This is a genomic window from Streptomyces sp. NPDC033180 (genome assembly GCF_055577645.1).
The window spans coordinates 823,766-866,571 of sequence record NZ_JBVIPU010000001.1 but is presented as its reverse complement, the minus strand read 5'-3'; the positions used below and the strand labels follow the sequence as shown (position 1 = coordinate 866,571).

The following is a 42,806-nucleotide window of genomic DNA, read 5'->3' as shown; positions in this document are numbered from 1 at the left end:
AGTGGGCCGGTCGTGCCCCGCTAGGGGCGCGGGGAACTGCGCGAGGACGGACCACGACCGGCACCCGGCGAACGGACGGGCGGGAGGGCAGACGCGGTTCTCACGCACGAAGCCGACCTCAGCGAGGCCCGCACCCGGCAGGTGGGCCGGTCGTGCCCCGCCAGGGGCGCGGGGAACGGCGCGAGGAGGGACCAACGACCCGCACCGGGCAGTGGGCCGGTCGTGCCCCGCTAGGGGCGCGGGGAACTGCGCGAGGACGGACCACGACCGGCACCCGGCGAACGGACGGGCGGGAGGGCAGACGCGATCCTCACGCGCGAAGCCGACCTCAGCGAGGCCCGCACCCGGCAGGTGGGCCGGTCGTGCCCCGCCAGGGGCGCGGGGAACTGCGCGAGGACGGACCACGACCGGCACCCGGCGGGCGAGCGGAAGAAGGCAGACGCGACCCCGCTCAAGGCCCAGGGGCCAGGCCGGGCTCCCGAGGCCCGAGGAAGTGCGGATCCGGTTGAAACGCCGCGTCCACCGCCGCCTTGCCCGCCGCGAACAGCTCCCGCGCGCCGCCGTAGTACCAGGTCGCGTCGTGCTTCGCGTCGACCCCGACGCCGTACGACGCGACGCCCGCCGCGCGGCAGAGCGCGACGGCCCTGCGTATGTGAAAGCCCTGGCTGATCAGCACCGCCCGGTCGACGCCGAACACCTTCTTGGCGCGCACGCAGGAGTCCCAGGTGTCGAAGCCCGCGTAGTCACTGACGATCCGCCGTCCCGGCACGCCGCGCTCGGTCAGATACGCGCGCATGGCGTCCGGCTCGTCGTAATCCTCGCGGCTGTTGTCCCCGGTGACGAGGACGACCTCTATCCGCCCCGCCTCGTACAGCTCGGCCGCCGCGTCGAGGCGGTGCGCGAGATACGGCGAGGGCTCGCCCTCCCAGAGGCCGGCGCCGAAGACGACCGCCACCCGCGTGCGCGGCACGTCAGCCGTTGTGTGCAACCGCCCCTCCGCCGTCACGAAAAGCCACGTCGCGGGCAGCAGCGCCACCACGCACACGGCCATGAAGACCTGCACGGCCCGCCGCTGTCCCCGCCGCGTGCGCGGCAGCCGCATCCACCCCGGACGGCTCCACCCCGGACGGCGCCACTCCGGACGTTTCCACTCCGGACGTTTCCACTCCCGACACATCCACCCCGGACGCCTCATGCCGTTCCCCCGTGCCCGACGCCGGATCCCCCCGATCCGATCACTGCAGCCAACGGTAAGCGACCGCACTGACAACGCCGCGGCGCCGTCGGTGAGCCAGGCCGAAAGGACCCGTCACCGGCGCGCAACGCGACCGAAACGCCGCGCGGCCATCCTCGGTCCATGACGCCGTCGAACCCTCTTCGCGATGAGTCCGGCAGCACCCCTCTCGAAAGTACGGCGCACATCATGGACCGCATCACCCGCCAGCTCGGCAGCCAGCTCGCCCTCGTGTCGCGCGACGGCAGACGTCGCACGCCACCGGCACCGCCACCGCCAACGGCGCCCGCAACCGCAACCGCCCCCGCCCCCGCCCTCGTCGTGGTCGCCCACGGCAGCCGGGACCCCCGCGCCCTCGCCACCGTCACGGCGCTGCTCGACCGGGTCCGTGAGCTGCGGCCCGGGCTCACCGTGTGCCTCGGCCACATCGAGCTGAACGAGCCGCTGCTCACCGACACCCTCGCCGCGGCGGCCGGCCGTGCCGTCCTCGTGCCGCTGCTGCTCGGCCGCGGCTACCACGTCAAGCACGACATCCCCGAGGCCGCCGCAGAGGCGCCGCACCTCGACACGCGGGTCGCCGCCCCGCTCGGCCCACACCCCCTGCTCGTCGACGCGCTGCACGACCGGCTCGCCGAAGCGGGCTGGCCGGACCGGCTCGGCCGGGCAGCGCGGCGCACCGGCGGCGTCGTCCTCGCCGCGGCCGGCTCCCGCGACCCGGACTCCGCCACGGACACCCGCCGCACGGCGGTCCTCCTCGCCCAGCGGCTCGGCGTGCCGGTGGTTCCCGCGTACGCCTCGCCGACCGCCGCCGCCCCGCTCAGTGTGCCCGCGGCCGTGCGTGCCCTCGCCGCCCGCGGTCGCCACCGCACCGCCGTGGCCTCGTACTTCACGGCGCCGGGCCGCTTCGCCACGCAGTGCGCCGAAGCCGCCCCCTGGATCGCGGCCGCCCCGCTCGGCGCCCATCCGGCGATGGCCCAGCTCCTCCTGCACCGCTACGACCAGGCCCGCGCGGCCACACCCGCCACTCGTCTTTCGCCCCGTCAGCTGACCTCCGCCTGACTCCGCCTGACTCCGCCTGGGCTCGGCATGACAGTCGCCTGTCGGCCACCGAGGGGCCCTGAAGCCCCCTTTGTCACTGCTTGCGTTTACTGTCGGTGCATGGAAGGCACTGCACCGAACGCGTACGACGACGAGGCGGCCGAGGCTGCCTATGACAAGGCCGCCGTCGAGCGATGGGCCACCGAGCCGGACAAAAGGCCGGGGCGCACCGCCTTCCAGCGGGACCGCGCGCGCGTCCTGCACTCCTCCGCGTTGCGCCGCCTCGCGGGAAAGACGCAGGTGGTCACCCCCGGCACGCGCAGCAACGAAGCGTGGGACGCCAGCGCCCGCACCCGCCTGACGCATTCCCTGGAGTGCGCCCAGGTCGGCCGCGAGCTCGGCGCCGCCCTCGGCTGCGACCCCGACCTGGTGGAGACCGCCTGCCTCTCCCACGACATGGGCCACCCGCCCTTCGGGCACAACGGCGAGCAGGCGCTGAACGAAGTCGCGGAGAGCTGCGGCGGTTTCGAGGGCAACGCCCAGTCGCTGCGCCTCCTCACCCGCATCGAACCGAAGCGCTTCGTAAGAAGTGAGCAGACGGACGAACTCGTCAGCGTGGGGCTCAATCTGACCCGCGCCGCCCTGGACGCCGCCACCAAGTACCCCTGGCCGCGCGGCGCTCACCCCACCGACCCCGATTCCCCCAAGTTCGGGGTCTACGAAGACGACCGGCCGGTCTTCGACTGGGTCCGCAAGGAGGCCCCCGCCCGCCGTATCTGCTTCGAGGCCCAGGTCATGGACTGGTCGGACGACGTCGCGTACTCGGTGCACGACATCGAGGACGGCCTGCACGCCGGGCACCTCGACCCGAACCTCCTGCACGCCGAGCCCGAGCGCCAGGACATCTTCGCCGTCGCCATCGGCCGTTATGTACCGGCGGACACCGACCCCGAAGAGCTCTCCGAAGCCCTCGACCGCCTCCTGGAACAGGAGTGGTGGCCGCATGGGTACGACGGCTCCGCGATCGCGCAGGGCCGCCTGAAGGACGCCACAAGCCAGCTCATCGGCCACTTCTGCCTCGCCGCCGAAACCGCCACCCGCCTGCGGTACGGCAAGGGCCCCCTCACTCGGTACGCCGCCGAACTCGTCGTCCCGCGCGAGGCCCGCCACGAGTGCGCGGTCCTCAAGGCCGTCGCCGACCGCTATGTGATGCAACGCCCCGCCCAGGAGCGGCTGCGCGCGGATCAGCGGATCGTCGTCGCCGAGCTGGCCGAGGCCCTCACCGCCCGCGCCCCCGACGGGCTCGACCCGCAGTTCCGCGCGCTCTACGACACCGCGCCCGACGACCGCGCGGCCCTGCGCGTCGTCGTTGACCAGATCGCGTCCCTCACGGACGCCGCCGCACGTTCCCTGCACGCGCGGCTCACGGCGAGACAGCCCTGACGCAGCCCCTGACGCGGCAGGGCCCCGACATATAGGGCCCTGACATATGCGGAATGACCCGATCGACCACGGGGCGTGACGAAAACTGGCCGGATCGGGCCGCAACCCCTTCCCCCATCACGCTCCGTGCGGGACGCTCCCCCTGACGGCAAGGCTTTGAGGAGGCATCAAGTGGTCGACGCGGATCAGACGTTCGTCATTGTCGGAGGAGGTCTCGCGGGCGCGAAAGCGGCCGAGACACTCCGGGCCGAGGGCTTCACCGGCCGGGTGATCCTCATCGGCGACGAACGCGACCACCCGTACGAGCGCCCACCCCTGTCGAAGGGATATCTCCTGGGCAAGGAGGAGCGTGACAGCGTCTTCGTCCACGAACCCGCCTGGTATGCCCAGTCGGACGTGGAGTTGCATCTCGGCCAGACCGTCGTCTCCATCGACCGCGCGGCCAAGGCCGTCCACCTCGGTGACCGCGCCGTCATCCACTACGACAAGCTCCTTCTGGCCACCGGCGCCGAGCCGCGCCGCCTCGACGTCCCCGGCACCGGCCTGGTGGGCGTGCACCACCTGCGCCGCCTCGCGCACGCCGACCGGCTGCGTCAGGTTCTCGCCAGTCTCGGCCGTGACAACGGCCACCTGGTGATCGCCGGGGCGGGCTGGATCGGCCTCGAGGTCGCCGCCGCCGCGCGGACGTACGGCGCGGAGGTCACCGTCGTCGAGCCCGAGCCCACCCCGCTGCACGCGGTCCTCGGCCCCGAGCTCGGCCAGATGTTCACCGACCTGCACGCCGAGCACGGCGTGCGCTTCCACTTCGGCGCCACGCTCACCGAGATCACGGGCGAGGACGGCCTGGTCCTGGCGGCCCGTACGGACGACGGCGAGGAGCACCCCGCGCACGACGTGCTCGCCGCGATCGGCGCGGCCCCGCGCACCGCGCTCGCCGAGGCGGCGGGACTGGAGATCGCCGACCGCGCGCACGGCGGCGGAGTCGTGGTCGACGCCTCGCTGCGGACCTCGGACCCGGACATCTTCGCGGCAGGCGACGTGGCCGCCGTCCAGCACCCGCTCTTCGACACCAGGATGCGCGTGGAGCACTGGGCGAACGCCCTCAACGGCGGACCGGCCGCGGCCCGCGCGATGCTCGGCAAGGACGTGAGTTACGACCGCGTGCCCTACTTCTTCTCGGACCAGTACGACGTGGGCCTGGAGTACTCGGGGTGGGCGCCCCCGGGGACGTACGACCAGGTGGTGGTCCGAGGCGACGCGGGGAAGCGGGAGTTCGTCGCGTTCTGGCTGAGCGAGGGGCGGATCCTCGCCGGGATGAACGTGAATGTGTGGGACGTCACGGACACCATCCAGAAGCTGATCCGCGCGGGCGCGCGGCCGCCCGCCGAGTCCCTCTCCGACCCGTCCGTCCCCCTGGAGTCGCTGCTCGGGTGACGGGCCGGGCCGGAGTGTCACAGCAGGGCCGTAGTATTCCTACGTGGCAGGCAGGATCAATGACGAGGACGTGAAGGCGGTTCGGGACGCGGTCCCGATCGACGCCGTGGTCTCCGACTACCTCCAGCTGCGCAGCGCGGGCGGAGGCAACCTCAAGGGCCTGTGCCCCTTCCACGACGAGAAGTCACCGTCCTTCCAGGTCAGCCCCAGCAAGGGTCTTTTCCACTGCTTCGGCTGCCAGGAAGGCGGCGACACGATCGCCTTCGTGATGAAGATCGACCACCTCACCTTCTCGGAGACGGTCGAGCGCCTCGCCGCCCAGGCGGGCATCACGCTGCGGTACGAGGAGGGTGGGTACAACCCCACGAGCCAGCGCGGCGAGCGCATCCGGCTCGTCGAGGCCCACAAGATCGCCGCGCAGTTCTACATCGACCAGCTGGAGAGCCCCGAGGCGGAGATCGGCCGCAAGTTCCTCGCCGAGCGCGGCTTCGACCAGGCCGCCGCCGCGCACTTCGGCGTCGGCTACAGCCCGGCGGGCTGGGACCACCTCACCCGGTTCCTGCGCGGCAAGGGCTTCACCGACAAGGAGCTCACCCTCTCCGGCATCGCCCAGGAGGGCCGCCGCGGCCCCATCGACCGCTTCCGCGGCCGTCTGATGTGGCCGATCCGCGACATCAGTGGCGAGGTCGTCGGCTTCGGCGCCCGCAAGCTGCGCGAGGACGACAACGGCCCCAAGTACCTCAACACGCCTGAGACGCCGATCTACAAGAAGGGCCAGGTGCTCTACGGGGTCGATCTGGCCAAGAAGGAGATCGCCAAGACCTCCCGCGCGGTCGTCGTCGAGGGGTACACGGACGTCATGGCCTGCCACCTCGCCGGTGTCACCACCGCCATCGCGACCTGCGGCACCGCCTTCGGCGGCGATCACATCAAGATCCTTCGCCGCCTCCTGATGGACAACGGCTCGGCGCGGGTGATCTTCACCTTCGACGGTGACGCGGCAGGCCAGAAGGCCGCCCTGCGCGCCTTCGAGGACGACCAGAAGTTCGCCGCCGAGACGTACATCGCCATCGCGCCCGAGGGCATGGACCCCTGCGAGCTGCGCCTGGCCAAGGGGGACTCGGCGGTCTCCGACCTCGTCGAACCCCGCACGCCGCTCTTCGAGTTCGCGCTGCGCCAGATCGTCGGGCGGTACGACCTGGAGACCCCCGCCGGCCGCGCCGCCGCACTGGACGAGGCGGCGCCGGTCGTGGCCCGCATCAAGAACAGCGGCGCGCAGCACGAGGTGGCCGTCCAGCTCGCCGGGATGCTCGGCATCCTGGACACCCAGTTCGTGGTCAAGCGCGTGGCCCAGCTGGCGCGTTGGGCCCGCGACCGGGGCGGCAGGGGCCCGGCCCCGCAGCAGCGCACGCAGCAGCACCAGCAGTACGCGGCCTCCGCGCCCTCCGGGCCCTCCGGCCCCGCGCTGACCCTGCGCAGCCCCGCCCACCGCACCGAGCGCGAACTGCTCAAACTGGCCCTGCAGCGGCCGGAGTTGGTCTCCCCGGCCTTCGACGCGTACGGCGTGGACGAGTTCACCGCGCCGCCGTACGCCGCGGTGCGCCAGTGCGTGGAGGAGGCCGGCGGCGCCGAGGCGGGCATCCCCGAGCCGCAGACCTACCTCGCCCGCGTCCTGGACGCGGCGCCGGACAACACGGTCCGCGCCATGGTCACGGAGCTGGCCGTCGAGGCGATCCTGCGCAAGCAGGTGGACGAGATCTACGCGGGCATCCAGCTGGTCCAGGTCCGGTTGCGCGCCGTCGACCGCCGCATCCGCGACGTCCAGGGCAGCCTGACCCGGCTGAGCGCCCAGGGCGATCCCGCACAACTGGCAGCGGTCCAGAACGAGTTGTGGGTCCTGCAGCAATACGCGCAGGCGCTGCGCGAGCGGGGAGCCGACGCGCTCTGAGCTCCCGCTCGGGGCGGCGCTGAAACTCCGCGCGAGCAGGGCCCGGGCTCCGCTCGCCCGACGGCTCGGCCCCGTCGAGAGCAGAGGGCCCGCGTCGCACGTCGGTCACGACCTGGGCCACCTTTCACGCAGGCACTGAGCCCTCTTCCGCGCAGCCGCTGCCCGGCCCCGCGCGCAGCCGCCGACGCGGTCACTCCGCAGGCGCTGTCCCGCCCTCCCGGCAGGCGCTGCCCCGGCCCCGCGCGCAGCCGCCGACCCGGTCACTCCGCAGGCGCTGTCCCGACCCTCCCGGCAGCCGCCGACGCGGCCCCTCGCGCAGGCGCTGCCCCGCCCTCCCGGCAGGCGCTGCCCCGGCCCCGCGCGCAGCCGCCGACCCGGTCACTCCGCAGCCGCCGACCCGGCCCCTCCCGGCAGCCGCTGCCCCGGCCCCTCGCGCAGCCGCCGACCCGGCCCCTCCCGGCAGGCGCTGCCCCGGCCCCTCGCGCAGGCGCTGCCCCGGCCCCTCGCGCAGCCGCTGTCCCGCCCTTCCGACGGGCGCCGGTCCGCCCCTCGCGTACCTGGTGAGATGCGCGTCGCGCAAGGCGCCGAGCCCCGCCGGGTCAAGGCCCGAGGTTCACGCAGCGCCCAGCTGGTTACCCGGCGGGTAACCACTCGGTCACGCACCGGACTCAGAAAGTCACCGCACGCCCCTCGTGGCGGCCGTGTGTCGTACCCCACACTGGGTTGCGGTGCCTGAGTCCTCGGAGCGCGGCCGGCCCGCAGACAGCGGATGCGGATCCGGTACACCCGCGATTCCACACATCGTGTTCGGGACGGACAGCGGCGAGGCCGTCGAAGCCGATCCCGCTGTACCGCTGCCGCACGCCTCAGCAGCGATCATCATGGAGGTCGCCCCCGTGCAGACCCAGACCCTCAGCCAGACCGAGACCGCCCTTGCCGCGGAAGCGGAAACGGAAGCGGAGGCGGCGGCAGATACGGACGTCATCGCGGCCGTACCGCCCCAGAGCCGCGCCGCACGGCACCCGGAGGCGGGCCCGGAGAGCTCCGAAGCGGAAGCTGCCCCTGATCGGCCGGAAGCGCTCGAACCGGACAGCGGTGAGCTGCCCCTGCCGCCCGCCCCCCGCAGCCGCGCAGACGCCGCCGGCCCCTCGTCCGACCTGTTCCGTCAGTATCTGCGCGAGATCGGCCGGATCCCCCTGCTCACGGCGGCGGAGGAAGTGGAACTGGCGCGCGGCGTCGAGGCCGGCCTGTTCGCCGAGGAGAAGCTGCGCCTCGCCACCGACCTGGACTCGCAACTCGCCCTCGACCTGGACAAGTTGGTCGTATTGGGCCGGATGGCCAAGCGCCGCCTGATCGAGGCCAACCTCCGCCTGGTCGTCTCCGTCGCCAAGCGGTACGTGGGACGCGGACTGACCATGCTCGACCTCGTCCAGGAGGGAAACCTGGGCCTGATCAGGGCAGTCGAGAAGTTCGACTACGCACGCGGCTACAAGTTCTCCACGTACGCGACCTGGTGGATCCGCCAGGCGATGTCGCGGGCCCTCGCCGACCAGGCCCGCACCATCCGCGTCCCCGTGCACGTCGTGGAGCTCATCAACCGCGTCGTGCGCGTCCAGCGCCGCATGCTCCAGGAGCGGGGTTACGAACCGACCCCCGAAGAGGTCGCCGCCCACCTGGACCTGCCGCACGAGCGCGTCAGCGAAGTCCTGCGCCTGGCCCAGGAACCGGTGTCGCTGCACGCGCCCGTGGGCGAGGAGGACGACGTCGCGCTCGGCGACCTCATCGAGGACGGCGACGCGACGAGCCCCGTCGAGTCGGCGGCCTTCCTCCTGCTGCGCGAGCACCTGGAGGCGGTGCTCTCCACGCTCGGTGAGCGCGAACGCAAGGTGGTCCAGCTGCGCTACGGCCTCGCGGACGGCAGGCCCCGCACCCTGGAGGAGATAGGCCGGATCTTCGGCGTGACACGCGAACGCATCCGCCAGATCGAGTCCAAGACCCTCAACAAGCTGCGGGACCACGCCTTCGCGGACCAACTCAGGGGCTATCTGGACTAGCCCCGTAAAGGGAGCTAGTCGACCTCGGCCACGGCCTGCGCGAACTGAGCCGCGTACAGACGCGCGTACGCGCCCTCGGCCGCCAGCAGTGCGTCATGCGTGCCCTGCTCCACGATCGACCCGTTCTCCATCACCAGGATGGTGTCCGCGTCGCGGATCGTGGAAAGCCGGTGCGCGATGACGAACGAGGTCCGCCCGTGCGCGAGCCGCGCCATCGCCTTCTGGATGAGCACCTCCGTACGGGTGTCGACCGAGCTCGTCGCCTCGTCGAGGACGAGGATCACCGGGTCGGACAGGAACGCCCGCGCGATCGTGATGAGCTGCTTCTCGCCCGCGCTCACCCCCGTGCCCTCATCGTCGATCACCGTGTCGTAGCCGTCGGGCAGCGTGCGGCAGAAGCGGTCGGCGTGGGCCGCCCGAGCCGCCTCCTCGATCTCCTCGCGGGTGACGTCCTTGGCCGCTCCGTACGCGATGTTCTCCGCGATCGTGCCGCCGAACAGCCAGGTGTCCTGGAGCACCATGCCGATGCCGGACCGCAGTTCGTCGCGTGACATCTTCGCGATGTCGACGCCGTCGAGCGTGATGCGCCCGCCGGTGACCTCGTAGAACCGCATGAGGAGATTGACCAGCGTGGTCTTGCCGGCGCCGGTCGGCCCGACGATCGCCACCGTGTGGCCCGGCTCGACCTTCAGGGACAGGTCCTCGATGAGCGGCTTGTCCTTCTCGTAGCGGAAGGACACCTCCTCCATCTCGACCCGGCCGCGCAGCTGGTCCGGACGTATCCCCGGCACCGGGTCGGCCTCCTGCTCCTCCGCGTCGAGCAGCTCGAAGATCCGCTCGGCCGACGCGACACCGGACTGCACCAGGTTCGCCATCGACGCGACCTGCGTGAGCGGCATCGAGAACTGGCGCGAGTACTGGATGAAGGCCTGCACGTCACCGATCGACAGCGCGCCGGACGCGACCCTGAGGCCGCCGACCACGGCCACGAGGACGTAGTTGAGGTTCGACATGAAGAACATCAGCGGCTGCATGGCCCCGCTGTTGAACTGCGCCTTGAACCCGGCCTCGTACAGCGCGTCGTTCTGCTCGGCGAACGCCTTCGCCGACTCCTCCTGGCGCCCGAAGACCTTCACCAGGTTGTGCCCGGTGTACATCTCCTCGATGTGCGCGTTGAGCTTGCCGGTGGACTTCCACTGCTGCACGAACTGCGGCTGCGAGCGCTTGCCGACCTTCGTCGCCACGAAGAACGACAGCGGCACGGTCACCAGCGCCACCAGGGCCAGCAGCGGCGAGACGTAGAACATCATGATCAGTACGCCGACGATGGTGAGCAGCGAGTTCACCAGCTGCCCCATGGTCTGCTGCAGGGTCTGACCGATGTTGTCCAGGTCGTTCGTCGCCCGGCTGAGCACCTCACCGCGCTGCCGCTTGTCGAAGTACGACAGGGGGAGCCGCGACAGCTTGTCCTGGACGTCGCCGCGCATCTTGAACACGGTCTTGTTGATGGCGCGGTTGGAGAGCCGCGTCGCCACCGCCATCAGCAGACCCGCGATCAGGAAGGCCCCGAGAGCGAGCAGCAGCACCTCTCCCACCGCGCCGAAGTCGATGCCCTCGCCCGGCGTGAAGTCGACTCCGGTCAGCATGTCCGCCATGCCGCCGTCGCCCTTGTCGCGCAGGCTCTCGATGGCCTGGTCCTTGGTGACGCCGCTCGGCATGTCACGCCCGACGATGCCCGCGAAGAGCAGGTCGGTCGCCTTGCCGAGGATCTTCGGGCCGAGCACGGTGAGCGCCACGCTGAGCACACCGGCGGCGATCATCCCGTACATCGTGGCGCGCTCGGGCCTGAACTGCGCGAGGAGCCGCTTGCCCGACCCCTTGAAGTCCATCGACCGGGAGTCCGGCCCCATCATCTGTCCGCCCGGACCGGCCATTACGCGGCCTCCGCTTCCGTCAGCTGGGAGAGCACGATCTCCCGGTAGGTCTCATTGCTCTCCATCAGCTCGTGATGGCGTCCCGTCCCCACGACCCGGCCCTCGTCGAGGACGATGATGCGGTCGGCGTCCCTGATCGTCGACACGCGCTGGGCGACGATCACGACGGTCGCCTCGGCGGTCTCGCGGCCGAGCGCGGCGCGCAGGGCGGCGTCGGTCGCGTAGTCCAGGGCCGAGAAGGAGTCGTCGAAGAGGTAGATCTCGGGGCGCTGTACGAGCGTCCGCGCGATCGCGAGGCGCTGGCGCTGACCGCCGGAGACGTTCGTGCCGCCCTGCGAGATGGGCGCGTCCAGGCCCTCATCCAGGCTCTCGACGAAGCCCTTGGCCTGGGCGACCTCAAGGGCGTGCCAGAGGTCCTCGTCCGTCGCGTCCGGGTTGCCGTAGCGGAGGTTGGTGGCGACCGTGCCGGCGAAGAGGTACGGCTTCTGCGGCACCAGGCCCACCGTCCGCGCGAGCAGCGCGGGCTCGATGGTGTGCACGGGCACGCCGTCCACCAGGACCTCGCCCTCGGTGGAGTCGATGAGCCGCGGCACGAGGCTGAGCAACGTCGACTTGCCGCTGCCGGTCGAACCGATCACGGCGGTCGTCTCACCGGGCCGCGCGACCAGGCCGATGGCCTTCAGGACGGGCTCCTCGGCGCCGGGGTAGCGGAAGCCCGCGTCGCGGATCTCCAGGTGGCCGTGGCGCTTCAACTCCCGTACGGGGGAGGCCGGGGGCACCACGCTGCTCTCGGTGTCCAGGACCTCCTCGATGCGCTCGGCGCAGACCTCGGCGCGCGGCACCATCATGAACATGAAGGTGGCCATCATCACGGACATCACGATCTGCATCAGATACGCGAGGAACGCGGTGAGCGCCCCGATCTGCATGCCGCCGCTGTCGATGCGGTGCGCGCCGAACCACACCACGGCGATCGACGAGATGTTCACGACGGTCATGACGATCGGGAACATCAGCGCGAGCAGCTTGCCGGTGCCGAGCGACACGTCGGTCAGCTCGGCGTTGGCCTTCCGGAAGCGGTCCTTCTCGTACGCGTCGCGGACGAAGGCGCGGATGACGCGGTTGCCGGTGATCTGCTCGCGCAGCACGCGGTTCACGGTGTCCAGGCGCACCTGCATGGTGCGAAAGAGCGGACGCAGCCGCTTCACGATCAGGCTCACGCTGATCGCGAGGACGGGCACGACCGCGATCAGGACACCCGAGAGCGGTACGTCGAGTCCGAGAGCCATGATGATGCCGCCGACGCACATGATCGGCGCCGACACCATCAGCGTGAACGACATCAGGACCAGCATCTGCACCTGCTGGACGTCGTTCGTGGTCCGGGTGATCAGCGACGGTGCGCCGAACTGCCCCAACTCCCGTGCGGAGAACGACTGCACGCGGTCGAAGACGGCGGCCCGGACGTCGCGGCCGAGCGCGGACGCGGTGCGGGCGCCGTAGTAGACGGCCCCCACGTTGCAGACCACCTGGGCGACGGTGACGGCGATCATGACGCCGCCGAACGACAGGATGTAGCCCGTGTCGCCCTTCACGACACCCTCGTCGATGATGTCGGCGTTGAGCGTGGGCAGATAGAGCGAGGCGCAGGTCTGCAGGAACTGCAGCAGCACCAGCAGGGCGATGGGCTTCTTGTACGGACCCAGATGGGCCCGCAGGAGTCGTATGAGCACGGGGTCTCTTCGCGAGGCGTGGGCGGCTTCTGGCATGGGCGCCCCCATACTCCGGCACCGCACCCGGGGCTGCGCAACCGATTAAGCCATGACCCGGTAAAAAGATTGCCCGGGTCAAGAACCAGGCATACTTCCTGCCGGTCTGTTGTGGCTGAGCGCGCAGTTCCCGGCGCCCCTTACGGGGCGCTGTCGAGCGCTCCGGGATGCGCCTGTTCCCGCACGGTCCGGTACTGCTGGCGTACCGCCTGCCCCACGGCGTGCTCCTCGCCCGGCTCGAAGACCTGCGCGGACGCCCCCTGCCAGTACGGCAGTTGACCGTTCAGCGCCCAGGCGGCCTGCCGCGCCGCGCCGATCGCCGCGTAGTCCGCGGGCTGCGGCACCACGATCTGCGCACCGAACAGCATGGGCGCCGCGGCCTGCACCGCCGGCAGCTCGGCCGCCGCGCCGAGCAGGAAGACCCGGCGCACGTCGACACCACGGCTCCGCAGCACGTCGAGCGCGTCCCCGAGCCCGCACAGCATGCCCTCGAAGGCCGCCCGCGCCAGATGCTCGGGCCGCATCGACTCACGCCTCAGCCCGGTCAGGGTGCCCGCCGCGTGCGGCAGATTCGGCGTCTTCTCGCCCTCCAGATACGGCAGGAGTACGAGCCCGTGCGCTCCCGGCGTCGACTTCATGGCCAGATCGGAGAGCCCTTCGAGGTCGGAAACCCCGAGCATCTCGGCGGCCCCGCGCAGCACCCGCACGGCGTTCAGCGTGTGCACCACCGGCAGATGCATGCCGGTCGCGTCCGCGAGCGAGGTGATCGTCCCGCTCGGGTCGACCAGGGCCTCATGGTGCACGGCCATCACGGACCCCGAAGCCCCCAACGAGACGACCGCGTCGCCCTGTTGGACCCCGAGCCCGAACGCCGCCGCCATCGTCTCACCGGTCCCCGCCGAGATCAGCAGCCCCTCGGGCGTCGTCCCCGCAGCCTCGGCGGGACCGATCACCTCGGGGAGCATCGCCTGGTGGCCGAGCGCGAGCTCCACGAGATCGGGGCGGTACGAACCCGTCGCTGCCGACCAGTAGCCGGTCCCGGAGGCCCCGCCCCGGTCGCTCGTGCGCCGCGCGGGCCGCCCGAGCAGCTGCCACACCAGCCAGTCATGCGCCTGCATGAGGGAGGCCACGCGCTGGGCCGCCTCCGGCTCGGTCTTCGCCAGCCAGCGCAGCTTCGTCACGGGGTGCGCGGCCTGCGGGACGCATCCGACGGCCTGCGCCCAGGCCTCGCGGCTGCCGAGCCCGTCGATCAGGTCGGCGGCGGCGACCTGCGCCCGCCGGTCGTTGCCGACGAGCGCGGGCCGCACGGTGTTGCCGTGCTGATCCAGGGGGACGACCGCGTTCTGCTGCGCGGAGACGCCGATGGCCTGCACGCCTTCGAGCAGCCCGCCGCCCGCCGCCTCGCCGAGCGAGAGCAGCCAGGCCTGCGGATCCACGTCCGACGGACGGCCCGCGCCATCGGGGCCCTCCGTCGGATGCGGGGCATAGCCCTGCTTGAGTACGGCGCCCGTGTCCGCGTCACAGACCACGATGCGCGTGAAATCGGGCGAACTGTCCAACCCTGCGACTATCCCCATGCCTGGAATTCTGCCGCACCGCGCGACGTGTCCCGTACCTCAGCTCCCAGGAGGAGCCCCGGCTACGTATTACTGGTGCCCCAGTCGTCCTCACCACTGCCCTGCCCGCGCTCGCGCAGCGACCGCACCCGGTCGGCCACCGAGTCGGGGACCCGGTCCCCGACCTTCTCGGACACGGAGTGGAAGGCCTTGCCCGCCACGTCGCGCCCCTGCTGTGTCGCGGACTCCACGGTGTTGCGCACGGCCGGGTTCTGCGCGAACTCGCGGGCGGACTTCTTCAGCTTCTCGTAGCGCTCGCGGCCGGCCCGGGTACCGAGCACGTACCCGAGAGCCACTCCCGCGACGAATGTGAGCCGGTAGCGCATGGCTGCCACCCTTCCCTTGCGTCGGCGTCGAGCGTCTGTCGCTCGTCTGCTGCTCTGCGTCGGCGGTGGGGGATACCGATTGGCGGAGCACCCCCCTGCTTGCGCTAATGTATGTGTCGCAGCGACCGCCCGCCGCCTGGAGAGTTCCCAGGTAGCTGCGTTCGATGCACCGAGACGATCCCCTGTAGCTCAATTGGCAGAGCAGCCGGCTGTTAACCGGCAGGTTACTGGTTCGAGTCCAGTCGGGGGAGCTCGGTCTCCTGTAGCTCAATTGGCAGAGCAGCCGGCTGTTAACCGGCAGGTTACTGGTTCGAGTCCAGTCGGGAGAGCTGTGAGAAGGACCCTTGAGAGTGCCCTCAAGGGTCCTTTTTCGTGGCCGGTGGAACCATGCGGGCAGCACGGAGGTCCTCATGGTCGAGCGATGCCGACCATCCGAAGCAGGAGATCGTATGAGCGGCTATGCTGCGGCAGACGGCGCGCACAAATGTGCGCGACGCGCCGTTAGGGGCGGTAGCTCAGCCGGTTAGAGCAGCGGACTCATAATCCGTCGGCCGTGGGTTCGAGTCCCACCCGCCCCACCGAAGCGCTGGGCCGCAGGAACGATTCCACCTGCGCCTGCAGCGCAAACCTCTGGGTGCGTCTCTTCGAGGTGACGGTCGAGTGATCGCTACCTGGCCCTCTGCTGGCCCGAAGGGCCGGCGACCAAGACTCAGTCGCCATCGCCGTAGTTCTTCAGCGATGTGCCTGGCGTCGGCGAGGAGGGCCTGGGTCTGCGACTCGGCACCGAAGCCAACCCTGATGCGATAGATCTCGCGCGGCAAGTGCTGTGTCTGCCTCGTGCGTGATGGGCCCCTGCAAGGGAATGTTGGTGATGTATCGTGGTTATGTACATCATGGACTCTCGGTAAGGGGTGGCTGGTATGTCTGTTACCCAGGTCGATCTCGATGACGAGGCGCTGGCCGAGGCGATGCGGCTCATGGGTGTCTCGACGAAGAAAGAGACGGTCAACGGGGCTCTGCGGGACTACGTGGCGCGCATCAAGCGGCTGGAGGCTGCGGAAAAGCTGGCCGCGCGGGGTGAGCGGGGCGAGTTCGAGGCTGCGGCTGCGGCGCATGCGGCCGCGAAGCGCGCCCAGCGGGCAGCCTTCGAGTGATCACGTACCTCCTCGACACCTCCGCCCTGTGGCACCTCTTCCGCACGCCGGGGGCGTTGCGGCCCTGGGAAGGGCATATCGCCGCTGGCGTGTTCCATATCTGCGAGCCTACGAGGGCGGAGTTTCTCTACTCGGCCACCAGCCCGGCCCACCGTGATGAGTTGGCCGAGGAGGTGGATGCTCTCTGCCAGTTCTCGCCGGTTCCCAAGAACGCGTGGCGCTGGGTCGACACCGCGCAGTACAAGCTCACCCAGCAAGGGCAGCACCGTGCCGCCGGAGCCATCGATCTCCTGGTGTGGGCGACAGCGGCCCATCACGGTCACACGGTGCTGCACGTGGACAACGACTTCGCCACAGTGGCGGCGGCCCTCAAGGAAGTGCAGCAGCGGGACGTACGCGTCTGACTGCTGGCGGCCGCATTCGGCGCCCTGCCCGCACCCGCGGAGATGGTCCCGACCAAGGGACAGCGAAGCAGGAGCGACGGCCCGTAGCGAGCACGCGCTACGGAACGTGACCGCGTCGACAGGGGTGCGCTTGTGTGCCGTAGGTCGCGAAGCCTCGTCGCCATCCCCGCATGCGCGGGGACCACAGCTCAAGCGGGCGGACGTTGCCGCACAGGCTGGGACCACCCCCGCATGGCTTTGTCGCTGAGAGCCGACAGCGCATGCAGGTGAGTTTCGACAGCACTTCGTGAACGGCCAGCGGAGGAATGTCGGCCAGCTTTGGCAGCACCAAAGCTCCACCCGGTCTGCTCGCCTGGTGCGATGATCATCCTCGTGTCTTCGCTGCCCGCAATGGAGTGAGAGGACGAAAAGACGTGGATGTGTATGAAGCCGTGGACAGTCGCAGGGCTGTGCGGGCGTTCAGCGATGAGCCGGTACCCAAAGAGGTACTCGAACGAGTGCTGGCTGCAGCAACGCGGGCTCCGTCGAGTGGGAACCTTCAGCCGTGGCACGTGTACGTCGTGACCGGCGAGCCCCTGGCCGAACTGAAGAGGCGTGCGACGGCCAGGGCACTGGCGGGCGACCCGGGTGACGAGCGGGAGTATCCGATGTACCCGGCCGGACTGGCCTCGCTGTATCTGGACCGCTTCGCCGCCGCGGCCACCCAGCGGTATGAAGCGCTGGGCATCGAGCGCGACGACCCCGACAGGCCCATGAAGATCGCCGCCTTGAACGCGGAGGCGTTCGGAGCTCCGGTCGTGCTGTTCTGCTACCTCGACCGGACGATGGGGCCCGGACAGTGGGGGGACGCGGGGATGTACCTCCAGACGGTCATGCTGTTGCTGAGGGCAGAAGGGTTGCACAGCTGCCCCCAGGTGATGTGGACGATGTATCGCAAGACCGTCAGCCAGATGGTCGGAGCCGATGACGGGCTCGTGCTGTTCTGCGGCGTCTCGGTGGGATTCGAGAAGGAAGGCATGCCACAACTGCGCACCGGGCGGGCGGACGTGACAGAAACAGTGAGCTTCATCGGAGTGTGACCCGATGACGAGTGATCCTCACATCAGACGGGTTGTCAGTCCGTGTTGCTCCATTCACTGCGGGCTCGGGTTTGGGCGAGGCGGAAGGAGTCGGTGCCGGTCTCGATGATGCTCCCACCACAAGCTCCCCGGTGGTGTCAAAACTCAGCGATACCGCTCCCCAATGCGACCGGGTGGTGTCGTCGCCGACCGACAGGCGGTGTCACTAGTCACGCACACAGCCACCCGCATACGCGGGGACCACAGGGAGCGACCTGCACGTTCATGCGCTGGGGGAGCCAACTTTGCTCACTAGCACGTGAACCGACATTTAGGGCACCTATCTTCAAACGCTACGGCCAACTCTACGGCCCATGAGAGGAACTCTTGTTACTGAGGTGCCCAGAGCGCAACCTAAGAACGACCTTGGGGACTTGCGAAGCGGGCAGGGGGGGCGGACATCCTCTCATTCTGAAGAGGGCTGCTCCAGGCCATAGTTGTCCGAAGGGTCTAGGTCGTTCGCCGATGGATTGGCGTGCGCGGTGCGGTCCCCGCGTCTGCGGGGGTGATCCCTGGGGATCTCTGGTATTTGCGTGTTCCCCGCTCCTGCGGGGCTTGAGGGTGGATTCGTAGGTGCTGACACGTCACGCCGCCAGCCGTCCGCTGAGAGGTCCGCGTGTGCCGAGTCTGCGTCACTCCTGCGGAGCTCGCCCAGTACCTCAAGCAAACTTCCATCTGTACGGCAGGTCTGGTGGTGATCCTCGCGGTGTCTGCGCTGCACCAGCGGAAGTCGTCCGTCGGTGAATCTGTCGGCTCCGCGCCGTCACGCAGGCGAGGGGGAGGCAGTTGGGCCAGTCCAATGTGCGGCCTATGCCAGGCAGAGACGGTCCGTAGTGAGCTCATTGGCTACGGAAGGCAACCGAAGCAACTGGGCGTACTCGCGTGCTGTCAGCCTCGCTAAGTCGCATCCTAGAGCCGGGTGTTCCTGTGGACTGACGTCGTCGCGGGGGGTGTCCCCTGGTGGCTTCCGGTTCCCTGGAGGAGGGGAGCGGCCGTGTGGTGAGAGCGCAAACCTCGTGGGTGCTCCCAATGAGGTGACGCGCGGGAGATCGTCGGCAGGTCCCCTGGTGGCCCGAAGCGCGGACGATCCGGACGGGCATCGGCCCCGGTCGACGAGGGGTGTCGGCGGGGCGTCGGCGAGGGTGTTGGCGGCGGCCGCGAACGCCGGGTCAGGCGTGAGCCCGGAGAGTTCGGACGTGTCAGCCACGTCAGTCGGGTCAGTTGAGTTCAGCCACCTATTGCATTTCTTGGGTATTCCTCTGTGCTCCCATAAATCTGGTAGGGCTTCGCGTCGTGTGGAGTGACGGGCGCGATCCACGATCACCTATGCGAAATCCACAGGGGGCCGTGTAGAAACAATCTGTCGTGCGGGATCGTCGGTCGGTACTGTCGGGCTGTCCGCAGATTCACCGTGACCTCGCGTCTTTGATGACGGGCGCCGAGCCGTCGGCGCGGTCGTTCTGTCCGGGAGATAGATTGTGTCGCGTCAAGCTGCAACCGAAAATGTGGCCTGGGAGAAGGTGGTGAACTCCATCGAGTTTGTTCCCGCCGAACACTCCAGTAAAACCCAACCGGAATCCGTTGCCCAGGAAATGCTGCGCTGCGAACCGGTAGAGATCGACCGACTCGTCGACGCAGGCCTTCCGTTCGAGCGCCGATCCGGAGTGCGCTATTTCGACGCGAACGATCTGTACAACCTCGGCATGTACTCAAACAGTGCGAGGACGCAGCCGGAACTCACGTTCCGCCTGCTCTTCCGGTTCGCCCAGCGGCCGGTGGACGATTTGCTGCGTGCCAAGGAATGGTCCTTTCAGGTCCGGCTGGAATGTACCGACTGCCCGGAGGCAGCTCCGTGGCGTCTGGAAGAACCGGATGTCGCGCGGTTCGGAGGAAGCGTCGCCGGCGTGACGTCGCCGCCGGCGAGCCGGGGGTCGGCGGAGTACGCGGCGACGGTGACGACGACCGGCGCGCGCACTCCGGTGGTCTCGCCCGTGCTGCGGCAGCTGACCCGTGACTACCTGGACGCCGGCTATCGCTGGCAGATGATCCCCGTGCCCATGCAGGCACACCCGGATCAGGTGCACGCCATGGGCGCGACGAGCTGCATCGCGGCGAGTCTGTCCCTGGCCGAGAGCTTTCGCGAGGCGGGGTACCGGGCCGAGGCGAAACGGGGCTGGTTCTGCGGCGTGCTCGGCGGTGCACTCGACCTGCCGCACGCGTGCGTTGAGGTGGAGGACGACGACGGCGCGGTCAAGACCGTCGACATCGCCAAGGCCCAGCTGGCCGCGCGGCTCTCGCCGAACACGAAGGAATTCCAGGAACTGTGCCTCGGATCAATCTATAACAAGGTCATTCCGTCGACGGCCTCCGGAAATGCGCCCTTCGGCTACCACGACTGCAGTTCGCCGCTGCCGATCCAGGTGCACACGGACATCCAGGCGGTGCGTTGAAAGCGGAATATCGAGCCACTCTACGGGAAAGATGAGACTAAATGGCTGTACGTGGAATCGAGCCGATCTCGCTGGACCTGGATCGGCTCGAGCAAATGGCAGAATCCAGCTACTACAACCCGTACACGATTTTTGACTGGCCCGAGGCGATCGAGCCCGACAAACCGTGGATGAGCGAGAGCCTGACCACGCTGGCGGGAACGCCGATGTGGGACGAACTGAGCCGTGAGCAGCAGCTCGCGCTGACCAAGTTCGAGGCGATCAACTTCTTCAGCCTCAACATTCACGGCATTCGTGAGTTGATGAGCGAAGTGGTGATGCGCATCCACGAGCGCGCCTATGCGGATGTCTCGGAATTCCTGCACCACTTCATCGGTGAGGAAAACGAGCACATGTGGTTCTTCGCGCGGTTCTGCCTGCGCTACGGCGGCAAGCTGTATCCGGCGCAGCCGACGTTGCAGGCCGATTCCGTGTCGCACCTCTCAGCGGTGGCCCGCGAGGCGATCATTTTCGCGCGCATCCTGATCTTCGAGGAGATCGTCGACTACTTCAACGCGCACATGGCGACCGACCAGTCGCTGCCGCACATCGCCCGCGAGATCAACCGCGTGCACCACCAGGACGAGAGCAGGCACGTCGCGTTCGGCCGGATGATCTTCTCCGACCTGCTCGGCCAGGTGGCCAAGCGTGATCCGGCCGAGGTGCCGGCGGTCGCCGAGTACCTCGAGAACTATCTGCAGTACAGCATCGGCACCCTCTACAACCCTGCCGCCTACCGAGACGCGGGCATCCCGGACGCGCTGGCACTACGGCGTCGCGCGCTCGAGCACCCCGCCCGGGAGCAGGCGCACGATCAGATCCTGAAGCGGACGAGGAAGTTCCTGGCCAAGGCGGGCGCCGGAAAGGAACTGACCACATGACGGCCGATCCGATGCAGGAGGTCCGGGGCTTCATCCTGGGCCGCAACCCGAAGCTCAGCCCGCTGGACCCCCAGATGGACCTGATCGACAGCCGGGCCATCAACTCCCTGGCCTTCGTCGAGTTCATCTTCCTGCTGGAGGAGCTGACCGGCGAGGTGATCGATCCGGAAGACCTGGACCTGGACGACTTCCGGAGCCTCAACGCGATCGAAGCCCGTTTCTTCAAGCAGAAGGCAGCACGATGACCACGACGACCGACAACGGCTTGAAAGTTCTCGACGGCGGCCAGCTGCGGTTGTTGCGGTCGATCGACGCGGCGTTCCTGCGCCTGGCCGAGACCTGGAAGGCCCCGGAGTTCCGGTTCCCGTTCCTGATGCGGTGCCAGGATCTCGACACCTTCGACTACTTCGACAACTTCCCCCATCTGGGTCTGGCGGCCACCCGGCTGGATCCGCAGCGCCTCGGCAGCCTGCTGGCCGATGCGCCCCGACCGCTGGACCGGGTCCCGGCCGAGGTGATGGAGCCGACCGCGTTCGCACTGCCGTCGGCGGCGTGTTACGCGATCTACCTCGATCTGGCCGGCTCCGAGCTGCCCGCGGACGGGACGATGCGGACCACGGTCGGAACGTGCTTCCGCAACGAGGACCACTACGACGGTCTGCAGCGGCTCCTCGGCTTCTCCATGCGGGAGATCGTCTTCATCGGACCCGAGGAGGGGGCCAAGCAGCACCTGCTCCGTGCCAAGGACACCGTGACGGTCCTGTGCGCCGAGCTCGGCCTCGACGTGCACCTCGAGGTCGCCACCGATCCGTTCTTCGACAAGAACGGCGGCAAGGCCAAGATGCAGCGCCTGTTCCCGGTGAAGGAGGAGTTCGTCGTCAACGGCCTGGCGATCGGCTCGGTGAACTACCACCGGAACTTCTTCGGCGAACGCTGCTCCATCCAGGCCGGTGGCGACATGGCGCACACCAGCTGCCTTGCGTTCGGCCTGGAGCGATGGGTGCACACCTTGACCGAGCGGTTCGGCAGCACTGAGGCCGCCCTGTCCGCAGTGGAGAGTCTGGGCTGATGCGACACACGCTGGCCGAGGTGCTCGGAGTCGAAGTGAGCCTGCTTCAGTCGGGCATGGGGGGTGTCGCGGGGCCGGAACTGGCGTGCGCGGTGTCCAATGCCGGCGCGGCGGGCTGCGTCGGCGGCTACAAACTGGTCGGCGACGCGCTTTCGGCCGTGCTCAGCCGACTGACCGCGGGGACCGATCGGCCTGTCGGCGTGAACCTGATTCCGGAGGTGGTCGGGCCGGAAGAGCTGGACCAGCAGGTGACGCAGGTGCTCGACGAGACGCCCCGGCATGTGTACCTGTCGCTGTTCGGCATGCCGGACGACGCCGTGTTCGATCGGATCACCGCGGCGGGACGGCACGTCGTCGTCCAGGTCGGGACCGTGGAGGACGGCGTGCGAGCCGCCGCACAGGGCTCCGTGGTGGTGGCGCAGGGCACCGAGGCGGGCGGTCATCTCCTCGGCGAATCGAGCCGTGACGCGATGGTCGCCGCGCTGCGCGAAGAGCTGCCGGAGGCCTGCATCGTCGCCGCGGGCGGAATCGGATCCCCGGCCAAGGCGGGCAGGGCCCTGGCCGTCGGCGCCGATGGCGTGCTGCTCGGTACCGCCTTCGTCGTCGCGCACGAGTCGCGGGCCCACTCCTACTTCAAGAGAGCGGTGAGCACCGCCGACGAGACCGACACGGTGATCACCGATGCCTACGAGATCGGGTGGCCGGGCCGGCGGCACCGCGTGCTGGAGACGGCCGCCACCCGCGATGCGAAGCAGGCCAAGAAGTTCATCGGCCGGACGGTGGTCGAAGGAAAGCCGTACCTGATCCCGCGATTCAGTGCCGCGGCACCGACCGAGGCGACCAGCGGTCGGATCGAGGAAATGGCGATGTACTGCGGTCTGTCCTGCGGTGCCATTTCCGGCGGGCAACCGGCGGCCGAAATCGTCGCCGAATTCGCTCGCATCCTGCGCGGTGTCGAGATATTCGAAACAGGAAAAGGATAGAGACTTCATGTCAATCATCGAGAACATGTCCCGGCTGGATCTGTCGTACCGCGATGACGCGCCGCGGATTCGCACCAGGGAAGGCGTGGAACTCTACTGCGAGTCCCGCGGTGAGGGCGTCGCCATCACCCCCCTCAGCAATCTCGTCGCCACCGCTCCGATCTGGCGGGGCTTCACCGAGGAGCTCGCGCAGCACCACCGTGTGCTGACCTACGACCTGTGCAATCACGGCGCGTCGTCGCGGGTCGAGAAGGAGCCGACCTGGGAGGAGCACGCGGCCGACCTGATCGCGATGCTCGATGCGCTGGAGATCGAGTCCACCTATCTGATCGGCTCGTCGACCACCACGGTCTTCGCCCGGGACATGGCACTGTGGCACCCGGACCGCGTCAGGGGCCTCGTGCTGTCGGGCCCGGTCTTCGGCCCCCAGGGCATGCGGCGCCAGAAGCAGCTGCAGCGGAACTGGCTGAGGACACTGGAGAGCCACGGCCTCGCGGCCGTGTTCGACCACCTCTACCCCGAGATGTTCAGCTCGGAGATGAACGAGTCGCTCGGCACCCCGGGGTTCCTGGGCCTGCGGGAGGCCTTCATGGCCGTCTCCGACCCCGAGGAGCTCGCCGAGAGCTTCAAGAGCGCCGCGAACGACAGCCACAGCCCCGACCTGCCGCCCCGCATCGCCGCGCCCACGCTGGTCCTCGTGGGCGACGACGACGTCCTGCTGAGCCCGACGGGCGCCAGGGAGCTGGCCGGGCAGTTCCAGGACGGTACCTGTCAGATCATGCCGAAGGCCGGGCACCAGCCCTTCTTCGATGACGCCGGAGCCTTCCAGGCGATCATCCTCGAGTTCATCAAGGACGTGGAATCGCGTGTCTGACGAGGCACTCGCAGTCCGGCAGCGCATCCGAGGGCTGCTCATCGATCTGTTCGGCAATGACCGCCTCGTCGGCAAGGTGTCGGACTCCGTGTCCCTCCGGCAGGCCGGGATGTCATCCACCGCGCTGGTCAGCCTGCTGGTGGCGATGGAGGACGCGTTCGGCTTCGAATGGGACGAGGACGTCCGGCCGGAGGCGCTGCGCTCGATCGACTCGCTGGCCGACCACGTCGTTTCACTTCGTTGACCGAGGCGCACTTCGCGGCCGCCGGGCCGGCGGTCCCCGCCGGCGCCGCGGCGGGAGTATGGACCGCATGGCGCCCGGTGCACCGGCCGTTCGGGCCGCGTCAGCAGTTCACGGCCGGCCGCCGGGCGGCCGCGGCGGCGCTGGCGGCGGCCGGGGCGGCCGATCGGTTCGTCCCTCGTGACCCCGACGGCCGGCCGCGCTTCCCGAGGGAGTTCGCCGGTTCGATCGCCCACACCGACCGCCTGGCGATCTCGGTGGTGGTCCCTGGTGCGGCGGCGGTCGGTGTCGACATCGAAAGCGCCGTCATCAGCCCTCGCGTGGCCGGATTCGTCCTGCGCGGGCAGGAGCGGCTGAAGCTGCTGCCGCCCACCGGGAAATACACTCCGCGTGAGCTGTTCGCCGCCAAGGAAGCGGCCTTCAAGGCGCTGTCCGGCTCCGGGAGCCTGGGCGATTTCCTGTTCTGGCGTATCGAACTCAGCCCGTCAGATGGCGCTCTGATCGCGTCCTACCGCGGAGTGCCGGTAACGGTGTGGATCAACTCCGACGAAGATCTTTCGCTCGCCATAGCCATTTCGCCGGGTGAGCTCTCCACAACTCACGACCGCAGGTGAAATTATCACTATTTCCCGGATCAATTAGATTGGTAGCCTCCATTTTAGCCAACGGAAGGCTCGGGAAAAGCGCGGCGATGGTGGGGGGCTGGAGCGCGTCATGACGAAGCCAAAGGTGCCGAACAGGCTATTGCGAGGCCTGCTGGCCGAGGCGGGCTGGACCGAGGACTTCCTCGCCCGGCAGGTCAACGCGGTGGCAGCCGAGTCCGGGGTGGCGATGCGGCTCGACCGGCGGTCGGTGACGCACTGGCTGGCTGGCCGGCGTCCCAGGTCGCCGGTGCCCGAGCTGGTCGCCGAGGCGATCTCTCGTGGGCTGCGCCGTCCGGTCGACCTCGCCGACCTGGGCCTGGGCGAACCGGCCGGCGAACCGGCCGTCCGGGAGGAGTGGGACCCGGGACGTCGTTCGCGCGCCGCCGTCGACCGGCGGCCGGACGCTGAGGTCCAGCCCCGGGACGTCGTTTCGGTTCTGACCAACCTGGCGCAGTTCGCCGAAGGCGAGCACCGGACGACGCTGTCCGCCACCGCCTACCGCGTGGCCGCTCTCGCCGTGCCCGGCTGGGCGCAGGCCGCCCGCCAGTCCGGGCTGCAGCCCTGGCCGGACGCGTCGTGTGCGCAGCGGCTGGAGTTGGGGCAGGTGGTCACGGCCGAGCAGATGACACGGTTGTTCTCCGATCTCGACGACTCCTTCGGAGGAGGCCACGCGCGTGCGGAACTGTCCTGCTATCTCGCCTTCGACGTCGCACCCAGGCTGCGTGCCGCCGGGACTCCGGCGCTGCGGCGCAGGCTCTTCACGGCCGCCACGCAGCTGACCTATCTGGCCGCGTTCATGTGCTTCGACGACGGGCGCCATGGGCTGGGGCAGCAGTACTACCGGGCCGCTCTGATGCTTGCCGGCGAGAACAACGACCCGGCCGGATACGCCGTCACGCTGCGGGGCCTGTCGGTTCAGGCGCAGAGCCTGGGTCACCACCAGCAGGCCGTCGACCTCGCCGAGTCCGCGGCGAGGATCAGCAGACAGGCCACCGGCCCGGCCCGCCAGGCGTTCTTCCTGGGCCAGGTCGCGGTCGCCGCTGCCGCCGCGGGGGACCGGCAGCACGCACTGGCCACGATCTCGGCCGCGGAACGGCGCCTGGACCAGGCTTGCTCCCAGACAGCGGCGGACCCGGCGGCGCAGGGCAACGCCATGGGCAGGTACCACCCCGCGTCGCTGGCGAACCAGCAGGCGGCCGTCCGGGCGCTGCTCGGTGACAAGAAGGGGGCGGTCGCCACGCTCACCGAAGCCGCCCGGCACCGCCCGCAGCGGGAGCGCCGCTCCCGTGCCCTCGTCCATGCCCGCCTTGCCGGGCTGCATCTGGATCAGGGCGATCTCGACCAGGCCGTCACCATGTGGCACGCCTTCCTCGACGACTCCACCTTCCTGACGTGCGGGCGTGCCACCACCGCGATGAACGCCCTGCGATCCCGGCTTCATCCGCAGCGCACCAATCGTGCCGTCAGGCAGCTGCTGGTCCGCACCACCACGACGTGGACCCCGGACAGGGTGGCCTCGTGAGTGCCGACGACATCCAACTCAGCCACGCGAAGTGAGTGATCATGAATCGTACGTTGCGGATGGAGAGGTTCTCCGTGAGCGGGGTCCGACCGGGGGAGATCCTGGTGGCCACCGGAATGACTCATCCCGAGCGGGGGACGGTCAGCTCGCCCGCGGCCCCGCTGCTGGCCGCGGCGCTGGGGCGCGGCGAACCCGATCCGGGCCGACGGCGGGTCCGGCTCGATCCGGTGGACACGACGGGGGCCTTCGGCACCGGCGGCGCCGTGCTCGTGATGGTCTCCTACCTGGACCTGAACGGCCGGGCTTTCGGCCTGGGCGCAGCCGCGCACGCGGGTGATCCGGGAGCGGTGGAGGTGTGCGCGGACCTTGTCGCGCAGTGGGCCGGGCTGCTGCGGTCGCGCCGGCTGCTGGTGGCGGAGGCAGACCCCGACTGCGCGGGTGCCCGGGCGGGCATCGAGGCCACCCTCCAGGCGGCCCGCGACGCTGCGCCGGGCGTGCCGGTGCACGTGTACGGCCGGCCGGTCGCCGCTGTCGGCCGGATCGAGCAGCTCACCGCGGCCGGTGTCACGATCTCCGACGACCTGGACGCCGTACCGGACGCGGGAGTGGTGGTGTTCCCGCCGCACGGGGTGCCCTTGCCGGTGCGGGCGGAAGCAGCCGCACGCGGGCTCGAGCTGGTGGACACGACCTGTCCCCTGGCCGCCCTGGCGCATCGCGATGTCGAGGCCTACGCACACCGCGGCGACACGGTGGTGCTGCTGACCGGGGCCCCCGACACCGCCGCGGAGCAGGTGTCGGTCTCTCAGGCGCCGGAGTCGGTTCTGCCGCTGCGGAGTGCCGCGCAGGTGCCCGATCTCCAGCAGTCGGGGGCCGACCCGGACAGGCTTTCCCTCGTCGTGCAGACCGGGGTCTCCGTGGACGACGCGGCTGCGATGATCAATGTCCTGCGTGAGCGCTTCCCACGAGTGCGCGGGCAGCATTACGACGCGCTCTGCTACGCCGCCACCGACCGGGCCGCGGCCGTCCGCATGGTCGCCGAGAGCAGCGACCTCACCCTGGTCCTCGGTGGAGCCGACGACCCGGACGCCGACCACATGGAGGCGGAAGCCTCCGCGGGCGGCCGGACGGTCCGCCGCCTGGCGGCTGCGAGTGAAGTCGCAGCCGCCTGGCTGACCGACGTGAACGCGATCGGAGTGGTCCCCACCCGGTCGGCTCCCGGGGAGCTGATGACCCAGGTGCTCGACGCTCTGGCGGGTCTGGGACCCCTGTCCATAGCGACCCGGCAGGTCCGGACCAGTCGCCGTCCGGGTTTCGGAGGCTCGGCACTCGCTGCCGCCGCCCTGCCGGACGAGACCATCATCGACGCGTGAACTCCGGCTCATGACGGTGAGTTCGCCGACCGCTCTTCGCTGACCTTCTCGTCGGCCTCCGGCCTGGGCGCCTTGATGTTCGGCAGGGCCAGCGCGATCAGGGCGGCGACGACCATGACACCGGCGCAGATCAGGAACGCGACGCGATACCCGTCGACGAGCGCCTCGACCGGACTGGAGTCGTCGGCGGCGTTGGTGGTCGCGGTGGCGGCGATGGTGGTGAGCACGGCGAGGCCGACGGCTCCGCCGAGCTGGCGGGAGGTGTTGAGCAACCCGGAGGCCGCGCCGGCGTCTTCGGGATCGACACCGGAGGTGCCGGTGAGAGTGATCGCCAGGAGCAGGAAGCCCAGGCCGATACCGACGACGAGGGTGGGTCCGAGGATATGGGCCAGGAAGACCGGGGGGCGGGCGGGCACCGCGGACAGCCAGGCCATGCCGGCCGCGACGACGAGCCCACCCATGATGATCATGTTGCGGGGGCCGAAGACGAGGACGAGCTTGCGGGAGGCGAAGCCGCCGACGATGACGATGAGGGTCACGGGCACCATGGCCATGCCGGCTCGCAAGGCGCTGTAACCGATGGCCTGTTGCAGGTACAGGGAGATGAAGAAGAAGGACGCGTTGAGGACCACTCCCAGCAGGAGCATGACCAGGTTTCCGAGCAACAGGGTGCGCAGCCGGAACAGGGCCTTCGGAATGAGCGGCTGGGAGCTGGAGGCCAGGATGGCCACGAAGCCCGCCATGAGGACCGCGGCCGCGCCAAGGGCGATCAGGACCTTCGACGACCCCCACCCGTCAGCGGACGCCTGCGAGAGCCCGTAGGTGAGCGCGCCGATGCCCAGGGTCACGCTGAGGGCGCCGGGAACGTCGAGCCGGACCCGCTTGGTGCCGACACGGGCCGGCAGCAGGCACAGGATCGCCGCGACGAACAGGGCGACGCCCGGGGGGATGTTGATGAACAGCACCCACCGCCAGTTCAGCTCGCTGGTGAGTACACCGCCGAGGAGAACTCCGGCCGTGCCGGCGAACGCGATGGTGATGCTCCACAGGGACAGGGCGCGCTGCCGCTGGGCCTCGTCGGTGTGACTCGTGGTGATGAGGCTCAGGCTGGTGGGTGTGAGCGCTGCGGCACCGACGCCCTGGATGAACCGCGACACGATCAGCATCGTCGGATCCGTGGCCAGGCCGCCGACCAGGCTGGCGGCGGTGAAGACGACCATGCCGAACAGGAACACTCGTTTGTGACCGAACAGGTCACCTGCCCTGGCGGCCAGCAGCAGGAGACCGCCGAGCGTGACCAGATAGCTGGTGACGACCCACTGCTGCTCGCTGACCGACATGTCCAGTGCGTCATGCATCTGCGGCAGGGCCAGCGTGACGATCGTGGTGTCGAGCACGACCATGAAGAGCGCCACGCAGGAAATGGCCACCACGACGCTGAGTGGCAGGTTCGGCCGAAGGACCGCAGGTGGCGGCGGTGACGCTGGGGATGCAGACATTACGCCTCCTGGTGAACGGCGTTCACCGTGAACGTCGTTTACTGTGAACGGTGTTTACGTTAGCTATATGATTTGGGAGTTGTCAACGATGGAGCGACGCATGCTGCTGCGAAAGGCCGACGTGGTCGACGGGGCCCTGAAGTTTCTCGACACGGAAGGGCTCGACGGTCTGACGATGCGCAAGCTCGGTGCTGCGCTCAACGTGCAGGGCGGCGCCCTCTACCGGCACTTTCCGAACAAGGCGGCCCTGCTCGAGGCGATGGCCAACAAGCTCACCGAAGGGGTCGGGGTCCCGCTGCCCGAGGCGCCGTGGCGCGACCAGATGTACATCCTGGGCCAGCGGTTCCGGACGGCCATGCTCACGCACCGTGACGGAGCGCGCCTGGTGAGCGGCACCCACGCCACCGGCGCCAACTCCATCACCGCGGGCAGTCTCGTCGTCGACGTGCTCTGCGGGGCCGGCCTGGCCCCCGCCCAGGCCGGATCGCTGGCCTTCTCCCTCTACTACTACGTCCTCGGCCACACCATCGACGAGCAGAACCAGGCCCACTCGCTGGCCGAGGAGTACTGGCAGAGCCGCGACACCAAGCTCACGAACGTACTGTCCCCCCAGTACGCCGAGGCCGTCGGCTCCCTCATGAAGACCGACCCGGCGGAACGCTTCGCCTACGGGCTGAACACCTTCATCGAGGGAGTCGCCAGCCGGATCCCGCCGGCATCCGCTACCCGGTGAGGTCGCGGTCCGCTCCCCACCCGCGGAAGTCGGCCCCGCTGTAGAACGTGACCGACCAGTCGAGCAGGCGCAGCAGTTCGACAGCGGGAGCGAACCCGGAGTCCAGCAGCGGCTTCAACTGCTCCTGCGCCTTGCGGGAATGCCGGTCGAGTTCGCTGTGCACCCACTCGGGGGAGGTGTCGTACATCAGGATGTTGTTCTGACCGGGCTCGGCCCGCTCCCGCTCGAAGGTGGCCAGGTCATTGGAGAGGCGGACGGCGACCTCGATCGCCTCGAGGGCGCTGTCGAGAACGGGCAGGTTGTCGAGAAGATCATCCCGATCGCTGGTCGCCCACCGCGGGAAGTGGGTCATCCACGCGTTGGAGCTGGCCGCGTAGGTCAGGTACTCCTCCGGGTCAACAGGCCCCTCGCCAAGGTCTCTGGCTCGGCCGGCGGTCCAGTCGTACCGCTCACCGCGCAGCGCCTCGGCGAATCTGTCGGCCCACAGGCCGGCCAGCTGCGGGTAGAGCGGGGAGCGCGCCACCGTGGACTGCCAGCCCGACAACGAGGCCAGCAAGGGGTGGCTGTCGTCCCGACCGCCGCCCTTGACGACGGCGTGGCAGCGACCGAACAGGTCGTCGAGTTCGTCGAGGCTCTGGACGTTCTGCTCGACGTGGTCGTCCAGGGCGTAGGCCCACACGTACATGCGAGCCGCAGGCCGGAGCTCGTCCGCGCTGCGCCACGGACTGATCGCCGCGGTGGAGATCGCCAGGGCTTCGATGGGCGTGGCCCGAAGGACCTGCGGGTATTCGGCCGCCCAGGACCGCAGGTCGGCCAGGAGTTCCAGCGCCAGCACGGTGACCGGCACACACTGCGCAGCGGAGGGAAGAGAGAGGTCGCCGAGGGTCTGGGTCACGGCCGTGCTCAACTCTGCACCTCGGCGAGGTGGCGCGTCGTGGCGGCCACGGTGGCGAGGATCTCGGCGCGGATGACCCGGACCGGCGTGTAGAGGTCCTTGTCGTGCCACAGCGGCGGATTGTCGCCACCGTTCTCGATGTGGCGCGTCAGGAACGCCCGCCCTTGGCGGATCGCGTCGAGGGCCGGCCGCTCGGGAACGGCGCGGTGGTTCAGTATCTGAAGGGCGTAGGCGGTCTCCTCGCCGGTGCCCGCCCATCGTCCCCATGACCCGTCGGCGCGCTGTGTGTCGAGCACCCAGCGGACGGCGTTGTCCAGGGCCGCGGACGCCTGCGCCCCGTCCAGGCGGGCCACGGCAGCAGCGCCGCAGGCGGTCGCGTAGTACGCGGAGGCGTGCCACTTGTCGGTCCAGTAGCCGGTCGAGTCCTGCTGCTCGGTGAGCCAGCCGCCCACCCGCTCCGCGGCGAGGTCGTAGCGCTGGTCGCCCTGCCCGCAGCGATCAGCCAGGGCCACGAGGATGTGCGCGTTCGTCGAGGTGGAGGGCGTCCGTTCATTGGGGAAGCAGTTGAAGTAGAGGCCGGTGTCGTATCCCCACAGGCAGTCGACTGATTCCGGCTTCCCGAGGATGTCGAGGGCGTGCAGGGCAGCGGCCGTGTCATCGGAGTCGGACGGGAGACCGGGGCCTGCGGGCAGGCCGTCCGCCTGCAGAGCGGTCCGCAGACTGTCCGGGACCTGGGAGGGGATCTCCACATCCAGGCCGGCACCGCACAGCGCCGTGACCACCCAGGCCTGTTCGAAGTAGGAGATCGAGGTGATGCCCGAGACCGGGCCCCCGTGACGTGCCTGGTTTCGGCGCAGGTAGTCCAGGGACGCTCGCGTGGCGTCCGAATGAGGCGGATCACCCAGCCAGGCGGCGGTGGCCGCGGGAGAGGCACCGACCGCCCCGCCCACCGGCGTCACCGTGCGGGACCGGACGGCCGGGGCACCGAGGGCTTCCAGCGAGTGCCAGGTCTTCTCCGGGATGCCGGAGTGGTTATGGAGAAGCTCGCGGACCCGGTTCAGCGTTCCCATGTCGGTCTGGAGGTCCAGCTGTCCGGGCAGATCGCCTCGGCCGTCCATCCTGGCGAGCCGCTGGTTGATCTGCTCGACGAGCCAGGGGGCCAGGAGCTCCACGGCGATGGTGTCCGGCAGTTGGACGTCGCGGGGGAACTGCCTGGCCAGCGCGGCAAGACCCGATTCCACGGCCTTGGCGACCCGCTGTGTGGCATGCGTCCCGGCGAGGGACAGCAGGGCGTCGAGGGCGCTGAGCGTGGGCAGCAGCCCGTACGTCGCGGGCCCGCCCCACGTCCCGTCCGCGTGCTGCTCTGTCAGCAGGAATTCCACGCGCTGCTGATGGCCTTCCAACCAGGGCGCGGAGGCCACAAGGCGCGCGGTCTCGTAAACCGATGGTGAGGTGAGCCCGTAGGGATCGACGGTCATCTCATCGACGATTTCCTGTGCCGCGTCGCGCATGGCTGCAAAGGAGGTCACGTTCATGATCCGCCTACCTCTAATCTCGAAGATCTGTGATGGTCGCTTTCCGAACCGGTTCATGCACGCGTTCCTGCAGCCTCATCGGGAGCGGGCCCGGTTTGAGCGTGGCTCGGGCGATGGGCCGCATCGGCCGGTCGTTGACCGGGCTCAGGTTCCAGCGGCCCGCGATCCCCGCGATGGCCAGCAACGCTTCGTTGAGCGCGAACTGGTCGCCGATGCACTTTCTGGCGCCCGAGCCGAAGGGGAGTACCGACCGGCGTGCCTCGTCGCTCATTGCGCCGGGCTGCCAGCGCTCCGGATCGAAGGTTCCGGGGCTGGGGAACAGGTCCGGGTCGTGGTGCAGGATGTACGGGCTGAGCAGGAACGTCGTTCCCTCGGGGAAGTCATGACCGCCGAGGTTGCAGGCCGTGGTGGTGGCACGGGTGAACATCCACGCCGGCGGATAGAGGCGAAGGCTCTCCATGAGCACCTGCCGCGTGAAGGGCAGCCCGGAGAGATCCTCGAAGCCGGGTGCCCGGCCGCCGAGTTGGCCGTCGACCTCGTCCCGAAGGCGGGCGCCGATCTCGGGGTGCGCGCCGAGCAGATGGAAGGTGAAGGCCAGCGCCGTCGCGGTGGTCTCCGAGCCGGCGATCAGCAGGATGAGGACCTGATCGAAGATCTCCTGCGTTCCGAGCGGGGCTCCGGTCTTCTCGTCGCGCGCGTTCATCAGGCCGGCGAGAAGGCCGGGGTCCTCACCCTTCTTGCGCTTCACCTCATCGATGATCTCTTCGGTGATCTTCCGCATCTCGGCGATCGCGCGGGGGTACTGCCGGTTCATCTTCGTCGGGACGAGCGACAGCAGCCGTGCCGGGACGAACATGCGCCGGAAGAAGCCGTCCATGAGAACCGGGAGCCATTTCTCCACCTGCGTGACCAGCTTGTGGTCTGCAGGCACCGAGAAAAGGGCCCTTGTCGTAATGCGAAGAGTGAGGGTCGCCATCGCCCTGTCGACGTCGACGACATCGCCTGAGCGCCATGTGCGGGTCAGGACGTCCACTTCGTCGGCCATGAGCTCGGCGTAATGGCTGATGTGCTTGTGGTCGAACGACGGCTGCATCAGCGGGCGTTGCTTGCGATGATCGTCCCAGCGGCAGGTGACCAGGCCGTTTCCCACGGCTTCGCGTCCCCGGTCGTAGAACAGGCCGCCCTTGTCATAGAGCCGGGCGTCTTTGAGTATCTGCCGGAACAGGGCGGGATCGCAGGGCACAAAGGCGTCGCCGGGACCGAGCCGGACTTTCACCAGATCGCCGAGTGCCGGAAGCGTCTTCAGGAACTTCAGCGGCTGGAGGAGTAGCGGTACGGCATGGCCCGCTAAAGGGAGGCTTCGGGGGGCTGTTCGCATGGCAGGTTGCTCCGGCATGGCTCCAAGTACTGCAGATCAGGGGCGTCTTCAACAGGGACCGAGGCCGCGCGACATGTCGCGCTTCGGTCGCATGTCGCGCTTGCCCGCGCAGGCGCGACACGCCGCCGAAGCGCGACACGTCGGTCTGCCCGTGGGCCTTGCCGGTCGGGCCCTCGAACGGCGCAAATGTGTGTTGTACGCGTACGGAAACCCATTCCCATCCCGGCGAGGGACAGACGAATCGCCGAGTGTGAAGGCAGGAGGATGCCTGTGGTTGAGCAGGTCGCACTCAATGCTCAGGTGGCGACACCGGATGCCGAAAGCCCGCTGGACCTCGATCGCTCGGCTCTGCTCGCGATGGACCATGGCCGGCTTCGTGCCCTCGCGGCCGAGATCAGGACGCTGCTGGTGGAGCAGGTGTGCGCGTCCGGCGGGCATCTGGGCGTGAACCTGGGCGTGGTGGAGCTGTCGATCGCGCTGCACCGGGTCTTCGACTCCCCGCAGGATCCGATCGTGTTCGACACCGGCCACCAGTCGTACGTCCACAAGATCCTTACGGGGCGGGCGAAGGAGTTCGGGAGCCTGCGCCGGCGCCGGGGCCTTTCGGGCTACCCGTCGCGGGAGGAGTCCGTCCACGACTGGGTGGAGAACTCGCACGCCTCGACCGCGCTCTCCTATGCGCACGGGCTCGCCGCCGGGCTCGGTCTCCACGATCACCAGGCGGGCAGGTCCGTGGCGGCGGTGATCGGGGACGGGGCGATGACCGGAGGGCTCGCCTGGGAGGGACTGAACAATCTGGCCGAGCGCCCGGAGCTGCCGGTGGTGGTCGTGCTCAACGACAACGGCCGCTCCTACGACCCGACGATCGGCGGCCTCGCCCGGCACCTGTCCGGACTGCGTTCCGGGCACAGCGGTCCGGGCGCCGATGGCCCGAACGTGTTCGAGCAGCTGGGACTCGCCTACCTCGGCCCGGTGGACGGGCACGACATCCCCGCCGTGGAGGCCGCGCTGCAAAAGGCGCGCGATATGCGCCAGGTCGTGGTGGTGCACATCGTCACCGACAAGGGCCGCGGCTGGGCACCCGCCGAGACCGACCCGGCGGACCGCATGCACGGGATCGGTGTGCTCGATCCCGTGACCGGAAAACCCCACGCTCCCGCGGGCACTTCGTGGACCGAGGTGTTCGGGCGGGAGATGACCGAACTCGGTGCGGAGTTCGAGGACATCGTGTGCCTGAGCGGCGCGATGCGCGGGCCGGTGGGCCTGGCTCGCTTCGCCGAGCGTTTCCCCGAGCGGTTCTTCGATGTCGGGATCGCCGAGCCGCAGGCGGTGTGCACCGCGTCGGGCATGGCGATGGCCGGGAGCCGACCGGTGGTCGCGGTCTACGCCACCTTCCTCACCCGGGCACTTGACCAGGTGCTCATGGACGTCGCACTGCACCGGATGCCGGTGACGTTCGTGCTCGATCGCGCCGGCGTCACGGGGCCGGACGGAGCGAGCCACCACGGCATGTGGGACCTGGGGTTCCTCGCACAGATCCCCGGCCTGAGAGTGGCCGCCCCGCGTGACGCCGAGCAACTCAAGGCGCTGCTGCGCGAAGCGGTCACGGGAACGGGACCGAGCGTGATCCGTTTTCCGAAGGCCGCGGCAGGAACGGAGATCACGCGGCTGGAGGGCATCGACGGGATCGACGTGCTCCACCGCGACGAGGCGGGCAGGCGCGATGTGCTGCTGCTCGCCTGCGGCCCGCTGGCCGCCGGCGCCGTCGAAGCCGCGAGGCAGCTCGAGGACCGCGGCATCGGGGTGACGGTCGCCGATCCACGCTGGGTCCTGCCGGTTCCCGAAGCCGCGCTCGACCTCGTCCGGAGCCACGACCTCGTGGTGACTGTCGAGGACGGGTGCCGCGTCGCAGGATTCGGCTCCGCGCTCGCCCTCGCCTGCGCGGACGCCGGCCTTCCGAACCAGATACGGGTGCTCGGGCTGCCGAGGGAGTTCATCGAGCACGGTTCGCGCGGCGAACTGCTCGCGGCACACGGTCTCGACGCACCCGGCATCGTCCGCGCGTCCATCGACGCGCTCGCCCTTGCTCGCCCCGCTGAGAGGATGCGATGACCCTCGTCGATCTACCCACCCCCGCTCTCCCCCCGGCCTCCGGGGTCCTGAGCCCGCGCCGCAACAGCAGACCGCTCAAGGTGGGCAGTGTGACCGTGGGCGGCGGGGCGCCGGTCAGCGTGCAGACGATGACCACCACCGTCACCGCCGACGTCGACGCCACCCTGCAGCAGATCGCCGCGGTGACCGCCGCCGGGTGCGACATCGTCCGGGTCGCTGTGCCCTCCCAGGACGACGCCGACGCGCTCGCCTCGATCGTCGGACGGTCCCCGATCCCGGTGATCGCCGACATTCACTTCCAGCCCCGGTACATCTTCGCCGCCATCGATGCCGGGTGCGCGGCCGTGCGGGTCAACCCCGGCAACATCAAGCGCTTCGACGACCAGGTCAAGCGGATCGCCGAGGTGGCGGGCGCGGCTAGCGTCCCGATCCGCATCGGGGTCAACGCGGGTTCCCTCGACTCGCGGCTGATGGACAAGCACGGCGGCCCCACCCCCGCGGCCCTCGCCGAATCGGCGCTGTGGGAGTGCTCGCTGTTCGAGGAGCACGGCTTCACCGATCTGAAGATCGCCGTCAAGCACCACGACCCCCTCGTGATGATCCAGGCCAACCGGATCCTCGCGCGCTCCTGCGACTACCCCCTGCACCTCGGGGTGACCGAGGCCGGACCCGCCTTCCAGGGTTCGATCAAATCCGCCGTCGCGATGGGAGTCCTCCTCGGGGAGGGGATCGGTGACACCATCCGCGTCTCCCTGTCGGAGCCGCCGGTTGAGCAGGTCAAGGCCGGCATCCACATCCTCGCCTCGCTCGGGCTGCGCGCTCGCCGGCTCGAGATCGTCTCGTGCCCCGGGTGCGGACGGCTCCAGGTCGACATCCACTCCCTCGCCAAGAAGGTCGAGGCGGCCTTCGACGGCTTCCCCCACCCGCTGCGGGTGGCGGTGATGGGCTGTGTGGTCAACGGCCCCGGTGAATCGCGCGAGGCGGACCTCGGGGTGTCCTCCGGCAACGGCAAGGGCCAGATCTTCGTACGCGGCCAGGTCGTGGCCACCGTTCCCGAAAACCAGATCGTCGAGCGACTCCTCGAAGAAGCGTTGCGCATCACCGAGTCCGACACCTCAGAGACCGCGGAGGACAGCACGTGACCGGGACCCTTACCTCACCTGCCGGCCTGGACCTCGACTCCTACCGGATCCGGGTGGAGACGCACCTGGAGGCGTTCCTCACCGGGAAGATGCACGCCGCGCAGCCCTACGCGTTTCCCGCGATCGAGGGGCTCCGGACGTTCCTCGCCGCCAGCGGCAAGCGGATCAGGCCTCTGCTCTGCGCGTGCGGCTGGTACGCCGCCGGGGGCGGGTCCGAGGAGGCCGGCCTGGTATCGGCAGGGGCCGCTCTCGAGATGTTCCACGCCTTCGCCCTGATCCACGACGACGTCATGGACCGCTCCGACTTCCGCCGCGGCCAGCCCGCCGTGCACCGGGGCATGGCCACCGAGTTCGCCCGGACCCACTCCCACGCCGAGGCGGAGCAGCTGGGCATCGGTGCCGCGATACTCATCGGCGACCTCGCGATGACCTGGTCCGACGAACTCCTGCGCGGCGTGGGCCTGGCGCCGGAGCGCCACGGCGCCGTGTTCTCGCTGATCGACGAGATGCGCACGGAGGTCATGTACGGGCAATACCTCGACCTCACGGGTGGCGCGCAGCTGGAGGCGAGCACCGACCGGCCGCTCACCGTCATCAAGTACAAGACGGCGAAGTACACGATCGAGCGGCCCCTGCAGATCGGGGCGGCGCTCGCCGGCGCGGACCCACGGCTGCTCGATGACCTCAGCGCCTTCGCGATACCGCTCGGCGAGGCGTTCCAGCTGCGCGACGACCTTCTCGGGATCTTCGGCGACCCGGGTGAGACCGGCAAGTCCCGCCTGGACGACCTGCGCGAGGGCAAGCACACCGTCCTCGTCGCGCTCACCCTGGCCGCCGCCGACCAGAAGCAGGAGGCCGACCTGCGCGCGATCCTCGGCGACCAGGCGATCACGGAGACCGCCGCCGAGCGAGCGAGGGAGATCATGACGGTGACCGGCGCCGCCGAGGGTGTCGAGAAGATGATCGACGAACGCTACCGCCAGGCCCTGGACGCACTCGAGGCCGCCCTCCTGCCCGAACCCGTCGACCACGCGCTGCGCGGCATCGCGCGCGCGGCCGCCTGGAGGAGCTCATGAGCGGCAAGGGGAAGCGGGTGCTGCTCGCCGCGCCCCGGGGCTTCTGCGCCGGAGTCGAGCGGGCGGTCGCCGCGGTGGAGAAGGCGCTCGAACTCTACGGTGCGCCGGTCTACGTGCGGCACGAGATCGTCCACAACGTCCACGTCGTGCGCGAACTCGAAGCCAAGGGCGCCGTGTTCGTCGACGAGGCGGCGCAGGCCCCCGAGGGCGCGATCCTGATGTACTCCGCGCACGGTGTCGCCCCGACCGTGCGCGCCGAGGCCGAGGCACGCGGGCAGCGGACCATCGACGCCACCTGCCCGCTGGTCACCAAGGTCCACAGGGAGGCCCAGCGTTACGCGGCCGAGGACTACCACATCCTCCTGATCGGACACGAGGGGCACGAGGAGGTCATCGGCACCATGGGCCATGCCCCCGGGCAGGTCACCCTGGTCGACGGGCCCGAGGACGCGCTCCGGATCAGCGTGCCCGACCAGGAGAAGCTCGCGTGGCTGTCGCAGACCACCTTGTCCGTGGACGAGACGACCGAGACCGTCGACGTGCTCGCCGAACGCTTCCCCCATCTCCAGGGCCCGCCGAGCTCGGACATCTGTTACGCCACCCAGAACCGGCAGCAGGTCGTCAAGCAGCTCGCCGCCGAAGCCGATCTCGTCCTGATCGTCGGCTCGGCCACGTCCTCCAACTCCCGCCGTCTGGTCGAGGTCGCCGGCCTGGCGGGTGCCCGCCAGGCCCATCTGATCGAAAACGTCACGCGGATCGACGAGGCCTGGCTCGAAGGCTCCGAGACCATCGTGCTGTCCGCCGGCGCCTCGTCTCCCGAGTCCCTCGTCCAGGAGGTCCTCGACTTCCTGGCGGCACGCGGCTGGGACCGGGTCGAGTCCTCCTCGGCCGCGAGCGAGTCGATCACTTTCGCCCTTCCCCATGAACTGGACGCCGACCACCATGGCCGGATGGTCGCAAAGAAGCCGATATAGTCATCGACTTTCTCAGTATCGGTTGAATTGCTCGAGTATTCACGCGACGATCGAGCCGAATCGAATACAGTCGGTGATTGCATCCTGGAGGTTGAAGTGAGCGATGTGACCGTGCGGTCGATTGCTGCCGCCGAGTTGGAAGTCGCATGCCGAATAGTCGGACTCGCCTTCGCCGATAATCCGAGCAATCTGGCCACCGTGCGCGGGGACCAGGACAAGGCCACCCGGGCGATGGAACAGGGAACTCGCATCATCAAGCTCGGGAGCCCTTTCAGTCACGTGCTCGTCGCCGAACGGAAGGGTCGGCTCGTCGGAGTGCTGAACGCGGCGGAATGGCCGCACTGCCAGATGACGATGGGCGAGAAACTCAAAACGGCGCCGATGATGATCCGGACGATCGGCTTCAACTTGCCTCGGGCCTTCAAAGTGATGAGTTCGCGGGCCAAGCACGAGCCCCGCAAGGACCACTGGCACATCGGGCCGGTCGCCGTCCACCCCGAAGAGCAGGGGCACGGGGTCGGGACGGCGCTGCTCAGGACGTTCCTCGACGAGGTCGATCAGCAGAGGACATCCGTCTTCCTGCAGACGGATGTCGACCGCAACGTCGTGCTCTACGGGAGGTTCGGCTTCGAGGTGGTCTCCCAGGAGGAGATCCTCGGCGTCAACACCCGCTTCATGTGGCGCGAGGCGCGCTGATCGACCTCAGCACCGCGTGCAGCTCTTCGATGACCCGTCGGCTGCACGCGGCCGCTGCCGGCACCATGTCCTGCATCAGGAAATAGCCGTGGACGAGACCAGGCCCGGGTACAGCACGCACGGACACGCCTGCGGCGCGCAGCTCATCGGCCAGCCGCACTCCCTCGTCGTGCAGCGGGTCGAACTCGGCTGTGGCGAGCACCGTCGGCGGCAGGCCCCGCAGGTCGGCGTTGAGCAGGTCGACGGCGGGATCGCTGCGGTGCTTCGGGTCGGGGACGTACATCTGGTAGTTCCAGACCATGTCGTCAACGCTCAGCAGGTATCCCTCGGCATGCTCGCAGGCCGAGGCGATCCGCAGGCTCGGATCCACGGGCGGGTACACCAGCAGCAGCGCGGCGACCTCGAAGTCGCCGGTGTCGCGCGCGTCGAAGGCGACGCCCAGCGACAGGCTGGCACCGGCGCTGTCGCCGGCGATCACGTGGTCGCGCCCCGGGAACGACCGAGCCGTCCAGCGGGCCGCGGCGACGGCATCGCGCAGCGGAGTGGGGTAGGGAAACTCCGGGGGCCGTCGATAGTCGGCGGAGACGACCACGGCGCCCAGGGCTGCCGAGAGGATGCGGCACGCCCCGTCGTGACTGTCGAGGTCGCCCATCACCCACCCGCCGCCATGCAGAAATGTGATCACCCGGCGCTCATCCGATTCCGGGGTGTACACCCTGCACCGGATCGAGGATCCGTCCGCAGTGGCGATCGTCTGGTCGACGGAGGTGACGGCCGTGTGGGGGAGGCCGTCTTCGCGGTGCGGGCGCACCGCACTCGCGCGATACCGCTCACGCGCCTGTTCGATGGTCAGGGCGCGATCCGGAATGGGCGGATCCCCTGCGCTCTGCCAGGCGATCAAGTTGCGCAGAAAGCGATCCAAAGGCATCGGGCCCCCCGTGGGCTGGTTCGTGGAATCAATGGCTAATGATAAATGGTTCGTTCTGGAAGAACCATGGTGAAGTTCGCTCGAAAGCGAATGCGGATTACACGAACGCATATGGAAAATTAATCTTTCTCTGGCTCGGGGCCGCTGCTGTACCGTCGAGACGTAGTTCCGGGACGGGGAGAGGGTTGTACTCATGTTCAATCCATTCGAGGACGACAGCCGGGAGTACCTGGCGCTGTGCAATGACGAAGAGCAGTATTCGCTCTGGCCTCAGGACATCGATGTCCCGGCCGGCTGGCGCGTCGTGTACGGGCCGACCGCTCGGGAGAACGTCCTTGACCAGATCGATCGGTTATGGACGGATATGCGTCCGAAGAGCCTGCGGGACTCCATCGGGCAGGGAGACTGTCGGTGACGGCCGATCTGAAGAGCCGGGTGCGATTCGTCCGCTGGCCCGCGGAGAGCAATATTCGTGAGGAGTGCCGGGCAGGGCGGCGTCTTTGTCTACTGGTCGTGGAGCATGGTGCCGCTCCGCCCGAGCGGATCGGTCTGTACGAGGACTGGGTGCGCCCGCCCATCGTGCCGGAGGATCTCCAGGCCCGGGTCAGTCAGCTGGAGGCCCGCGCCGTCCTCAATGAGAAGCCCGTGCTCGACCCGGCCGGCATTCTCTGTTTCCGGGAATCGTCCGTCACGCTCTCGATGATCCAGTGCGAACTCCTGGCCCCGCTGGTCACCCGGTACTGCCAGGTCGTCTACCGCAACGAACTGGGGAAGATCCTCGAGCAGTGCGGTGCCAGCGCGTCCAGTAACGCGATCGACCTGCACGTGCTCCGGCTGCGCCGACGCCTGCAGCCCGTCGGCCTCGCGCTGCGCAACGTCTGGGGACGCGGCTTCACCATCGAGCCGAACTAGCCCCGCGCACCACTTTTCGTACCCATCACGCTGGAAGTCTGCGTCGGAGGCGGAGTTGAGTGTTTTCTCGGATTTCTTCGAGTCCAAGGTCGCCGAGTCGGCCGATGCTCCGTCGGTCGTCTTCAAGGACACCGTTGTCGGCTACGCGGAGCTGAACGCACGGGCGAACCGGCTCGCCAGGCGGCTGATCGCATCCGGCGTCGGCCCGGACCGCCTGGTCGCGATCGCGGTGCCGCGTTCGGTGCACCTGGTGGTCGCGGTGCTCGCCGTGCTGAAGGCCGGCGGCGCGTACCTGCCGCTGGACCCGGCCTATCCGGCCGATCGGCTGACGCACATGGTCATGGACGCGAAGCCGGTCATGTTGCTGCGGACCAAGGACGTCACCTCGCTGCAGCTGGAGCTGGACGAGGTCGTGCTCGGCGACCCGTCCTTCGAGGCCGCCTGCGAGCAGGAGAACGGCGGCGACATCACTCAGGACGAGCGCATCGCACCGCTGCGCCCTGCCCATCTGATGTACGTCATCTACACCTCCGGTTCGACCGGCGTGCCCAAGGGCGTCGCGGTCAGCCACCTCGGCGTGGCCGACCTGGTCTCGACCCAGGCGCGGGTGTTCCAGGTCCGCCCCGGCGAGCGCGTGCTGCAGTGGGCGTCCTTCAGTTTCGACGCCTGGTTCTGGGACTTCACGCTGGCCCTGCTGAACGGCGCGGCACTCGTCATGGCCGAGCAGCACGAGCTGATGCCGGGTGAGTCGCTGCGTGAAACCATGCTGAGGCACGAGGTCAACCACGCGGTCATGCCGCCGGTGGCGCTGGGCATCACCGACAGCGAGGGACTTCTGCTCGGCGGCACCATCACCTCCACCGGCGACGTCTGCACGAGGTCCCTGGCGGCGGAGTGGTCCAAGGGCAGGCGCCTCTACAACGGCTACGGTCCGACCGAGGTGACCGTGGGCGCGTCGATCGGCGGCCCGATCGAAGGCATCCAGGAGGAGGTGTCCGTCGGGACGCCGTGGGACGGCAGCGCGGTGTACGTGCTCGACGAGACGCTGAGCGATCTGCGCGACGGCACGGACGGCGAGCTGTACCTGGCGGGCTCCGGAGTGGCGCGGGGTTACCTGAACCGGCCGGGCCTGACCGCGGCCCGGTTCGTCGCGGACCCGTACGGCCCGCCCGGCAGCAGGATGTACCGGTCGGGCGACAAGGGCAGGCGCGAGGCCGGTGGTGAGCTCTTCTTCACCGGCCGGGTCGACAACCAGGTCAAGGTGCGTGGCTTCCGCGTCGAACTGGGCGAGGTCGAGGCGCGGTTGGAGAGCCACCGGGCCGTGGAGATCGTCGTCGCGGTCGTGAGCGGTGACGACGCCTCATCCCAGTACATCGTCGCC

37 protein-coding genes and 3 tRNA genes (1 of these 40 cut by a window edge) are annotated in these 42,806 nt (G+C 69.2%); 30 read left to right on the top strand and 10 right to left on the bottom strand.

The features are described 5' to 3' along the window. Nucleotides 1-451 precede the first annotated feature (451 nt). A complete protein-coding gene (locus tag ACZ5WE_RS03950; protein WP_467687760.1) occupies nt 452-1,102 on the bottom strand; it encodes a SanA/YdcF family protein in 651 nt (216 codons plus the stop codon). 255 nt (nt 1,103-1,357) lie between these two features. Here ACZ5WE_RS03950 and ACZ5WE_RS03945 point away from each other — a divergent pair, with 255 nt between their 5' ends. The 5 genes from ACZ5WE_RS03945 (at nt 1,358) to ACZ5WE_RS03925 (ending at nt 9,151) form a co-directional block, all read left to right on the top strand. Further along, complete coding sequence (locus tag ACZ5WE_RS03945) at nt 1,358-2,293, top strand: sirohydrochlorin chelatase (protein ID WP_467687762.1); 936 nt, start codon at nt 1,358-1,360, stop codon at nt 2,291-2,293. A gap of 99 nt (nt 2,294-2,392) precedes the next feature. Next, nucleotides 2,393-3,715 (top strand): deoxyguanosinetriphosphate triphosphohydrolase, encoded by a 1,323-nt coding sequence (locus ACZ5WE_RS03940; RefSeq protein WP_467687763.1) that lies wholly within the window; start codon nt 2,393-2,395, stop codon nt 3,713-3,715. A gap of 171 nt (nt 3,716-3,886) precedes the next feature. Continuing rightward, the gene (locus ACZ5WE_RS03935) at nt 3,887-5,149 is read left to right on the top strand and encodes an NAD(P)/FAD-dependent oxidoreductase (RefSeq protein WP_467687765.1); all 1,263 of its coding nucleotides are present in this window, start codon (nt 3,887-3,889) and stop codon (nt 5,147-5,149) included. A 43-nt stretch (nt 5,150-5,192) separates the two neighbouring features. Further along, nucleotides 5,193-7,097: a DNA primase gene (dnaG, locus tag ACZ5WE_RS03930; RefSeq protein WP_467687767.1), complete on the top strand. Its 1,905-nt coding sequence runs from the start codon at nt 5,193-5,195 to the stop codon at nt 7,095-7,097. A 728-nt stretch (nt 7,098-7,825) separates the two neighbouring features. Then, a complete protein-coding gene (locus tag ACZ5WE_RS03925; RefSeq protein ID WP_467687769.1) occupies nt 7,826-9,151 on the top strand; it encodes an RNA polymerase sigma factor in 1,326 nt (441 codons plus the stop codon). Between the two features lie 14 nt (nt 9,152-9,165). Here the strand turns inward: ACZ5WE_RS03925 and ACZ5WE_RS03920 are convergent, their stop codons facing one another. From ACZ5WE_RS03920 to ACZ5WE_RS03905, 4 genes are all read right to left on the bottom strand, one after another. After that, nucleotides 9,166-11,085, bottom strand: a complete 1,920-nt coding sequence (locus tag ACZ5WE_RS03920; RefSeq protein ID WP_467687771.1) for an ABC transporter ATP-binding protein — start codon at nt 11,083-11,085, stop codon at nt 9,166-9,168. Continuing rightward, nucleotides 11,085-12,818: an ABC transporter ATP-binding protein gene (locus ACZ5WE_RS03915; protein WP_467687772.1), complete on the bottom strand. Its 1,734-nt coding sequence runs from the start codon at nt 12,816-12,818 to the stop codon at nt 11,085-11,087. The genes ACZ5WE_RS03920 and ACZ5WE_RS03915 overlap by 1 nt, the downstream gene beginning before the upstream one ends. 176 nt (nt 12,819-12,994) lie before the next feature. Next, complete coding sequence (locus tag ACZ5WE_RS03910; protein ID WP_467687774.1) at nt 12,995-14,431, bottom strand: xylulokinase; 1,437 nt, start codon at nt 14,429-14,431, stop codon at nt 12,995-12,997. Between the two features lie 62 nt (nt 14,432-14,493). Then, the gene (locus ACZ5WE_RS03905; RefSeq protein ID WP_361057864.1) at nt 14,494-14,796 is read right to left on the bottom strand and encodes a YtxH domain-containing protein; all 303 of its coding nucleotides are present in this window, start codon (nt 14,794-14,796) and stop codon (nt 14,494-14,496) included. Nucleotides 14,797-14,974: 178 nt separating this feature from the next. Between ACZ5WE_RS03905 and ACZ5WE_RS03900 the strand changes: the two genes are divergently transcribed. The 16 genes from ACZ5WE_RS03900 (at nt 14,975) to ACZ5WE_RS03825 (ending at nt 27,545) form a co-directional block, all read left to right on the top strand. After that, nucleotides 14,975-15,047 (top strand) — tRNA-Asn (locus ACZ5WE_RS03900). A 5-nt stretch (nt 15,048-15,052) separates the two neighbouring features. Beyond that, nucleotides 15,053-15,125: transfer RNA gene (locus ACZ5WE_RS03895), tRNA-Asn, on the top strand. A 175-nt stretch (nt 15,126-15,300) separates the two neighbouring features. After that, nucleotides 15,301-15,374: transfer RNA gene (locus ACZ5WE_RS03890), tRNA-Ile, on the top strand. A gap of 342 nt (nt 15,375-15,716) precedes the next feature. Beyond that, nucleotides 15,717-15,950 (top strand): type II toxin-antitoxin system VapB family antitoxin, encoded by a 234-nt coding sequence (locus ACZ5WE_RS03885; RefSeq protein WP_467687776.1) that lies wholly within the window; start codon nt 15,717-15,719, stop codon nt 15,948-15,950. Further along, nucleotides 15,947-16,354 carry a PIN domain-containing protein gene (locus tag ACZ5WE_RS03880; protein WP_467687777.1) on the top strand — a complete coding sequence of 136 codons (408 nt, stop codon included), beginning with the start codon at nt 15,947-15,949 and terminating at the stop codon, nt 16,352-16,354. Before ACZ5WE_RS03885 ends, ACZ5WE_RS03880 begins: the two co-directional genes overlap by 4 nt. A gap of 413 nt (nt 16,355-16,767) precedes the next feature. After that, nucleotides 16,768-17,433: a nitroreductase gene (locus tag ACZ5WE_RS03875; RefSeq protein ID WP_467687908.1), complete on the top strand. Its 666-nt coding sequence runs from the start codon at nt 16,768-16,770 to the stop codon at nt 17,431-17,433. A 1,562-nt stretch (nt 17,434-18,995) separates the two neighbouring features. Then, nucleotides 18,996-19,922 (top strand): hypothetical protein, encoded by a 927-nt coding sequence (locus tag ACZ5WE_RS03870; protein WP_467687778.1) that lies wholly within the window; start codon nt 18,996-18,998, stop codon nt 19,920-19,922. Nucleotides 19,923-19,963: 41 nt separating this feature from the next. Further along, nucleotides 19,964-20,842 (top strand): diiron oxygenase, encoded by an 879-nt coding sequence (locus ACZ5WE_RS03865; RefSeq protein ID WP_467687779.1) that lies wholly within the window; start codon nt 19,964-19,966, stop codon nt 20,840-20,842. Beyond that, entirely contained in the window at nt 20,839-21,087 is a 249-nt protein-coding gene (locus ACZ5WE_RS03860) for an acyl carrier protein (RefSeq protein WP_467687780.1), read from the top strand. The genes ACZ5WE_RS03865 and ACZ5WE_RS03860 overlap by 4 nt, the downstream gene beginning before the upstream one ends. Continuing rightward, nucleotides 21,084-21,911, top strand: a complete 828-nt coding sequence (locus tag ACZ5WE_RS03855; RefSeq protein ID WP_467687781.1) for a class-II aminoacyl-tRNA synthetase family protein — start codon at nt 21,084-21,086, stop codon at nt 21,909-21,911. Before ACZ5WE_RS03860 ends, ACZ5WE_RS03855 begins: the two co-directional genes overlap by 4 nt. Then, complete coding sequence (locus ACZ5WE_RS03850) at nt 21,911-22,894, top strand: NAD(P)H-dependent flavin oxidoreductase (RefSeq protein ID WP_467687782.1); 984 nt, start codon at nt 21,911-21,913, stop codon at nt 22,892-22,894. Before ACZ5WE_RS03855 ends, ACZ5WE_RS03850 begins: the two co-directional genes overlap by 1 nt. 7 nt (nt 22,895-22,901) lie before the next feature. Beyond that, nucleotides 22,902-23,768 (top strand): alpha/beta fold hydrolase, encoded by an 867-nt coding sequence (locus ACZ5WE_RS03845; RefSeq protein ID WP_467687783.1) that lies wholly within the window; start codon nt 22,902-22,904, stop codon nt 23,766-23,768. Continuing rightward, nucleotides 23,761-24,012, top strand: coding sequence for a phosphopantetheine-binding protein (locus tag ACZ5WE_RS03840; RefSeq protein WP_467687785.1), 252 nt, complete (start codon nt 23,761-23,763; stop codon nt 24,010-24,012). The genes ACZ5WE_RS03845 and ACZ5WE_RS03840 overlap by 8 nt, the downstream gene beginning before the upstream one ends. Then, on the top strand, nt 24,009-24,623 hold the full coding sequence (locus tag ACZ5WE_RS03835; RefSeq protein ID WP_467687787.1) for a 4'-phosphopantetheinyl transferase superfamily protein: 615 nt from the start codon (nt 24,009-24,011) through the stop codon (nt 24,621-24,623). Before ACZ5WE_RS03840 ends, ACZ5WE_RS03835 begins: the two co-directional genes overlap by 4 nt. Before the next feature lie 100 nt (nt 24,624-24,723). Then, on the top strand, nt 24,724-26,175 hold the full coding sequence (locus ACZ5WE_RS03830; protein WP_467687788.1) for a hypothetical protein: 1,452 nt from the start codon (nt 24,724-24,726) through the stop codon (nt 26,173-26,175). A gap of 74 nt (nt 26,176-26,249) precedes the next feature. Next, nucleotides 26,250-27,545: a hypothetical protein gene (locus tag ACZ5WE_RS03825; RefSeq protein ID WP_467687790.1), complete on the top strand. Its 1,296-nt coding sequence runs from the start codon at nt 26,250-26,252 to the stop codon at nt 27,543-27,545. 8 nt (nt 27,546-27,553) lie between these two features. On the opposite strand, the gene ACZ5WE_RS03820 is transcribed toward ACZ5WE_RS03825, so the two are convergent. After that, nucleotides 27,554-29,044, bottom strand: a complete 1,491-nt coding sequence (locus tag ACZ5WE_RS03820; protein ID WP_467687792.1) for an MFS transporter — start codon at nt 29,042-29,044, stop codon at nt 27,554-27,556. 100 nt (nt 29,045-29,144) lie between these two features. Between ACZ5WE_RS03820 and ACZ5WE_RS03815 the strand changes: the two genes are divergently transcribed. Further along, the gene (locus tag ACZ5WE_RS03815) at nt 29,145-29,777 is read left to right on the top strand and encodes a TetR/AcrR family transcriptional regulator C-terminal domain-containing protein (RefSeq protein WP_467687794.1); all 633 of its coding nucleotides are present in this window, start codon (nt 29,145-29,147) and stop codon (nt 29,775-29,777) included. On the opposite strand, the gene ACZ5WE_RS03810 is transcribed toward ACZ5WE_RS03815, so the two are convergent. The 3 genes from ACZ5WE_RS03810 to ACZ5WE_RS03800 are packed head-to-tail and all read right to left on the bottom strand — an operon-like array spanning nt 29,767 to nt 33,603. After that, nucleotides 29,767-30,684, bottom strand: a complete 918-nt coding sequence (locus ACZ5WE_RS03810; protein ID WP_467687796.1) for an ent-pimara-9(11),15-diene synthase — start codon at nt 30,682-30,684, stop codon at nt 29,767-29,769. The two genes, ACZ5WE_RS03815 and ACZ5WE_RS03810, sit on opposite strands and share 11 nt — an antisense overlap. Next, entirely contained in the window at nt 30,681-32,201 is a 1,521-nt protein-coding gene (locus ACZ5WE_RS03805; protein ID WP_467687798.1) for an ent-copalyl diphosphate synthase, read from the bottom strand. Before ACZ5WE_RS03805 ends, ACZ5WE_RS03810 begins: the two co-directional genes overlap by 4 nt. 19 nt (nt 32,202-32,220) lie before the next feature. Beyond that, nucleotides 32,221-33,603: a cytochrome P450 gene (locus ACZ5WE_RS03800; protein ID WP_467687800.1), complete on the bottom strand. Its 1,383-nt coding sequence runs from the start codon at nt 33,601-33,603 to the stop codon at nt 32,221-32,223. A 246-nt stretch (nt 33,604-33,849) separates the two neighbouring features. Here ACZ5WE_RS03800 and ACZ5WE_RS03795 point away from each other — a divergent pair, with 246 nt between their 5' ends. The 5 genes from ACZ5WE_RS03795 to ACZ5WE_RS03775 all read left to right on the top strand — a co-directional run bounded on the left by ACZ5WE_RS03795 (nt 33,850) and on the right by ACZ5WE_RS03775 (nt 39,585). Next, on the top strand, nt 33,850-35,697 hold the full coding sequence (locus ACZ5WE_RS03795; protein ID WP_467687801.1) for a 1-deoxy-D-xylulose-5-phosphate synthase: 1,848 nt from the start codon (nt 33,850-33,852) through the stop codon (nt 35,695-35,697). Further along, nucleotides 35,694-36,839 carry a flavodoxin-dependent (E)-4-hydroxy-3-methylbut-2-enyl-diphosphate synthase gene (gene ispG / locus ACZ5WE_RS03790; RefSeq protein WP_467687802.1) on the top strand — a complete coding sequence of 382 codons (1,146 nt, stop codon included), beginning with the start codon at nt 35,694-35,696 and terminating at the stop codon, nt 36,837-36,839. Before ACZ5WE_RS03795 ends, ispG begins: the two co-directional genes overlap by 4 nt. After that, nucleotides 36,836-37,915 (top strand): polyprenyl synthetase family protein, encoded by a 1,080-nt coding sequence (locus ACZ5WE_RS03785; protein ID WP_467687804.1) that lies wholly within the window; start codon nt 36,836-36,838, stop codon nt 37,913-37,915. The genes ispG and ACZ5WE_RS03785 overlap by 4 nt, the downstream gene beginning before the upstream one ends. Further along, on the top strand, nt 37,912-38,889 hold the full coding sequence (locus tag ACZ5WE_RS03780; protein ID WP_467687806.1) for a 4-hydroxy-3-methylbut-2-enyl diphosphate reductase: 978 nt from the start codon (nt 37,912-37,914) through the stop codon (nt 38,887-38,889). The genes ACZ5WE_RS03785 and ACZ5WE_RS03780 overlap by 4 nt, the downstream gene beginning before the upstream one ends. A 96-nt stretch (nt 38,890-38,985) precedes the next feature. Further along, the gene (locus tag ACZ5WE_RS03775) at nt 38,986-39,585 is read left to right on the top strand and encodes a GNAT family N-acetyltransferase (protein WP_467687807.1); all 600 of its coding nucleotides are present in this window, start codon (nt 38,986-38,988) and stop codon (nt 39,583-39,585) included. On the opposite strand, the gene ACZ5WE_RS03770 is transcribed toward ACZ5WE_RS03775, so the two are convergent. Beyond that, on the bottom strand, nt 39,563-40,708 hold the full coding sequence (locus ACZ5WE_RS03770; RefSeq protein WP_467687808.1) for an alpha/beta hydrolase: 1,146 nt from the start codon (nt 40,706-40,708) through the stop codon (nt 39,563-39,565). The two genes, ACZ5WE_RS03775 and ACZ5WE_RS03770, sit on opposite strands and share 23 nt — an antisense overlap. Here ACZ5WE_RS03770 and ACZ5WE_RS03765 point away from each other — a divergent pair. The 3 genes in view from ACZ5WE_RS03765 to ACZ5WE_RS03755 are tightly spaced (at most 55 nt apart) and all read left to right on the top strand, a layout consistent with a single transcriptional unit that may run on beyond the window. Next, nucleotides 40,707-40,928, top strand: a complete 222-nt coding sequence (locus ACZ5WE_RS03765) for an MbtH family protein (RefSeq protein ID WP_467687809.1) — start codon at nt 40,707-40,709, stop codon at nt 40,926-40,928. The genes ACZ5WE_RS03770 and ACZ5WE_RS03765 overlap by 2 nt on opposite strands. Beyond that, nucleotides 40,925-41,425 (top strand): winged helix-turn-helix domain-containing protein, encoded by a 501-nt coding sequence (locus tag ACZ5WE_RS03760; RefSeq protein WP_467687810.1) that lies wholly within the window; start codon nt 40,925-40,927, stop codon nt 41,423-41,425. Before ACZ5WE_RS03765 ends, ACZ5WE_RS03760 begins: the two co-directional genes overlap by 4 nt. A gap of 55 nt (nt 41,426-41,480) precedes the next feature. Beyond that, a protein-coding gene (locus ACZ5WE_RS03755; protein ID WP_467687812.1) for a non-ribosomal peptide synthetase crosses the window boundary here: on the top strand, nt 41,481-42,806 show its 5' portion. Its footprint extends 441 nt past the window's final position; the window shows 1,326 of its 1,767 coding nt (coding positions 1-1,326); the start codon lies at nt 41,481-41,483; its stop codon lies off the right edge, out of view.

What these genes read in the sequence shown, in the direction of transcription:
- ACZ5WE_RS03845 (WP_467687783.1), top strand. Translation starts at nt 22,902, where the DNA reads ATGTCAATCATCGAGAACATGTCCCGGCTGGATCTGTCGTACCGCGAT.
- ACZ5WE_RS03920 (WP_467687771.1), bottom strand. Translation starts at nt 11,085, where the DNA reads ATGGCCGGTCCGGGCGGACAGATGATGGGGCCGGACTCCCGGTCGATG.
- ACZ5WE_RS03850 (WP_467687782.1), top strand. Translation starts at nt 21,911, where the DNA reads ATGCGACACACGCTGGCCGAGGTGCTCGGAGTCGAAGTGAGCCTGCTT.
- ACZ5WE_RS03770 (WP_467687808.1), bottom strand. Translation starts at nt 40,708, where the DNA reads ATGAGTACAACCCTCTCCCCGTCCCGGAACTACGTCTCGACGGTACAG.
- ACZ5WE_RS03780 (WP_467687806.1), top strand. Translation starts at nt 37,912, where the DNA reads ATGAGCGGCAAGGGGAAGCGGGTGCTGCTCGCCGCGCCCCGGGGCTTC.
- ACZ5WE_RS03905 (WP_361057864.1), bottom strand. Translation starts at nt 14,796, where the DNA reads ATGCGCTACCGGCTCACATTCGTCGCGGGAGTGGCTCTCGGGTACGTG.
- ACZ5WE_RS03865 (WP_467687779.1), top strand. Translation starts at nt 19,964, where the DNA reads ATGGCTGTACGTGGAATCGAGCCGATCTCGCTGGACCTGGATCGGCTC.
- ACZ5WE_RS03885 (WP_467687776.1), top strand. Translation starts at nt 15,717, where the DNA reads ATGTCTGTTACCCAGGTCGATCTCGATGACGAGGCGCTGGCCGAGGCG.
- ACZ5WE_RS03940 (WP_467687763.1), top strand. Translation starts at nt 2,393, where the DNA reads ATGGAAGGCACTGCACCGAACGCGTACGACGACGAGGCGGCCGAGGCT.
- ACZ5WE_RS03795 (WP_467687801.1), top strand. Translation starts at nt 33,850, where the DNA reads ATGCCTGTGGTTGAGCAGGTCGCACTCAATGCTCAGGTGGCGACACCG.
- ACZ5WE_RS03855 (WP_467687781.1), top strand. Translation starts at nt 21,084, where the DNA reads ATGACCACGACGACCGACAACGGCTTGAAAGTTCTCGACGGCGGCCAG.
- ACZ5WE_RS03860 (WP_467687780.1), top strand. Translation starts at nt 20,839, where the DNA reads ATGACGGCCGATCCGATGCAGGAGGTCCGGGGCTTCATCCTGGGCCGC.
- ACZ5WE_RS03765 (WP_467687809.1), top strand. Translation starts at nt 40,707, where the DNA reads ATGTTCAATCCATTCGAGGACGACAGCCGGGAGTACCTGGCGCTGTGC.
- ispG (WP_467687802.1), top strand. Translation starts at nt 35,694, where the DNA reads ATGACCCTCGTCGATCTACCCACCCCCGCTCTCCCCCCGGCCTCCGGG.
- ACZ5WE_RS03820 (WP_467687792.1), bottom strand. Translation starts at nt 29,044, where the DNA reads ATGTCTGCATCCCCAGCGTCACCGCCGCCACCTGCGGTCCTTCGGCCG.
- ACZ5WE_RS03945 (WP_467687762.1), top strand. Translation starts at nt 1,358, where the DNA reads ATGACGCCGTCGAACCCTCTTCGCGATGAGTCCGGCAGCACCCCTCTC.
- ACZ5WE_RS03815 (WP_467687794.1), top strand. Translation starts at nt 29,145, where the DNA reads ATGCTGCTGCGAAAGGCCGACGTGGTCGACGGGGCCCTGAAGTTTCTC.
- ACZ5WE_RS03910 (WP_467687774.1), bottom strand. Translation starts at nt 14,431, where the DNA reads ATGGGGATAGTCGCAGGGTTGGACAGTTCGCCCGATTTCACGCGCATC.
- ACZ5WE_RS03950 (WP_467687760.1), bottom strand. Translation starts at nt 1,102, where the DNA reads ATGCGGCTGCCGCGCACGCGGCGGGGACAGCGGCGGGCCGTGCAGGTC.
- ACZ5WE_RS03830 (WP_467687788.1), top strand. Translation starts at nt 24,724, where the DNA reads ATGACGAAGCCAAAGGTGCCGAACAGGCTATTGCGAGGCCTGCTGGCC.
- ACZ5WE_RS03800 (WP_467687800.1), bottom strand. Translation starts at nt 33,603, where the DNA reads ATGCCGGAGCAACCTGCCATGCGAACAGCCCCCCGAAGCCTCCCTTTA.